The organism is Pseudomonas sp. GW822-FHT02D10 (genome assembly GCF_058802345.1).
The window spans coordinates 57,672-114,839 of record NZ_JBXAOB010000004.1 but is presented as its reverse complement, the minus strand read 5'-3'; the positions used below and the strand labels follow the sequence as shown (position 1 = coordinate 114,839).

The window sequence follows — 57,168 nt, the reverse complement described above, 5'->3', positions numbered from 1 at the left end:
CAAGGCCGCCGACGGCACTTCGATCATGATCCCCAGTTGCAGGTCGGCCACCGGAATTTCCAGACGCAGGCGCTCGGTCATGTCCCGCGCCTGACGCCATTCATCAACGCTGCCGACCATCGGGAACATGATCCGCAACGGACGGTTGTCGGCGGCGCGCAGCAAGGCACGCAATTGCGCTTCCATGATCTGCGGACGTTGCAAGGTCAGGCGAATACCCCGTACGCCGAGGAAAGGGTTCTCTTCCTTGGCAATCGGCCAATACGGCAACGGCTTGTCACCGCCAACGTCCAGGGTCCGCACTACCAGCGGCCGCCCGGCCAGGCCATCGAGCACCCGACGGTATTCGACTTCTTGAGTAGCTTCGTCCGGCGCTTGCGAATGGGCCATGAAAATCAGTTCGGTGCGCAGCAGACCGATGCCTTCAGCGCCCTGCTCCACCGCGCTGATTACGCCTGCACTTTCGCCAATGTTGGCGAACACTTCGACCGCGTGGCCGTCAAGGGTCAATGCCGGTTGGTGACGCTGGGCCGCTGCGGCTTGCAGACGTTGTTCGCGGTTGTCACGCTCTTCGGCGGCACGCTGCAACGTCGTAGCATCGGCGTCGACATGCAGCCGACCGCGTTGACCATCGAGCAGCAACGGCGTGCCCGGCGCCAGCAGCAACACCGCCGCGCCAGCACCGACCAGCGCCGGAATGCCCAGGGCCCGAGCGACGATGGCGCTGTGAGCCGTAGCGCCACCGCGCGCGGTAAGAATGCCGGCCACCCGGGTCGGATCAAGACGTGCGACGTCCGATGGACCGACTTCATCCATCACCAGAATGTACGGTTGATCCGGCTCGCTCGGAGTCTCGATGCCGCACAGTTGCGCCAGCACCCGCCGACCGATATCACGCAAGTCCGCCGCACGTTCGGCGAGCAAGGCATCGTGCAAGGATTCCTGTTGCCTGGCCGCCGCGTCGATCACCGCCATCCACGCCGCTTCGGCGCTTTCGCCCTGCTTGAGGCGTGTGTCGACTTCGTCGGTCAGTTCCGGGTCGTCGAGCATTTCCTGGTGGGTGATGAATATCTCGCGGATGGCCTTGGCTTTGCTGCGCTGGATCAACCCTTCGATGTCGCGACGGACATCGGCCAGGGCGGTTTTCAAACGCTCGCGTTCGATGGCCGTGGACTCGCCACGCAACGGGTAATCGATCGGTTGCAGCACGTGAATATGCGCAGGGCCAATGGCAATCCCCGGTGCGGCGGCGATGGCCTGAATCACACTGCCCGAGGCTGGAGCCACCAGAACGGCGGCGATTTCGTCGATGACCTCGCTCTGTGCGCTCGTCGTCGGCAACGGTTCGATTTCTTCACCCAGGCCTTCTTCGATAGCCGCCAATAGCGCCGGCAACGCATCGGCGGCGATGCTCGGCTCGGCGATCAACTCCAGCACCTGCCCACGGCGGGCGCCGAGGCTGAGCAGTTTGCTCAAGCTCTTCACCGACACCGCGCTGTCCTGACCGTCGACGATCCTGACGCGGATCTCACCTTCAAAACTTTTCGCCAGTTGCGCGAGGATCTTCGCCGGCCGCGCGTGCAAGCCGTGAGCATTCGCCAGGGCTATGCGGGCGCTCGGCCAATCGGCTGGCAACTCGCCGCCGAGCACTTCCAGCACTGCACGCCGACTGGTGGCGCGACCCAGTTCGTGGCCGCGACCTTCAATCAGCAAGGCGCAAAGGCGTTCGAGCAAGGCCTGATGCGCCTCACCGAGGCTGGCCAGACAGAACAACCCGCTCAGCGGCTGGCCGAGGTAACGAATCGGTTTGTCCGGGGTGACGAAGGCCAGGCCCGGGCGTTTGACCGTTTGTTCGCTGTGCAGCCACCACAGACCATCGCCCAACGGCAACGCTTCAACCTGCTGCAATACCGCAGAAAAACCGTTGCTCACGCAGTCGGCCTGACGCAACAACCGCGCGCCACGCCAGACCAGCTCTTCAAAATCGTCGGCAGAGACACCCAGACCGATCATCTGCGCATCCAGCGCCAGCTCTTGCGGCGCGCCTTGCAGCAGTTTCAACAAGGCCTCAGCGCTGCTGGCGCGGCGCAAGGCCTGGCCGAGATCGGTTTCGCCGAGGGCGCGAGTCAGCAATTGCAACAGGCGCAAATGCTCGTCGGATTTCGCCGCGATACCGATCGCCAGATACACGATGTGGCCGTCGCCCCAGTCCACCCCGTCGGGAAACTGCAGCAAGCGCACGCCGGTGGTGTGCACCAGATCGCGGGTATCAGGGGTTCCGTGGGGGATGGCAATGCCTTGACCGAGAAAGGTCGAGCCCTGGGCTTCACGCGCCTGCAACCCGCTAAGGTAACCCTCGGCCACCAGGCCATCGGTGACCAGTTGGTCGGCCAACAAACGCAATGCGGCGGCTTTATCCACAGCCGACTGGCCCATGGATATCTGCTCTATGGTGAGCTCGAGCATGCTTTCTCCTTTTTGGCGCGGGATCGCACCAGGTATTGTTTTGATTGAATCAGTTTAGGCCTTAATCAGAGCACTCTTTTTCAGAGCATCCTTTGTCGGTTTCGCGGCAGAACCGGCAAAAAGAGCCAATAGCGAAGAAAATACGCTTGCTGAAACGTTTAATCTAGATGAGTTGGCACGTTACTCGATAATCTCTCAACCTTGAAGTCCAACTTGTCGGATGCGTTGCGACATGGGTCGTCGGCCTTAATCGGGTAGGATTGGACAAAATGTCGGGGCAAGCTCGAAAAAAACAAGGAAATCCCGGGTTGAAACTCAGTGATATCGCCCAGTTGGCCGGTGTGTCTGTCACCACCGCCAGCTATGTCATCAATGGCAAGGCCGAACAGCAGCGCATCAGCAACGCCACCGTCGAGCGCGTGCGCGCAGTGGTCGAGCAACATGGCTTTACGCCTAATCCTCAAGCGGCCGGGTTGCGCAGTCGGCACACCCGCACCTTGGGCTTCATTCTGCCGGACCTGGAAAACCCCAGTTACGCGCGGATCGCCAAGCTCCTCGAACAGGGTGCCCGGGCGCGTGGCTATCAGTTACTGATCGCCAGCTCCGACGATGCACCGGACAGCGAGCGGCAATTGCTCCAGCTATTTCGCGCACGGCGTTGTGATGCATTGATCGTCGCCAGCTGCCTGCCGGCGGGTGATGACAGTTATCGCCAGTTGCAGGCCAAAGGCTTGCCGATCATTGCCATCGACCGGGTCATGGAGCCCGAGCATTTCTGCTCGGTGATCAGCGATGATCGCGAAGCCAGCCTGAACCTCACCCGTAGCCTGTTGCAGCCGGAGCCCAAGCAGATTGCGCTGATCGGCGCGCGGCCCGAGCTGAGCATCAGCCAGGAGCGTGCCGCTGGCTTCAGGCAGGCGCTGGTCGATTTCAAAGGTGAAGTCCTGATCGAACACGGTGAGTCGTTCAGCCGTGACTGCGGTCGGCAACTGATGGAAGAACTGCTGCAACGCCTCGGCCACTTGCCGGATGCGCTGGTGACGACTTCCTACGTGCTGCTTCAAGGCGTGTTCGATGCCTTGCATGACTTCCCGCTGAAAACCCGCCCGCTGCGCCTCGGCACTTTTGGCGACACGCAGTTGCTGGACTTCCTGCCGCTGCCGGTCAACGCCATGGCCCAGCAGCATCAACTGATCGCCGATAAAGTCCTGCAACTGGCGCTTGCGGCGATTGAAGACGCCCATTACCAACCCGGCGTGCAAGCCATCGCGCGGACCTTCAAACAGCGTATTCTCCTGGACTGAAACGTGGAGCTGATCGACAGCCACACTCATCTGGACTTTCCGGACTTCGACGAAGACCGTCAGGCGCTGCTGGCTCAAAGCCGCGCCTTGGGTGTGAAGCGGATGGTGGTACTGGGGGTTTATCAGCGCAATTGGCAGCGGGTATGGGATCTGGTGCAAAGCGATCCGGACCTGCATGCCGCGTTTGGCCTGCACCCGGTCTACCTCGATGAGCATCGCCCTGCCGATCTGACTGAACTGGCGGACTGGCTGACGCGTCTGGCCGGCCATCGGCAACTGTGTGCGGTGGGTGAAATTGGCCTGGACTACTTTCTTGAGGCTCTGGACCGCGAACGCCAGCAAGCGTTGCTTGAAGCACAACTGCAACTGGCGAAGGACTTCCAGCTACCCGCGTTGCTGCATGTGCGGCGCAGCCATGCGGCGGTGATTGCGACCTTGAAACGCTTCAGGCTCAAACGCGCCGGCATCATCCACGCCTTTGCCGGCAGCCAGGAAGAGGCCCGCGAATACATCAAACTGGGTTTCAAACTGGGGTTGGGCGGCGCGGCGACCTGGCCACAAGCGTTGCGCATGCACAAAGTCATCGCCGGTTTGCCACTGACCTCGGTGGTGCTGGAGACCGATTCACCGGACATGGCGCCCGCCATGTACCCCGGACAACGCAACAGCCCGGCTCATCTGCCGGCAATTTGCGCGGCATTGGCGCAGATCATGGCCATCAGCCCCGAGCAACTGGCCGCCGCCAGCACCGCCAATGCCTGTGAACTGTTCAACTGGTAATCAGTCGGCTTGCGGCGGTCCGTAAGCCGTCCACCGTTCTTCAAACCCTGAATGCGCTGATCAAGTGCTTCAATTCCACCACTTGGGCCGACAACACACGGCTGGCGTTTTCGGTCTGGTGCGCACCTTCAGCAGTGCGCTCGCCGGCCCGGTTGATCTCGACGATGTTCTGGTCGATATCGTGGGCCACCGCGGTTTGCTGCTCGACTGCCGCAGCAATTTGCTGGTTCTGATCGACGATCATGCCCACCGCACCCAGGATATTCTCCAGGGCTTGCTGAACCTTTTCCGACTGACCCACCGTGCCGCTAGCCATTTGATGACTGACGCCCATGGCCTTCACGGCCGCGCCAACGCCACCGTGCAGCTTGGCAATCATCTGTTCGATTTCTTCGGTCGATTGCTGGGTGCGTTTGGCCAACGTGCGGACTTCATCGGCCACCACCGCAAAGCCGCGACCTTGCTCGCCTGCACGAGCGGCCTCGATGGCGGCGTTGAGCGCCAACAGGTTGGTCTGCTCAGCGATGCTTTTGATCACTTCCAGCACACGGCTGATGGACTGGCTGTCACTGGCCAGTTGATTGATCACCAACACCGACGAATCGATTTCGCTGGCCAATTGCGCAATGCTGCCTTGCTGCGACTCGACCAACCCACGGCCGCTAATGGTTTCATCGTTTACGCTGTGGGCACTGCTGACGGCAGCCGCTGCACTGCGCGCAACTTCCTGAGCGGTGGCCGACATCTGGTTCATCGCCGTGGCGACTTGCTCGATCTGCGTGCGCTGGCCAGCCACAGCCTGATTGCTCTGGGCCGATACCATTTCCACCTGACTCGCCTGACGCTCGACCTCGTTGACGGTCTTGCCGACCAACTCGATCAGGTCATGAATCTTGGCCACGGTGCCATTGAAGACGTTGCCCAGCTCACCCAACTCATCGCGGCTGTGGGCGGTGAACGTGACTGTCATGTCACCGGCCGCCACCTTGTCCATGACCCCGCCCAGACGCTTGAGAGTGGTGCGGGTGGAGGCGTAGAAACCACCGTAAAGATAGAAAATCAGCACAAAAACCACTGACAGCGCCACCACTTGCAACAGCATGTGCGTGCGGTTCTGCTCCAGGCGTTGCTGCAATTGAACGCCGAAAAACTTCAGCGTCGCATCGTTCAGTTGATAGGTCTTGTCCATCAGCCCGGTGACCTGATCGTAAAAACCCTGCCAAGGCGTATCGAGGGTGTCGGCCATCACCACTTGCTCTTCAAATAGCTCGCTGGCTTGCTTGAGTGTGGCTTTGCTGACATTGGCCGAGGGTTCCAGCACCTCACGCGCCGCTTTGCCGGCAGCCAGTGCATCCTGCAACTTCAAGGCGTATTCGGCCTGAAGCTTTTCGATCTGCGCCAGCAGTTCATCGAAGCGGGTGCTCGAAGCGGAGTTGAGAAACCCCTGCCCCAACGAGCTAGCCCCCATCGCCCGGCCTTCGCCGAGGGTTTGCGTCATTCGCGGGGTGACGCTGGTGATCAACTCACTCAACTGGCGCATGTCGCTCTGGTTATCACGGCTCAGGCCGGCCTGACTGGCGATGATCTGACCGAAAACCTGTGCATTGCCGAGCAGCTTGCCGATCAGCGCACTTTTGCTTTGCACGGATTTTTCCGCTTGTTGAGCCTTGAACGCCTCGATCATTTCATCGCGTTTGCCATCAAAAATACTGACTTGCTCAGGATCGATGGCCATCGCGGTCAGGCCTTGCAGACGTGCAAGCACGTTCTGCTCAAGGGCGCTGATCTTCGATTCGATATCTCCCGCCTTGCCGGACTGGCCAAGGGTCGCGTTGATCTGCACCAGGTTGTTCAAGGTTTCCAGATCCCGCCGCAGCGTCAGGCCACTGCCCAACAGGTCGAGGCTTTGCAATTCGACCTGAGTGCCCTGGAACTCGCGATACGAGTCGCGGACCAGATAGAAATTGGTCACCAGCATGGGAAAGAAAAACAGCACGCTGATCAGGCTGAACTTCATACCGAAGCTCAGGCGATTCATCAGCGCAACGGCGGGATAGAGCAAACTCTTCACGGACGTCCCCCTTTCATTTCTTATTTTTTTGGGCAGGCACGCAGATGCAGCAGATAGCCACTATGGCGTGCTGCTTCTGTATAGCTCAAATCGAAGGGAGGTTTTGTAACTTAAGGTTAACGGCAAAAGATCGCAGCCTGCGGCAGCTCCTACAGACTCACTTGATCCCCGTAGGAGCTGCCGAAGGCTGCGATCTTTTAAATTTTATGCAGAAATCAGGGCAGCACGGTCCAAACGGCAAACCCGGCATACCAGACCACCGCCGCTCGCAGCAGCAGTTCCCAGATCTGATCCAGGTTGTGAACCCCTTCCGGCCCCGCCACCGGCGCCGGGATCTCACCTGCCACCATGCCGACGTTCTCGATCAGCTGTGCGGCGCTGATGTTCCAGTTCAATAATTCATGGAGCATCACCCGACTGACCGCGACGAAGTTGCCGACCAGGGCAAAACTCGCCGCCAACAAGCGCACCGGCAGCCAGTCAAAGGCATGTCGCAATTGTGCGGCCCGCTCAGCCACTGCCGGGTTCTTGCCGTGCTCGGCCGCCAAGGCCAGCAAGCGATAACTCAGGGCCGCCACCGGGCCGAGCAGGAAGTACCAGAAAATCACCGCAAAAAAACTCTGGTAAGCCTGCCACAGCAAATGAGCTTGAACCTTCTGCAGCAATTGCTCGCCGCTGTCGGCACAAATATCCAGGTCACGTTTGGCGACAAGCGCCGCCGCTTGCAGGTCTTCCCGGCGCCAGGCATCGCGAAACGGTCCCAAACCGCCGAGTAAATCACCACGACCCAGGCTGTAAATCACCACCAGCAAATGCACCGGCAAGGCCAGCAAGCCATAGGCCACCGGCTCTAGCGCCAGCAACAACAAACCGAGCAACGCCACAGGGAACAGCACCAGTAATGCCAGTACCAGCCAAGGCCGATTCGCAAGCTTTGGGCTGGCTTCAAGTTTGACCAGCTCTCGCAACCATCCGCTGTCGCGCTGAACTTGATGACGCAAGGCCGAGAACTTCTCGATCCAGACAGCCAGCAGTAACACCAGAAAACTCATTGTGCTTCCCCTTTTTCCAGAGCCGCGCGATAGCGTGCCCAGTCGAACGCCGGTCCTGGATCCGTCTTGCGCCCAGGTGCGATATCGCTATGACCCTGGATACGTGAATGGGTGATGGCTGTAAACGTAGACTGCAATTGGCGGGTCAGGGCAATCAGCGCTTGATACTGCGCATCGGTGAACGGCAGATCATCGGTGCCTTCAAGCTCGATACCGAGGGAGAAATCGTTACAGCCTTCGCGCCCCTCGAACCGGGAAACGCCTGCGTGCCATGCCCGTTCAAGACAAGAGACAAACTGTGTGATCGCGCCGTCACGCTCGATCAGAAAATGCGCAGACACACGCAAGTCGGCAATCCCTTCAAAGTAGGGGTGCTCGGTGACATCCAGACGGTTCTGAAAAAATTCCTGCACCTTGCCCGTCGCGAACTGCGCCGGTGGCAGGCTGATGTTGTGGATCACCAGCAAGGAGATTTCGCCCGTAGGGCGCGCATTGAAGTTGGGTGACGGGCAATGGCGCACGCCTTCAAACCAACCGCTCGCGGGGTCCAGCTGCATAGAGGTTCCTTCAATGACGGCTTCGATGGGATCCAGTATGCCGTGATCGGCCCTCAGGTTGCGATCACTTGCCGCGATTGAGTTGGCGCAGATTGCCAATTACCGACTCCAGCGCCCGGTGAATGCATCGGGTGCCTTGGGTTCGATTGCGCCATGGCCCTATAATCGGACCACTTTGTTTGTGGAGCCCGTCATGCCGAATCTACGCCTCGCCGATTTGACCGCCGAAATCGAAGCCAACGTGCGCCGTGCGTTGCTGGAAGACATCGGCAGCGGCGACATCACCGCACAATTGATTCCGGCCGAACGCCTGGCCAAAGCCACCATCATTACCCGCGACGCGGCCGTTATCAGCGGTACCGCCTGGGTTGATGCCGTTTTTCGGCAACTGGACCCGCGGGTCGCGGTGCACTGGCAAGTGCGCGACGGTGAACGCGTGAGCCCCAATCAGGCGCTGTTTCACCTCGAAGGCCCGGCCCGCTCGCTGCTGACCGGCGAGCGTAGCGCGCTGAACTTCCTGCAACTGCTTTCCGGTGTCGCCACTCGCGCGCAGTACTTGGCCGACTTCGTCACCGATACTCAGGTGAAACTGCTGGATACCCGCAAAACCCTGCCAGGGCTGCGATTGGCGCAAAAGTACGCCGTAACCTGCGGTAGCTGCCACAACCACCGCATCGGCCTGTACGATGCCTTCCTGATCAAGGAAAACCATATCGCCGCCTGTGGTGGCATCCCTCAAGCCATTGCGGCTGCGCACAAGATCGCACCGGGCAAACCGGTTGAAGTGGAAGTGGAGAGTCTGGCGGAGCTCAAAGAGGCCTTGGCGGCGGGTGCCGACATCATCATGCTTGATGAGCTGAGCCTGGATGACATGCGCGAAGCCGTGCGGCTGAATGCCGGCAAGGCGAAACTCGAGGCCAGCGGTGGCGTCAACGAAAGCACCTTGCGGCCGATCGCCGAGACGGGTGTGGATTACATCTCGATTGGTGCGATGACCAAGGATGTTAAGGCTGTGGACCTGTCGATGCGCCTCAGTATCTGAGGAGCCGCAAGCCGCAAGCTGCAAGCCTCAAGCTGTTCCGCGCGTGGCTTGTAGCTTGCCGCTTGAAGCTTGAAGCTGCTCTCAAACCACCAGATTGTTCATCTCGCAGTATTCTTCCCACTCGACGCCCAGCACTTCGGCGGCTTCCTTGTGCAACGCAAGGCGCGTCGCTTCGTATTCTTCCGGCGTTGAGGTGTACTTGAGCGTCAGCTCCCAGGGCTGCAAGCCCTGCGCTTCTGCCTCGTCCTCGAACGCCCACTGAATCTGATCTTTCTGATCGTCAGCGCTCAGGTTCTTGATCTCTTCCATCAATTCGGGCGCATCTAGCACGTACTTCTTGAGGGCTTCTTCGTGTCTGGCTTCTTGGGTCAACTCTTTAACAGTCATGACGTTCTCTTTGATCTGGGGAATGGAAGATGGATCTGGATCATCAAGGATCTCTCTGACGCAAAAAAACCGATTGAAACCCGGTTTGTCTGGCCTTCAGAACCATTCGGGATCATTTGAAAACAGGTGGTGCCTGGTGCCCGAGACAGGAATCGAACCTGCGACCTTCGCGTTACGAGTGCGCTGCTCTACCGGCTGAGCTACACGGGCGGTGGGCTAAACCTAGCACTGACTTTGGGGTCGGGCAACTTCATGAAGCGTCTCATTTTTTCGCAGACAAAAAAAATACCCCGCAGCTTTCACTGCGGGGCATTTCTACAACGTTGAAGCGGTCAGGCAAAAGGCGAATTAAACGCCCGAAGCCTTGGCAGCTGCTACGTCTTTGATGGACAGCTTGATACGGCCGCGGTTGTCCACGTCCAGTACCAGTACTTCCACTTCCTGGCCTTCTTTCAGGATGTCGGTCACTTTCTCAACGCGAGCGTCGCTCAGCATGGAGATGTGAACCAGACCGTCCTTGCCAGGCAGGATGTTGACGAATGCGCCGAAGTCGACGATGCGCTCAACTTTACCCACGTAGATCTTGCCGATTTCGGCTTCAGCGGTGATGCCCAGAACGCGCTGACGCGCAGCTTCAGCCGCTTCCTTGGTTTCGCCGAAGATCTTGATCGAACCGTCGTCTTCGATATCGATCGAAGCCTTGGTCTCTTCACAGATCGCACGAATGGTCGCGCCGCCTTTACCGATGACATCACGGATTTTGTCGGTGTCGATTTTCATCGCGATCATGGTCGGAGCGTTTTCCGACAATTCGGTACGCGACTGGCCAATGATCTGGTTCATCTGGCCGAGGATGTTCAGGCGCGCTTCCAGGGCTTGGCCCAGAGCGATTTCCATGATTTCTTCGGTGATGCCTTTGATCTTGATGTCCATCTGCAGCGCGGTAACACCTTTGGCGGTACCGGCTACTTTGAAGTCCATGTCGCCCAGGTGGTCTTCGTCACCCAGGATGTCGGTCAGAACGGCGAATTTCTCGCCTTCTTTAACCAGACCCATGGCGATACCGGCAACCGGTGCCTTCATCGGCACACCAGCGTCCATCAGAGCCAGGGAAGCACCGCAGACCGAAGCCATGGAGCTGGAACCGTTGGACTCGGTGATTTCCGATACCACACGGATGGTGTACGGGAACACGTCAGCAGCAGGCAGCATGGCCTGAACCGAACGACGGGCCAAACGGCCGTGGCCGATTTCGCGACGACCAGCGCCACCCATGCGACCACACTCGCCCACCGAGAACGGAGGGAAGTTGTAGTGCAGCATGAACGGGTCTTTTTTCTCGCCTTCGAGGGTATCCAGCAGCTGTGCGTCACGGGCGGTGCCCAGCGTCGCGACTACCAGAGCCTGGGTTTCGCCACGGGTGAACAGCGCCGAACCGTGGGTCTTCGGCAGAACGCCGACTTCGATGTTCAGCGGACGTACGGTGCGGGTGTCACGACCGTCGATACGTGGCTTGCCGTTTACGATGTTTTCGCGAACGGTGCGGTATTCGATTTCACCGAAAGCTGCTTTGACTTCGCTGGAAGAAGGCTGGCCTTCTTCACCGGACAGCTTGGCAACAACCTGGTCTTTCAGCTCACCCAGGCGAGCGTAACGGTCGGCCTTGATGGTGATGGTGTAAGCCTGGGAGATCGCTTCGCCGAACTCGGCACGGATAGCGCCCAGCAGTGCGGTGGCTTCTGGCTGAGGAGCCCAGGTCCACGTTGGCTTGGCAGCTTCGGCAGCCAGTTCTTTAACAGCGTTGATCACAACCTGGAACTCGTCGTGAGCAAACAGTACCGCGCCCAGCATCTGGTCTTCGGTCAGCTCTTTGGCTTCCGATTCAACCATCAGAACGGCTTCCGAAGTACCGGCAACGACCATGTCCAGGCTCGAGGCTTTCAGTTGTTCGTAAGTCGGGTTCAGCAGGTAGCCGGTGCTTTCGTGGAACGCAACGCGGGCAGCGCCGATCGGGCCATCGAAAGGAATGCCGGAGATGGCCAGTGCAGCCGAGGTACCGATCATCGCAGCGATGTCCGGATCGGTCTTTTTGCTGGTGGAAACGACGGTGCAGACTACCTGCACTTCGTTCATGAAGCCTTCCGGGAACAGCGGACGGATCGGACGGTCGATCAGTCGGGAAGTCAGGGTTTCTTTCTCGGAAGGACGGCCTTCGCGCTTGAAGAAACCGCCAGGGATCTTACCGGCAGCGTAAGTTTTTTCCTGGTAGTGAACAGACAGAGGGAAGAAGCCCTTGCCTGGATCGGCTTGTTTGGCACCGACTACGGTCACCAATACGCTGACGTCGTCGTCAACGGTGACCAATACTGCGCCGGAGGCCTGACGGGCGATACGGCCAGTCTCGAGGGTAACGGTCGACTGACCGAACTGGAATTTTTTGATTACCGGGTTCACGGTGTCCTACCTTCTTTGTGGCTCTTGGGGAACTGGTTTTCTTGCGAAATTCTTGGGCAACGCCGGGAATCGGCCCGACTGTCATTGTCCAGATAAAACTACTGTCCAGATAAAACTTGAGGCTGGGAGCCTGCCATGGGCCAGCGGGAATCCCACTGACACACGACAGACAACCAACCTCTAGCGCAATCGCTGATTAGCGACGCAGACCCAGGCGACCGATCAGAGCCTGGTAACGGCCCAGATCTTTGCCTTTCAGGTAGTCCAGCAGCTTACGGCGCTGGTTTACCATGCGGATCAGACCACGACGGGAGTGGTGATCTTTACCGTTGGCCTTGAAGTGACCTTGCAGCTTGTTGATGTTGTGGGTCAGCAGTGCAACTTGCACTTCTGGCGAACCAGTGTCACCAACAGCTTGCTGGTAGTCAGCTACGATTTGAGCTTTTTCTTGAACGTCGAGAGCCATGAGGCAATCCTTTTATCAGGAAACCACCCAAAGGGCGATTTCAACAGGCCAGGGACAAATCCCTGTATCTAAAAATGAGTAGTGACCGTGCCTGTTAACAGCCACCCTCGTTCGGTCATTCTGACCGAATCAGTCGACGCGGCGCGATGCGCCCGTCTTCGCTCACTTCACCGATACCGATGAAGCGACCATTGTGATCCTGTACGCGTACCATGCCGAACTTCGGTGCATCCGGGGCACGTACCGGTTGGCCGTTGAGCCAGTAGAACGAGCTATGCTCCGAAAACTGCAACAGTGGCCAATCCAGCAGGCCGCTGTCCGATGGCATCAGGAAGCGATCAACCGCTTCGTTGCCGCCTTCGGCATGTACGGCTTCCAACTCTTCTAGCGTGACCGTCTGGGCCAGACTGAACGGACCGGCCTGGGTACGTCGCAGCTGCGCAACGTAAGCGCCACAACCGAGCTCTTCACCAATATCCTCCACGAGGGTCCGGATATAGGTGCCTTTGCTGCAATCTACGGCGAAGCGCGCAGTATCACCTTCAAAGGCCAGCAATTCCAAGCGCGCAATAGTAACAGAACGCGGTTCGCGCTCCACCACTTCACCTGCACGGGCCAGCTTGTACAACGGCTGACCGTCACGCTTGAGGGCTGAGTACATCGGCGGTATCTGACTGATTTGCCCACGAAACTTCGGCAAAACCGCTTCGATATCGGCGCGACCAACGGTCACCGGACGTTCCTGCAAAACCTCACCTTCAGCGTCTGCCGTGGTGGTGGTCTTGCCCAATTGCGCCAGGGTTTCATAACCCTTGTCGGAGTCGAGCAAGTATTGCGAGAACTTGGTCGCCTCACCGAAGCACAGCGGCAACACGCCGGTGGCCAGCGGATCAAGACTGCCAGTGTGCCCGGCCTTCTCGGCATTGAGCAGCCAGCGAACCTTCTGCAAGGCCGCGTTGGAGGTGAACCCCAGCGGCTTGTCGAGCAGGATGATGCCGCTGACGTTACGACGGATACGTTTGACCTGAGCCACCGATTACTCCTTGGTGTCTACGGGTTCTGCCACAACCGGGTGCTGGTTGTCTTCAGCCACGGCGCGTTCGATCAATGCCGACAGATGAGCGCCACGCACAACACTTTCGTCGTAGTGGAAGTGCAGCTGTGGAACGCTGCGCAGCTTCATCTCGCGAGCCAACTGCATGCGCAGGAACCCGGCAGCCGAGTTCAGCACCTTGATGCTTTGAGCGATATCGTCTGCGCTGTCCTGGCCCATTACGGTGATGAAGATCTTGGCGTGACCGACGTCACGACTGACTTCAACAGCGGTAATGGTGACCAGGCCGACGCGCGGGTCTTTGACTTCACGACGGATCAGCTGTGCCAGCTCGCGCTGCATCTGATCGCCGATACGTTGGGTACGGCTGTATTCTTTTGCCATGTCTTGTTACCTGTTACTGCCTCACGGTGAAACCCGTGTGGTCTGAAAGCGGCAAACGCCCGGCCTGACAGAAGCCAGACCGGGCGTTGCGTTTAGAGTCCGGGTGATGCGCCGTGCATTTGCATGCGGCAGCCCATCACGGCTCTTGAAGTGCGCGAGTTAGAGGCTGCGAGCAACCTGAACCTTCTCGAAGACTTCGATCTTGTCACCGACTTTGACGTCGTTGTAGCTCTTCACGCCGATACCGCATTCCATGCCGGCACGTACATCGGAAGCGTCATCCTTGAAGCGGCGCAGGGATTCCAGCTCACCTTCGAAGATAACGACGTCTTCACGCAGTACACGGATTGGACGGTTACGGTGCACAACACCTTCAATAACCATGCAACCGGCGATCGCGCCAAACTTCGGCGAACGGAACACGTCGCGGACTTCAGCGATACCCAGGATGTTCTCCCGAACGTCGCTGCCAAGCATACCGGTCAGGGCTTTCTTGACGTCTTCGATGATGTCGTAGATCACGTTGTAGTAACGCATATCCAGACCTTCCTGCTCGACGATCTTGCGAGCGCCAGCATCGGCACGCACGTTGAAGCCGAACAGTACAGCGTTGGAGGCCAGTGCCAGGTTGGCGTCGCTCTCGGTGATACCACCGACACCGCCACCGACTACACGCACTTGCACTTCGTCGTTACCCAGGCCGTTCAAGGCGCCGTTCAACGCTTCCAGCGAACCACGGACGTCGGATTTGAGGACGATGTTAAGCGTCTTCTTCTCTTCCTGGCCCATGTTCTCGAAGATGTTTTCCAGCTTGCCTGCGTGAGCACGAGCCAGTTTGACTTCGCGGAACTTGCCTTGACGGAACAGAGCCACTTCACGGGCTTTCTTCTCGTCGGCAACCACGCTCATCTCGTCGCCAGCGTCCGGGGTACCGTCCAGGCCGAGAATCTCGACAGGGATGGAAGGACCGGCTTCCTTGATCGGCTTGCCGTTCTCGTCGAGCATGGCGCGAACGCGGCCATAGTTCGAACCGACCAGTACCATGTCGCCTTGGCGCAGAGTGCCGTCCTGAACCAGAACGGTTGCCACCGGACCACGACCTTTGTCGAGACGCGATTCAACCACGACACCACGGCCAGGAGCCGAAGGAGTCGCTTTCAGTTCGAGAACTTCTGCTTGCAGCAGAACAGCTTCGAGCAATTCGTCTACACCCGTACCGACTTTCGCCGAAACCGATACGAACGGAGTGTCGCCGCCCCACTCTTCCGAGGTCACGCCGTGAACCGACAGTTCGCTACGGATGCGATCGAGATCAGCGCCCGGCTTGTCGATTTTGTTCACTGCAACAACCAGCGGAACACCAGCAGCCTTGGCGTGCTGTACGGCTTCAACGGTTTGCGGCATTACGCCGTCGTCCGCTGCAACCACCAGGATCACGATGTCGGTCGCCTTGGCACCACGGGCACGCATGGCGGTAAACGCGGCGTGACCCGGGGTATCGAGGAAAGTGACCATGCCGCGGTCAGTTTCAACGTGGTATGCGCCGATGTGCTGGGTGATACCGCCGGCTTCGCCAGCAGCGACCTTGGCACGACGGATATAGTCGAGCAGCGAGGTCTTGCCATGGTCAACGTGGCCCATTACGGTCACGACTGGCGCACGGGAGAAAGCCTCACCTTCAAACTTCAGGGACTCGGCCAGGGAATCTTCCAGGGCGGTGTCGCTGACCAGGGTCACTTTGTGGCCCAGCTCTTCAGCTACCAGTTGAGCAGTTTCCTGATCAAGTACCTGGTTGATGGTCGCTGGAGTACCCAGTTTGAACATGAACTTGATGATTTCAGCAGCCTTGACCGACATCTGCTGAGCGAGATCGCCCACAGTGATGGTCTCGCCGATCTTCACTTCACGCACGACAGGGCCGGTTGGGCTCTGGAAACCGTGAGCATTGCGTTTCTTCAGCTTGGCCTTACCGCGACCACCACGACGGAAGCCATCGCTTTCTTCGTCGGTAGTCCGTGGTGCAACACGTGGAGCAGGCGCTTTTTCTTTGACCGAAGCGCGATGTGGAGCGTTTTTGCGCTCACCATCACCCGCGCTACGACGGCTGTTATCGTCGGCACGTGGTTTGTCCGGACGACGCTGTTCGTCGCGTTTGCGAGTGTCAGCCGCTGGCGCAGCCGCTACAACCGGTGCTTCGCGCACTGGCTCGGCAACTGCAACAGGTGCTGCAACAGCTTCATTAGCAGCAGGTTGCGCAGCAGCAGGCTGGCGACGCGCTTCTTCTTCAGCGCGACGCTTGGCTTCTTCTTCAGCCTTCTGACGTGCAGCATTTTCTACTGCGCGACGTTCTTCCAGCTCGCGTTTGCGCTCGGCTTCGATTTCTTCCGGGCTGCGCTGTACGAAGACTTTCTTCTTGCGCACTTCAACGCTGATGCTTTTGCTGCCAGCAACACGCAGGGTGCTGGTGGTTTTACGCTGCAACGTGATTTTGCGCGGTTCTTCCACTTTCGCCTTGTGGCTGCTTTTCAAGTGAGTCAGCAAAGATTGCTTCTCACTGTCGGTCACATGTTCCTCGGCGGCGGTGTGCGGCAGACCTGCCTCACGCATCTGCTGCAGCAGGCGCTCTACCGGTGTTTTGACCTCATCGGCCAGTTGTTTCACCGTGACTTGCGTCATGCACTTCTCTCCTCAGGCCGCGCCTATTACTCGAACCAATGGGCTCGGGCGGCCATGATCAACTTGCCGGCACGATCATCGTCAATGCCGTCGATGTCGAGCAGGTCGTCAATAGACTGCTCGGCCAGGTCTTCGCGGGTAATTACGCCGCGCACCGCCAGTTCCATCGCCAAATCCTTGTCCATACCCTCAAGCGAGAGCAGGTCTTCGGCCGGATGGGCGTCTGCCAGCTTTTCCTCAGTAGCGATGGCTTTAGTCAACAAACGATCCTTGGCCCGAGCGCGAAGCTCGTTGACGGTGTCTTCGTCAAAGCCATCGATGTTGAGCATTTCTTCCAACGGTACGTAGGCAATCTCTTCCAGGCTGGTAAAGCCTTCATCAACCAGCACCTGTGCCAGATCTTCGTCGACTTCCAGCTCGTCGATGAAGTTGCGCAGGATGTCGCCGGTTTCTGCTTGCTGCTTAGCCTGGATGTCCGATTCGGTCATCACGTTCAGGGTCCAGCCAGTCAACTGGCTAGCCAGACGCACGTTCTGACCACCGCGACCGATGGCCTGAGCCAGATTGTCTGCGCCAACGGCGATGTCCATTGCATGGGCATCTTCGTCAACGATAATTGCCGCAACCTCAGCCGGGGACATGGCGTTGATCACGAACTGCGCCGGGTTGTCATCCCACAGGACGATATCCACACGCTCACCGCCCAATTCGCCCGACACTGCCTGGACGCGCGAACCGCGCATCCCAATGCAAGCGCCTTGCGGGTCGATGCGTTTGTCTTTGGAACGGACCGCGATCTTGGCACGCGAACCCGGGTCACGGGAGGCAGCCATTACTTCGATCAGGCCTTCAGCAATTTCCGGCACTTCGATGCGGAACAACTCGATCAGCATTTCCGGCGCAGTACGCGACAGAATCAGCTGCGGGCCGCGGTTCTCGGTGCGAATTTCCTTGAGCAGTGCACGCAGGCGCACACCCACCCGGAAAGTTTCGCGGGAAATGATGTCTTCACGAGCCAGCAGCGCTTCAGCGTTGTTACCCAGATCAACGATCACGTTGTCGCGGGTTACTTTCTTCACGGTGCCGGAAATGATTTCTCCCAGACGCTCGCGGTAAGCATCAACAACTTGAGCACGCTCGGCTTCGCGGACTTTCTGCACGATAACTTGCTTGGCAGTCTGCGCAGCGATGCGGCCGAATTCGATGGACTCGATTTTTTCTTCGACAACATCACCGACCTTCGCGCCAGGATGCGTTTCCTGGACCTTGCTCGGCCAGGTTTCGACAGCCGGATCATCCAGGTCTGCTTCTTCGACTACCGTCCAGCGACGGAAAGTTTCATAAGCACCGGTGTGGCGATTGATTTCCACACGCAGATCAACTTCGTCTTCAAAACGCTTTTTGGTAGCAGTGGCCAGAGCCAGCTCCAGCGCTTCAAAAATTACGTTTGCCGGTACGCCCTTTTCATTGGATACCGACTCAACAACCAGCAGTACTTCTTTGCTCATCGTACGCCTCGCCTTTCGCAAGCCATTGGATCCGCGGGATCCGCGTCTCAGTCAAAACTGGGAATAATGTTGGCCTTGTCGATCATATCGATCGGCAACAGGAACTCATGGTCTTCAACCTGCACCACGACATCCTGTTCTTCTACACCGCGCAGAAGGCCCTGAAAGTTGCGTCGACCTTCGAAAGGCGAGCGCAGCTTGATCTTCACTTGTTCACCGGCAAATTTTGCAAACTGCTCAATAGTGAACAGCGGGCGTTCCATGCCAGGCGAGGAAACTTCAAGGGTGTATTCAACGGCGATTGGATCTTCAACATCCAGCACGCCGCTGATCTGACGGCTGACGATGGCACAATCGTCCACCAGCACACCGCCCTCTTTATCGATATAAACGCGCAACATTGAGTGGCGACCTTGAGCCGAAAACTCAATACCCCAGCATTCATAGCCTAGGGCCACGACCACCGGGGCCAGCAAGGCCTGCAACTCTTCTAGCTTGCTCGACACCTGAACCCCCTCGTGCATGTATGTGCATGCTATGCAAAATAAAAAAATGGGCGAAACGCCCATCCTTGAAACGCCGTCGAACAGCGGCGTTGAAAGTGTCCAGCTAACAAAAAGCCCCTTAAAAGGGGCTCCTTAAACTGGTTGCGGGGGCCGGATTTGAACCGACGACCTTCGGGTTATGAGCCCGACGAGCTACCAGACTGCTCCACCCCGCGACAAAGCTGGGGCGGAAGTATACGACCGATCCCCGACAGGGTCAATGTAACCTTCCACCTACAAGAAAGCCCGCAACAGCGGGCTCTCCTGATAATTGGTACCGAGAAGGGGACTCGAACCCCTACACCCTATGGGCACAACCACCTCAAGGTTGCGTGTCTACCAATTCCACCACCTCGGCAATACTACGTTTGAAACCCTTCTTACTTTTGCTCTTGAGCTGGAGGCACGTCAGTCGCATTGGTTGCCGACTTTTGCTCTTGAAGCACCGGAACATCATCAGAAGCCGGCTTTTGCTTTGGAACTTCCAACACTGCTGGATTTGGCAAACCTACTTGAGTCAGCTGGTGAGCTTTCTCTTTAGCAAAGTAACCTAACCCTAAGCTGGTTATGAAGAAACCTGCGGCAAGTATAGCAGTAAACTTACTAAGAAAGGTAGAGGAACCTTGGCTTCCGAACACAGTATTTGAAGCACCTGCTCCGAAAGACGCACCAGCATCCGCACCTTTACCCTGCTGCAGCAATACGAGAGCAACTACGCCCAGTGCACCCAGCAGATGAAAAACGACTACGACTGTTTCCAGCATTTTTTCAGTTTCCCGCGGCGCGACAAATCGCACCGAACTCATCTGCATTCAGGGAAGCCCCACCAATGAGCCCCCCATCGATATCCGGCATGCCGAACAGTTCGACCGCATTGGCCGCCTTCACGCTGCCGCCGTATAGAAGCCGCACACCTCGTGCGACCTCAGAATTCTCTGCCGCCAACTGCGCGCGAATGGCTGCATGCACATCCTGCGCCTGTTGCGGTGAAGCAGTCAGCCCGGTGCCAATGGCCCAGACCGGCTCGTAAGCGATTACTGCTTTTGCAAATGCACCAACACCCAGCTCCTCGATGATGCTGCCCAGCTGACGCCCGACAACCTCAAGAGTTTTTCCGGCTTCACGCTGCTCAAGGGTTTCCCCTATACACAACACCGGAATCAAGCCGCATGCCTGTGCCGCTGCAAACTTGCGATTCAGTGTCCCGTCACGCTCGCCGATGATCTGGCGACGTTCGGAGTGCCCAACAAGCACCAGGGAACAACCTGCATCCACCAACTGACTCGGTGCAATCTCACCGGTCAATGCACCTTGCATGGCTTCCACCGCCGAGTTCTGCGCGCCGACCGAAATCGACTTACCTTCCAAGCCATCAATCACTTGATTGATATACAAGCAAGGCGGAAATACCGCGACATCAACATCGCTCGGCAAGGCCAGATGACGAAGGCCGTTAATCAGCTCAGCGACGCTGGCGCGGGTACCGTGCATCTTCCAGTTACCAGCTACCATAGGGCGACGCATGCTGTACCTCGTCGGTCAAAGTGGGCGCAGATGTTACCCAACCACATCATTGCTGGCAAGCCGAAATCAGGCAGAAACTTCAGCAACCAGTTTTGCCAGCTCTTCGGCGTAACCACGAACCAGGGTTTCGTCCTCGCCTTCGACCATGACCCGCACCAGCGGCTCCGTGCCTGACTTGCGTAACAGCACGCGACCACGCCCTGCCATTGCCTTGGTAACGCGCTCGCTGGCTTCTTTGACAGCCGCATGCTCGACAGGGTTTGCACCACCGTCGAAACGTACATTGATCAAGACCTGAGGGCACTTGCGTAGCGCTTGACGCGATTGCGCGAGACCTTCGGAACGGCGTTTCAGCGCCATCAACACCTGCAACGCAGCGATAATCGCATCACCCGTAGTGGTATGACTGAAGCACACGACGTGACCGGAGTTTTCACCACCCACCAACCAGTTGCGCTCGAGCAACTCGGCGATCACATAACGGTCACCGACGTTGGCCCGCACAAAAGGAATTCCCAGATCCGCCAGGGCCAGCTCCAGCCCCAGGTTACTCATCAAGGTTCCAACAACACCGCCCTGCAACTTGGCACACTCATGCAGATCGCGCGCAATAATGAACAGCAATTCGTCACCATCGACGATCGCGCCGGTGTGATCAACCATCAACACCCGATCACCATCACCATCGAAGGCAATACCCAGATCGGCGTGCTCGGCCACTACAGCTGCCTGCAATTGCCCCATATGGGTCGAACCGCAATTGTGATTGATGTTCAAGCCATCAGGCTGTGCAGAAAGCACCGTCACCTGCGCGCCCAACTCACGGAAAACACTCGGAGCCACCTTATAGGTAGCACCGTGTGCGCAGTCGATCACAATTTTCAGACCCGTGAAATTGGTACCGGTTGGCACGCTGCTTTTGCAGAATTCGATGTAACGACCAGAGGCGTCGTTGATTCGCGAGACCTTGCCGATCTTGCTCGACTCGACCACGGTCATCGGCATATCGAGCAACTCTTCGATCATCAGCTCAACGTCGTCCGGCAGTTTCGTGCCCTGGCCGGAGAAGAACTTGATGCCGTTATCGTCATGAGGATTGTGTGAAGCGCTGATCACAATGCCAGCTTCAGCATGAAAGGTACGCGTCAAATAAGCGATAGCCGGAGTAGGCATCGGCCCCAGCAGCATGACGTCAGCCCCCGCGGAGGTCAGCCCGGCTTCAAGCGCCGACTCGAACATATAACCAGAGATTCGAGTGTCCTTGCCGACCAGAACCTTGCAAGCACCCATACTGCGAAAGGCCATGCCCGCGGCCCAACCAAGTTTGAGCATGAATTCAGGGGTAATCGGATACTCGCCGACCCGACCACGAATGCCGTCGGTGCCAAAATATTTCTTAGTCATAAGTGCTCCATCATTCTTATTCGGCTGATTCAACTGCAGTGATCATCCGTACCACATCGACTGTTTCGGCCACGTCATGCACGCGCAAGATTCGCGCACCTTTGACGACAGCCAACACCGCGAGAGCCAGACCGCCATGCAGCCGCTCTCCCACCGGGCGATTCAATGCCTGCCCGATCATGCTCTTTCGCGAAACCCCGACCAACAGGGGCCGCCCCAGGGCATGCAGGGCTTCCATATGCTTGAACAGACTCAAATTGTGCTGCAAATCTTTCGCAAACCCGAAACCCGGATCAAGAATGATCCGCTCGGCCGGAATACCGACCGCAGCACACGACGTCATACGCCCGGCAAGAAACTCACCGACCTCTCTCGTCACGTCATCATAATGCGGATTGTCCTGCATATCTCCCGGCTCACCGAGCATATGCATCAGGCACACCGGCAATCCGGTCGCTGCCGCCGCATCCAGTGCACCGTCTCGACGCAGCGAACGCACATCGTTGATCAGACCGGCCCCTAGGCGCGCGGTTTCACGCATGACCGCAGGCGTCGAAGTATCGACCGAGATAATCACATCCAGCTCACGATGAATCCGCTCGACGATCGGCGCCACGCGCTCGAGCTCCTCAAGCGGCGAGACCGCCCGTGCGCCAGGCCGGGTCGATTCACCACCTACATCAATGAGGGTCGCACCGGCAGCCACCATCGCCTCAGCGTGTCGCAGAGCAGCATCGAGCTGGCTGAAGCGACCACCATCGGAGAAGGAATCGGGAGTGACATTGAGAATGCCCATGACATGCGTATGGGCCAAATCAAGAACCCGGTTGCCGCAAGGCAACCGGGTCGAGGACGGTACAAGAGTCATTTCAAACCTTAGACGTCGGCGGCCGGGCCACCGATTGGGGTTTCCGGACGCTCTTCCTGTACGACAGGAGGAGTACCGGTGCCGCCCGACCAGTCACGAGGCTCACGCGGCGTGCGACCGGCCATGATGTCATCGATCTGTTCAGCATCGATGGTTTCGTACTTCATCAGCGCATCAGCCATGGCATCGAGCTTGTCGCGATTGTCCGTCAGGATCTGCTTGGCCGTGCCATAGCACTGGTCAATGATGCTGCGCACTTCAGAATCGATCAGCTTGGCAGTCTCGCCCGAGAAGCTGGCATGCTGGCCGCCGCCGCCACGACCGAGGAACACTTCACCTTCCTCTTCGGCATACATCAAAGGACCGAGTTTTTCCGACAAGCCCCACTTGGTGACCATGTTCCGCGCAATCTGACTCGCACGCATGATGTCGTTGGAGGCGCCGGTGGTGACACCGTCGAAGCCCAGGGTCATCTCTTCAGCAATACGACCGCCGTACAGCGAGCATATCTGGCTGATCAACGCACGCTTGGACAGGCTGTAGCGATCTTCTTCCGGCAGAAACATGGTCACACCCAGCGCACGACCGCGCGGAATGATCGAGACCTTGTAGACCGGATCGTGCTCAGGCACTACACGACCAACGATAGCGTGACCAGCTTCGTGATAAGCGGTGTTCTGCTTTTCTTTCTCGGACATGACCATCGATTTGCGCTCAGCGCCCATCATGATCTTGTCTTTGGCCAGCTCGAATTCTTTCATCTCGACAACGCGCTTGCCGGTACGAGCGGCGAACAGCGAAGCCTCATTCACCAGGTTGGCCAAGTCGGCACCGGAGAAACCAGGCGTACCACGCGCGATCACCGCTGGAGCGACGTCGTCACCCATTGGCACTTTGCGCATGTGGACTTTCAAAATTTGCTCACGACCACGGATATCTGGCAGACCAACGACAACCTGACGGTCGAAACGGCCCGGACGCAGCAGCGCAGGGTCAAGTACGTCAGGACGGTTGGTTGCGGCGATGACGATGATGCCGTCATTCATTTCGAAACCATCCATCTCTACCAGCAACTGGTTGAGAGTCTGTTCACGTTCGTCGTGACCACCGCCCATGCCAGCACCACGATGGCGGCCGACAGCGTCAATTTCATCGATGAAGATGATGCATGGAGCGTGCTTTTTCGCCTGTTCGAACATGTCGCGAACACGGCTGGCACCCACACCGACGAACATTTCGACGAAGTCGGAACCAGAGATGGTGAAAAACGGCACTTTGGCTTCGCCAGCAATGGCTTTGGCCAGCAAGGTTTTACCGGTACCCGGTGGACCCACCATCAGTACGCCGCGAGGAATGCGACCACCCAGACGCTGGAACTTGCCCGGATCACGCAGGAACTCGACCAGTTCACCCACTTCTTCCTTGGCTTCGTCGCAACCGGCAACGTCAGCCAGGGTGGTTTTCACCTGATCTTCGGAGAGCAGGCGCGCCTTGCTCTTGCCGAAGCTCATCGGTCCGCCCTTGCCACCAGCCCCGCCTTGCATCTGCCGCATGAAGAACATGAAGACGGCAATGATCACCAGGATCGGGAAGCTTGCGACCAGGAGTTGAGTCCAGATGCTTTGCTGTTCTGGCTGCTTGCCTTCAACGACTACGTGGTTATCCACCAGATCGCCGATCAGACCGTTGTCAGGGATATTCGGGCGAATGGTCTTGAAACCGTCGCCATCATTGCGCTTGCCAGTAATGACAAAGCCGTCCACGGCTACGCGCTCGACCTTGCCATCCTTGACCTGCTGGATGAAGTCGGAATAGTTGAGGGTCTGCGGCTCGTTAGGACTGGAGAAGTTGTTCATCACCGTCACCAGGACAGCCGCGATGATCAACCACAGGATCAGATTCTTTGCCATATCGTTCAATTAACTACCCTCTGAAGCAAGCTCCGCAACTGGCGCGCGCTTCGCATGATATTCACCGGCCTAACTTACTACATTACCTACGGCTCTGGCAGGCACCGTCTGTAACCCTTTGTGAAACACTAACTACACAATATTCGTTACGCAGGATCTGTAAAGCGATACAAAAAAACCTATCGCCCCCTTAGAAACGCTCGACACTTTCAGAACCGTCGACTCCACGGAAGCCACGCCCCAGCAAGTACTGCTCGCGGGACCTGTCACGCGATGACAAAGGCTTGCGCATCTGTACCTTGTCAAACAGCTTGCGGATGTCCTTGTGGTATTCGTCGAAGCCTTCACCCTGGAAGACCTTGATCAAAAAATCACCACCTGGCCGCAAAACCCGACCGGCGAGATCCAGTGCCAATTCGCAGAGGAACATCGCCCGCGGCATATCTACAGCTGCTAATCCACTCATATTGGGGGCCATATCGGAAATCACAAGGTCCACCTGCGTATTTCCGACCGCCTCGAGGATCTGTGCCAGCACCGCATCCTCGGTAAAGTCGCCCTGAATGAAGGTCACATCGGGGATGCTGTCCATTTCCAGGATGTCGGAGGCGATCAAACGACCCTGGCCACCAATCAGACGACTGGTCACTTGCGACCAGCCACCCGGCGCTGCGCCGAGGTCGATTACGGTCATGCCCGGACGGATCAGACGATCCTTTTCCTGGATCTCCAGCAATTTGTAGCTGGCACGCGAACGATACCCGTCTTTTTGCGCCATTTTGACGTACGGGTCGTTGAAATGCTCTTTCAGCCAGTTAAGGCTAGTCTTGGAACGGGCCACGGGCCACCTCAAAAAAATAAACGAGTCGCGATTAACTGGGCGGTCCCGGACTCGCTCGGGTAAACTGGCCGCCGCTTTTTACAAGATCAGACGCAGGGGTCAGATTATGCCGCTCACTCAAGAGCAGAAGAAACAGTACAAATCCATTGGCCACCATCTGAAACCAGTTTTGACTGTGGCTGACAACGGTTTGACTGAAGGTGTTTTAGCCGAACTGGAACGCGCATTGGGCGATCACGAGTTGATCAAGATCAAGCTCAGCATCCTCGACCGTGAATCGCGCCTGGCAGCCATTGCAGAACTGTGCAAGGCCGGCAAAGCGGATCTGGTTCAAGTCATCGGCAAGATGGCGCTGATTTACCGCAAGAACTTCAGCGTCAACAAGCAGCTGTCGAACGTCCATCGCTTCAAGTGATGATACGGGTCAAGGGTGTGCTTCGCGCACCCTGCCACCCCATCCCGGCACCGGCTGCAATACCAGCAGAAGCCCGGAAAAACCCAGCACAAGATAGCTGAACAGCAACCAATGCTGCGCCTGCGGCCAGTCGACTCGCACGACGAAGTACATCGCACTCGCGTATAGCGCCATCAACAGCAGTTGCCCGCGAATATCGCGCCATAGACTGACAAGGCCCTTGGCCTGAACCAGCACCAAAACCTGGAAAATAATGCACGCCGCTGAAAACCCGACCAGCAGCGCACTCAGCATGCTTGAAATTTCTTCGATCAACAGCGGCGCCAGGCCAATACGGCCCAGCACCGGCAGCAGACCGATGTGCAGCAACCACAGGCCGCCAACCCATAACATCTGAGTCAGCTGCCAAAGCATGGCGCCCGCACGAAGCAGGCGCTTGCCTTCAGATATGGCGGACTTCGACAATCTCGTACTCGATAACGCCACCAGGCGTTTTGACGGTGACTACATCACCCTCTTCCTTGGCGATCAAGGCGCGGGCCAATGGCGAACCCACCGAAATCTTGCCGAGCTTGAAGTCAGCCTCATCCTCACCAACGATGTGGTAGGTGACGCTTTCATCAGTTTCAACGTTGGCGATTTCAACGGTGGTGCCGAAAATCACTTTACCGGTGTGAGGGATGGTCGTGACATCGATGATCACCGCATTCTGCATACGACCTTCGATGTCGCGGATCCGCGCCTCGACCATACCCTGCTGCTCGCGAGCAGCGTGGTATTCGGCGTTTTCCTTCAGGTCACCCAACTCGCGGGCCGTACCGATGTCCTGGCTGAGCTTCGGACGGACGACCTTGGTCAGGTGAGCGTGCTCTTCTTCCAGGGCTTTCGCGCCCTGAACGGTCATTGGGTATTTGATCATGCCTTCAATCCTGCGTGTAGATCTTGCAAGCGGCGCACAGTCTTCTCGGGACCGAACTTCAGCGCTTCGCAGATAGCTTCGCCAGCAGCAATGGTAGTGGTGCAGTAGATCTTGTGCTGCAAGGCATTACGACGAATGGAGTACGAATCAGCGATCGACTGACGCCCTTCGGTGGTGTTGATGATCAGCGTGACTTCGTCATTCTTGATCATGTCGACCACGTGCGGACGACCTTCGGTCACCTTGTTCACACGGCGCACCTTCAGACCTGCAGCTTCGATCAGCTTGGCAGTACCGGCAGTGGCGACTACTTCGAAGCCCAAGTTGATCAGATCACGGGCCACGCCTGCAACCAGTGGCTTGTCATCGTCACGCACGCTGATGAACGCAGTACCGCCGGTCGGCAGCACTTCGCTGGCACCCATCTGGGCTTTGGCAAAGGCTTCGCCGAAGGTGTCACCCACGCCCATCACTTCACCGGTGGACTTCATCTCCGGGCCGAGGATCGGGTCTACACCTGGGAATTTGGCGAATGGGAACACCGCCTCTTTCACGCTGTAGAAGTTAGGAATGATTTCTTTGGTGAAACCGATTTCCTTCAGGGTTTTACCGGCCATCACGCGAGCAGCGATCATTGCCAGGGATACACCGATGCACTTGGACACGAACGGTACGGTACGGGAAGCGCGCGGGTTGACTTCGATGACGTAGATGTCTTCGCCTTGCAGCGCCAACTGAACGTTCATCAGGCCGACCACACCCAGTTCCAGAGCCATTTTCTTGACCTGCTCGCGCATCTCGTCCTGGATGTGCCCAGGCAGCGAGTACGGTGGCAGCGAGCACGCGGAGTCACCGGAGTGAACGCCTGCCTGCTCGATGTGCTGCATGATCGCGCCGATGACTACGTCGGTGCCATCGCAAACCGCATCCACGTCCATTTCGATGGCGCAGTTGAGGAAGTGGTCCAGCAGCACCGGGCTGTCGTTGGACACTTGAACCGCTTCACGCAGGTAGCGTTTGAGTTCGTCTTCTTCGTAAACGATTTCCATCGCCCGACCGCCCAGTACGTAGGACGGACGCACCACCAGCGGGTAACCGATCTTGCCGGCAGCGCGGATTGCTTCGTCTTCGCTACGCACGGTGGCGTTCGGCGGCTGACGCAGATTCAGACGCTCAACCATTTGCTGGAAGCGCTCACGGTCTTCGGCACGGTCGATGGCATCAGGACTGGTGCCGATGATTGGCACGCCAGCGGCTTCCAGGGCACGCGCCAGCTTCAGCGGGGTCTGGCCGCCGTACTGAACGATCACCCCTTTTGGCTTCTCGACGCGGACGATTTCCAGCACGTCTTCCAGGGTCACTGGCTCGAAGTACAGACGATCGGAGGTGTCGTAGTCGGTGGAAACGGTTTCCGGGTTGCAGTTGACCATGATGGTCTCGTACCCATCTTCGCGCAGCGCCAGTGCCGCGTGTACGCAGCAGTAGTCGAACTCGATGCCCTGGCCGATACGGTTCGGACCGCCACCCAGAATCATGATCTTGTCGCGACCCGACGGCGCGGCTTCGCACTCTTCTTCGTACGTGGAGTACAGGTAAGCGGTGTCGGTTGCGAACTCGGCCGCGCAGGTGTCGACGCGCTTGTAGACCGGGAACACTTCCAGCTTGTGACGGTGAGTACGCAGGCTCTTCTCGGTCACACCCAGCAGTTTGGCCAGACGCTGATCGGAGAAGCCCTTGCGCTTGAGACGGTACATCATGTCGCGGTCAATGCTGGACATGCCCAGGGTCTTGACCTTCTCTTCGTCCTTGATCAGGTCTTCGATCTGCACCAGGAACCAGGGATCGATCATGTTCATGCCGAAGATCTCTTCGACAGTCATGCCGGCGCGGAAGGCGTCAGCTACGTACCAGATACGCTCGGCACCCGGTACGGTCAGTTCGCGCTTGAGCACGCTCATGCTTTCCGGATTGCTCAGGTCGAGCTTCTCGTCCAGACCGCAAACGCCTACTTCCAGACCGCGCAGAGCTTTCTGCAGGGATTCCTGGAAGGTCCGGCCGATGGCCATGACTTCACCGACCGACTTCATTTGAGTGGTCAGGCGGGCGTCGGCTTTCGGGAATTTCTCGAAGGCGAAGCGCGGCAGCTTGGTCACGACGTAGTCGATGGACGGCTCGAAGGATGCAGGAGTAGCGCCGCCGGTGATTTCATTCTGCAGCTCGTCCAGGGTGTAGCCGATCGCCAGCTTGGCAGCGATACGCGCAATCGGGAAACCAGTGGCTTTCGAGGCCAGTGCCGAAGAGCGGGATACACGCGGGTTCATCTCGATCACGACCATACGGCCAGTGTCCGGGCAGATGCCAAACTGAACGTTGGAGCCGCCGGTTTCAACGCCGATCTCACGCAGTACCGCCAACGAGGCGTTACGCATGATCTGGTATTCCTTGTCCGTCAGGGTTTGTGCCGGAGCAACGGTGATCGAGTCACCGGTGTGCACGCCCATCGGGTCGAAGTTTTCGATTGAGCAAACGATGATGCAGTTGTCCTTCTTATCGCGGACAACCTCCATTTCGTACTCTTTCCAGCCGATCAGCGATTCGTCGATCAGCAGCTCTTTGGTCGGCGACAAGTCCAGACCACGGGCGCAGATTTCTTCGAACTCTTCACGGTTGTAAGCGATGCCACCGCCGGTGCCACCCATGGTGAAGGACGGACGGATGATGCACGGGAAGCCGAGCTTCTCGAGGACCGCATTAGCCTCTTCCATGCTGTGGGCGATACCGGAGCGCGGGCAATCCAGGCCGATGGACTTCATCGCCTTGTCGAAGCGCGAACGGTCCTCAGCCTTGTCGATGGTATCGGCGTTAGCGCCGATCATTTCAACGCCGAACTTCTCCAGAACACCTTCGCGCTCCAGATCCAGTGCGCAGTTCAGAGCAGTCTGACCGCCCATGGTTGGCAACAGTGCGTCCGGACGCTCTTTTTCGATGATCTTGGCAACGGTCTGCCACTTGATCGGCTCGATGTAGGTCGCGTCGGCCATGTCCGGATCGGTCATGATGGTGGCCGGGTTGGAGTTCACCAGGATGACGCGGTAACCCTCTTCGCGCAGGGCTTTGCAAGCCTGGGCGCCGGAGTAGTCGAATTCGCAAGCCTGGCCGATCACGATCGGGCCAGCGCCGAGAATCAGGATGCTTTTAATGTCTGTACGTTTTGGCATGGGTAGTCACTCAAATCCGCAGGTCCGACGGCAATCCCCGAGGAGAAGCCGTCTTGATCAATCTCTGAAGCCCTTCAGGGACCACCGGGCTACCGGGGCCACCCTCAGGGACTTCTCGCTACATGCTCAAGCCCGGCGATTAACGTCGCTTGGCCATCTCGTTGATGAAGCGATCGAACAGCGGCGCCACATCGTTCGGACCAGGACTGGCTTCAGGGTGACCCTGGAAGCTGAACGCGCTCTTGTCGGTACGCTCGATGCCTTGCAGGGTGCCGTCGAACAGCGATTTGTGGATCGCGCGAACGTTGCCTGGCAGGGTCGCCTCGTCTACCGCAAAACCGTGGTTCTGACTGGTGATCATGACGACACCGGAGTCCAGATCCTGAACCGGGTGGTTGGCGCCGTGGTGACCGTGACCCATTTTCAGGGTCTTGGCGCCAGAGGCCAGGGCCAGCAGTTGGTGGCCGAGGCAGATGCCGAACACCGGGATCTCGGTTTCAAGGATGTCCTTGATCGCCTGGATCGCGTAGTCGCAAGGCTCCGGGTCACCCGGGCCATTGGACAGGAACACGCCGTCCGGCTTGAGTGCCAGGACTTCGCTGGCCGGGGTCTGCGCTGGCACCACGGTTACGCGGCAGCCGCGCTCGACCAGCATGCGCAGGATGTTCAGCTTGACGCCGTAGTCGTAGGCCACCACGTGATGCGGCAACTCGGAAGCATCGAGGGTCGCGTGGCTGTCGGTTTTCAGATCCCAGACCGTCGAGCGCCATTCGTACTGCTCTTTGGTGCTGACTACTTTCGCCAGATCCATGCCCTTCAGGCCCGGGAAACCGCGCGCCGCTGCAATCGCAGCTTCGTCGGAAATGTTGTCGCCAGCCATGATGCAGCCGTTCTGCGAGCCTTTCTCACGCAGGATGCGAGTCAGGCGACGGGTGTCGATACCGGCGATTGCCACAACATTGTTGGCTTTCAGGTAGTCGGACAGGGACATGGTGTTACGCCAGTTGCTCGCAACCAGGGGTAGGTCACGAATCACCAGACCCGCAGACCAAACGCGGTCAGACTCGGCGTCTTCCGGCGTGGTGCCGGTGTTACCGATGTGCGGGTAAGTCAGGGTAACGATCTGTTGGGCATAGGAAGGATCGGTAAGGATTTCCTGATAGCCGGTCATGGCGGTGTTAAACACCACCTCACCAACGGTTTGACCGTCGGCTCCAATGGCTTCGCCGCGAAAAATGCTGCCATCAGCAAGGGCGAGTATGGCTGGCTTAGTCAAGAAGACCTCCCGTAAATAAAGCCTGAAAGGGCGATCGCAGGTTGCAAAAAAGCGGAGTGACGTATGGACACGTCACCCCGCTTCTTCACTGAATTATTCTGCGCGCTTTTAGTGGACACACTAAAGCTGTAGCTTACAGAAAAAGGCATTTTTGGTCTACCGCCAATGAGCCTTAAAGGCCGGGGAATGCGACAGGACGTCGCTTGGCGGGATAAATCGGGTACAAACGCTGCGTTTGAACCCGATTTCGGGTGCATCTTAACGCAGGTCGAGCACGTCTTGCATGTCGTAAAGACCCGGCTCACGACTATCCAGCCACAACGCAGCACGCACCGCGCCCTTGGCGAAGGTCATGCGACTGGATGCCTTGTGGGTGATCTCCAGTCGCTCGCCCTCACAGGCGAACAGCACCGTATGATCACCGACCACATCACCGCCGCGAACCGTGGCGAAGCCAATGGTTTCGCGCTCACGCACACCGGTGTGGCCTTCGCGCCCATAGACCGCAACCTTCTGCAGATCACGATCCAGCGCGTTGGCGATCACCTCACCCATGCGCAAAGCCGTACCTGAAGGCGCATCGATCTTGTGCCGATGATGCGCTTCGATGATTTCGATATCAGCATCATCGCCCAGCACCCGAGCCGCCATATCGAGCAACTTCAACGACAGGTTCACGCCAACACTGAAATTGGCCGCGAACACGATCGGAATATCCTTGCCCGCCTCGACCAGCAGCTGTTTTTCCGCGACGCCCAATCCTGTAGTGCCGATCACCATGGCCTTGCCCGCCTTGCGGCAGAACGCCAGGTTTTTCAGCATGACCTCTGGGAGCGTGAAGTCGATCAACACATCGAACTCATCAGCCACCGCATCCAGACTACCGGACAACGGCACACCGATCCGCCCCAGCGATGCCAGCTCACCGGCATCAACCCCGATCAGCGTACTGCCGGGGCGCACGATGGCCGCCGTCAGCCCCGTGAGCGGTGCGCGTTGCTGCACCGCTTCGACGAGGATCTTGCCCATGCGCCCGGCAGCGCCCATCACAGCTATACGTCGCATGCCCGACTCCTTACAGATCGCCGAAGAAGCGCTTCACGCCTTCGAACCAACCGGTGGTTTTCGGCGAATGACTGTTGTCGTCCGCCAGGGAACTGCGGAACTCTTCCAGCAACTCGCGCTGACGACGCCCCAGATTGACCGGAGTCTCGACCGCCACACGGCACATCAAGTCGCCCGCACCACCACCACGAACCGGCGCAACGCCTTTGCCACGTACCCGGAACTGCTTGCCGGTCTGCGTGCCTTCAGGAATCTTCAGCTTGACCCGACCATCCAGGGTCGGAATCTCCAGCTCGCCACCTAGCGCCGCATCAACGAAGCTGATTGGCACTTCGCAGAATAGATGCTTGCCATCACGCTGGAAGATCGCGTGCTCGCGCACGTTGATCACCACATACAAGTCGCCAGTCGGCCCACCCTGAGTACCCGCCTCGCCTTCGCCAGACAAACGAATGCGGTCACCGGTATCAACCCCAGCCGGCACTTTTACCGACAGGGTCTTGTACTCTTCGACACGGCCTTCGCCGTTGCAGGAGTTGCACGGGTCGGAAATGATCTTGCCCTGGCCATGGCAACGCGGGCAGGTTTGCTGCACCGAGAAGAAGCCTTGCTGCATGCGCACCTGACCAATACCGCCACAGGTCGGGCACGTGACCGGCGAAGAACCTTTCTTGGAACCCGAACCATCGCACGGTTTGCAGTTGACCAGTGTCGGAACACGGATATTCACGGTTGTGCCGCGCACCGCTTCTTCCAGGTTCAACTCCAGGGTGTAACGCAGATCGCTGCCGCGCTGAGCGCCGCCACGGGAACCGCCGCGACCACCACCGAAGAAGTCACTGAACACATCGCCGAAGATATCGGAGAAGTTCTGACCACCAAAACCAGCACCGCCGCCACCCATGCTTGGGTCGACACCGGCATGACCGTACTGGTCGTACGCCGCGCGCTTGCTGGAATCGGACAGCACTTCGTAGGCCTCGTTGGCCTCTTTGAATTTTTCTTCCGACGCTTTGTCGTCAGGATTACGGTCCGGGTGGTGCTTCATCGCCAAGCGACGGTAGGCCTTTTTCAGGTCCGCTTCGCTCGTGCCACGCTCGATACCCAACACTTCGTAATAGTCACGCTTTGCCATAAGTCTTTGCACTCTTAAGGACGTTCGGCAAACCCCTCCTGAGCTTCGCCAAACTCGTTGAGCCCCAATACAGGCCCGGACCCAACTCACGTCAATTCAACGATCCTGGTCTTTGATTCGATACGGTACCTGTGGATCGGAAAGCAGGAGCATTCCCGACCGCACCGCCAGCACCCGAACGCTGTCGCATGCTGTAAAAATTCGTCTACTCCAGACACGCCAACGCGGGAGCAAGCTCCCGCGCGGCGACATCCTACCAGTCACCGCACAAAGGCAGTCAACCGGCCGACCAACAACTTACTTGTGGTCTTTAACTTCTTCGAACTCAGCGTCGACAACGTCATCAGCCTTTTCAGCCTTCTCAGCGTGCGGTGCCGCACCCTCAGCTGGTTGAGCCTGTTCGGCGTACATCTTCTGCGCCACTGGAGCGGAGACTTTCGACAGTTCTTCAACCTTGGCTTCGATGGCAGCCTTGTCGTCGCCTTTGACGGCGGCTTCCAGGGCAACCACTGCTGCTTCGATTGCAGTCTTCTCTTCAGCAGTCACTTTGTCGCCAGCGTCGGCGACCATTTTGCGCGTCGAGTGAACCAGCGCGTCGCCCTGGTTACGGGCAGTGGCCAGCTCTTCGAACTTGCGATCTTCGTCGGCGTTGGTTTCAGCATCGCGAATCATCTGCTGAATTTCTTCCTCGGACAGACCGGAGTTGGCCTTGATCACGATCGACTGAGTCTTGCCGGTGGCCTTGTCTTTGGCGCCTACGTGCAGAATGCCGTTGGCGTCGATATCGAAGGTCACTTCAATTTGTGGCACGCCACGTGGTGCTGGTGGAATCTCGGCCAGGTCGAACTTGCCCAGGGACTTGTTCTGGGCAGCTTGCTTACGCTCGCCTTGCAGCACGTGAATGGTCACTGCGCCCTGGTTGTCATCGGCAGTCGAGAACACTTGGGATTTCTTGGTAGGAATCGTGGTGTTTTTCTCGATCAGCGCAGTCATCACGCCGCCCATGGTTTCGATACCCAGAGTCAGCGGGCTGACGTCGAGCAGCAGAACGTCCTTCACGTCACCAGCCAATACTGCGCCCTGGATAGCAGCACCCATGGCAACGGCTTCGTCCGGGTTAACGTCTTTACGGGCTTCTTTGCCGAAGAACTCGGTCACCAGCTTCTGTACCAGCGGCATACGGGTCTGACCGCCGACCAGGATCACGTCGTCGATCTTGCCAACGTCGATACCCGAGTCTTTCAGTGCAATGCGGCAAGGCTCGATGGTGCGTTGAACCAGGTCTTCAACCAGCGCTTCCAGCTTGGCGCGGGAGATTTTCACGTTCAAGTGCTTAGGACCGGTCGCATCTGCAGTGATGTAGGGCAGGTTAACGTCGGTCTGCAGGCTCGAAGACAGCTCGATCTTGGCTTTCTCAGCGGCTTCTTTCAGGCGCTGCATGGCCAGCGGGTCACCTTTGAGGTTCATGCCGCTTTCTTTCTTGAATTCGTCAACGAGGTAGTCGATCAGACGAATGTCGAAGTCTTCACCGCCGAGGAAGGTGTCACCATTGGTGGACAACACTTCGAACTGGTGCTCGCCATCGACTTCGGCGATTTCGATTACGGAGACGTCGAAAGTACCGCCACCCAGGTCATAAACGATCACGGTGTGGTCGCCCTTGGCCTTGTCCATACCGTAAGCCAGAGCGGCTGCGGTGGGTTCGTTGATGATGCGTTTTACGTCCAGGCCAGCAATACGGCCGGCGTCTTTGGTCGCCTGACGCTGGCTGTCGTTGAAGTAGGCCGGAACGGTGATAACCGCTTCGGTCACGGTCTCGCCGAGGTAGTCTTCGGCGGTCTTCTTCATTTTTTTCAGGATTTCAGCCGAGATCTGTGGCGGCGACATTTTCTGGCCGTTCACCTCAACCCAGGCGTCATTGTTGTCAGCCTTGACGATCTTGTAAGGGACCATCTGGATATCTTTCTGCACTACTTCTTCTTCGAAGCGACGACCGATCAAACGCTTGACCGCGTACAGGGTGTTGTGCGGATTGGTCACTGCCTGACGTTTGGCCGACTGGCCAACCAGAATTTCGCCATCGTTGGCGTACGCGATGATCGACGGCGTGGTACGCGCGCCTTCAGCGTTTTCGATAACTTTTACGTTGCCGTTTTCAAGAATAGAGACGCAGGAGTTGGTAGTCCCCAGGTCGATACCGATAATTCTGCCCATATTAACTCTCCCGAAACTTTGGATTTGGTTGCCGCAGTAGTGGTGGCTGACTGCGGTAGCACTTAAACGCTTGACTTCTAAATGGGGGCCTTACGGCGAATTTCAAGCCTGCTCATCAATCGAAGGCGAAACCGGTGCCGGAGCCTTGCTGACCACGACCATGGCCGGACGCAGCAGGCGACCGTTAAGCATGTAGCCCTTCTGGAACACCTTCAGCACGCTGTTGGGTTCCATGTCGGCGCTTTCCTGCATGGCCATCGCCTGGTGGTGCGCAGCGTTGAACGGTTCGCCTTCAGGATCGATCGCTTCCAGCTGATAGCGCTTCAGGGTGTCCTGGAACATTTTCAGGGTCAGTTCGATGCCTTCGCGCATAGGGCGAATGCTTTCGTCGTCCGGGTTGGACAGTTCAAGACCACGCTCCAGACTGTCGATGATCGGCAGCAGGTCGTTGGCGAACTTCTCCAGCGCGAACTTGTGTGCTTTTTCTACATCCTGCTCGGCGCGACGGCGGACGTTCTGCAGATCGGCAGCAACACGCAAAGACTGATCCTGCGCCCCAGCCAGTTGCTCTTCGAGCACTTGTACACGAGCCACCAGGTCTTCACCCGATGTTTCGGGAGCCTGATTGGCGTCTAGATTTTGCGTATCCAGCGTCTGTTCGTCAGCCATAGATTTCTCCTTTCAAATCGTGCGCGAACTCGACTCGCGCTTCTGCCCCGGTATATGGGGTCGCAATTTCAGGGTTCAAGGGCTGACAGACCGCCGAACACCATTACCCTTACAAAAACAGCTGATTTGACATTCCAGCGGGTTTTAAAAAAATACCTTTACCAAGCAAATCGAGCTAAACACAGGCATTGTCAGCCCGAAACAAAACACTGTATAAATAACCAGACCTAAAGCCTGGGAGCGGCCTCTATGCTGGTGCACCTGTCTGTACATAACTACGCCATCGTTGAACATCTCGATCTGGAACTCGATCGCGGGATGAGCGTGATCACAGGTGAAACCGGCGCCGGCAAGTCGATCATGCTCGACGCCCTGGGCCTCACCCTTGGCGATCGCGCCGACAGCGGCGTGGTTCGCCCAGGCGCGGAGAAGGCCGACATCCTGGCCACGTTCGACCTGGCCGATATCCCGGAAGCCAGTGCCTGGCTGGCCGAGCGTGACCTCGATACCGACGGCCCGTGCATCCTGCGCAGGGTAATCACCGCCGAAGGTCGCTCGCGCGGCTACATCAACGGCAGCCCCTGCCCGCTTGGCGACCTCAAAGCCCTCGGCGAACTGCTGATCGATATCCACAGCCAGCATGAACACCAATCGTTACTGAAAACCGACACGCACCGGCGACTGCTCGACGAATACGCCGGCGCCACCGACCTCGCCCGCCAGGTGCAGCTTGCCGCCCAGCGCTGGCGCCAGACCCGCCAGGAACTGGAGCGCCTCTCCAACTCCGGCGACGAGCAGCGTGCTCGCCACCAGTTGCTCAGCTACCAACTCGAAGAGCTGGAAAACCTCGGCCTCGGCGAGAGTGAGCTGGAGCAGCTGGAACAAGAACACAAAAACCTGACCAACGCCGAAACCTTGCTGGGCATTTGCCGACAAGTGGTCGAGCAGTGCAGCGAAAGCGATTCCGGCAATGTACTGAACGCCCTGACGGCGAGCCTCAATCGCCTGTCGAGCGTGAACAACTCGGTCGGCGCCCTGGGCGAAGCAACCAACCTGCTGACCAGCGCGCAGATTCAAGTCGAAGAAGCCGTTGGCGAACTGAACCGCTTTCTCGACCACTTCGATGCCGATCCGGCACGCCTACAGCAACTCGAAGAACGCCTGGACTCGATCTACACCCTGGCGCGCAAACACCGGATCCAGCCCACCGAAGTCGCAGAGCTTCAGCAAAGACTGCTGGACGAGATCGAAACACTGAATGCCAACGACGAGTCCATCGAGCGACTGAGCGAAGAACTGGGCGCCTTCGCCAGGCACTATCAGGAAAAGGCCCGCGAGCTGAGCGATCTGCGCCATCAAGCCGCGACCAGCCTGGCCAATGCCGTCGAACAGGAAATCCAACGCCTGGGCATGCCTGGCGGCCGCTTCACCATCGAGCTACGCCCCAACACCAGCACCGAACTGCTGCCCAACGGCCTCGAACAGGTAGAACTGCTGGTCAGCGCCAACCCCGGACAACCGCTCAAGGCATTGGCCAAAGTCGCATCGGGTGGCGAGCTGTCGCGAATCAGCCTGGCCATCCAGGTGATCACCGCGCAAACCTCTCGAGTACCGACACTAGTGTTCGACGAAGTGGACGTCGGTATTGGCGGCCCCACCGCGGAAATTGTCGGCCAACTGTTACGCCGCCTCGGGGAGCGCGGACAAGTGCTCACCGTCACGCACCTGCCGCAAGTGGCCTCCCAGGGCCATCAGCATCTATTTGTCCACAAGGTGCGCGGCAACGATGCCACGCACACCGCCGTGTCCAGGCTGAGTAAAAATGAGCGGATTGAAGAAGTAGCGCGAATGCTGGGGGGGATCGATCTGACCAAGGAGTCCCTGGCTCACGCGAAGAAGATGGTCGTGACGGCAAAAATTTAAGTAGGCCAGACAGCACGAAGGCGACCCTTGGGTCGCCTTCGTTCGTTTCGCGGACCGGAAATCCGCGCGACATGCTTACTTTTTCTTGCGTACGTACAGCACCAGGTTGTGATCCACCAACTCGAAGCCATGCTTCTCGACGATCGCTTTCTGAAGCTTTTCGATTTCTTCCTCGAAGAATTCGATCACTTCACCGTTCTCCACGTTAACCATATGGTCGTGGTGACCGCCGTCAGCCAGTTCGAAGACCGCATGGCCGCCGTCGAAATTGTGACGGACCACAAGACCAGCTGCTTCGAATTGGGTCAGTACACGATAAACCGTGGCCAGACCGACATCCTCGCCAGCTTCCATCAGCGCCTTGTAAACATCTTCAGCACTCATGTGACGTTGCTCAGCGGAATCGAGCATTTGCAGAATTTTGACCCGTGGCAGGGTCACTTTGAGGCCGGCTTTGCGTAGTTCGCTATTTTCAACCATGGTCAGCTTTCTCGCGATGCTGCTTCGCAGCTTCTCTTAATGCGGGTATGATCGGCGTTTACGTTGTCCCAGCCAAGATAGTGGAAGTCGCCCACCGATGCAAAACACCAAGCTCCTGCTAACCAGTTTCACCTTCGTGGGACTGCTCGCACTCGCCGGTTGTTCATTCCCCGGGGTTTACAAAATCGACATCCAGCAGGGCAATGTCGTCACGCAGAACATGATAGACCAGTTACGCCCGGGAATGACCCGCCGGCAAGTACGGTTTATCATGGGCAACCCTCTGCTGACCGACACGTTCCATGCCGATCGCTGGGATTACTTGTATAGCCTGCAGCCAGGCGGCGGTGAACGCCAACAGGAACGCATCAGCGTTATCTTCAACTCTAACGACCAGCTTGTCAGCCTGTCGGGCGACTTCATGCCTGGTGTGAGCCGTGACGAAGCCATTCTCGGCAAGGGCACCGGCACTACCGTGACCGCCCCTGTTGAAAACGCCGAGAAGCCGAAGCCAGAGAAACCGGTAAAACCGGGCTCGCTGCTGGATCAGATCCAGAAGGACGTCGACAACGTCAAAACCGTCCCGGTTCCGACGCCAGCACCACTGGACACCGCGCCGCAATAAAATGCGACACAACAAAAAGCCCGAGACGTTCGGGCTTTTTGTTGTCTGTCATTCGGGAAATCTACTGATCCCGAGCCTTGGCCTGCGCCGCAGCCTTGGCCGCACGTAACCGGCGGACTTCTTTTGGGTCCGCCAGCAACGCTCGATAAATCTCGAGCCGGTCACCCGCCTGAACCTGACGGCTCTCGGGATCGGCAATAACCTTGCCGAAAATCCCCACAGGGCAAGTTGCCAGGTCCAACTCGGGGAACTGCTCGGCGATGCCTGATTCAGCCAATGCTGCTCGTAGAGTAGTGCCCACGGGCACCGCCACCTTGAGCAACACTTGGCGATCGACGGCGGCATACACCACCTCGACGTCTATCACCGACTCAACCATGCAACTGCTTGGCGCGCTGACAGAACGCGTCCACCAGTGTGTTGGCCGCCTGATTGAACAACGGCCCCAGCGTCGCCCGAACAATCGGCCCTGCATAATCGAACGACAGGTCCAGACTGATTTTGCAGGCCTTCTCACCCAACGGCTTGAACACCCAAACACCATGCAGCTGATTGAATGGACCCTCTTCGAGATTCATCTCGATCGAATGCCCCGGCACCAGCGTATTGCGTGTCACAAAGTGCTGGCTTAACCCGCCCTTGGCCACACCCACGCTAGCGCGCATGTGCTCGGCGGAGCTTTCCAGAACTTCGGCCTCGGAACACCAGGGCAAAAATTCCGGATAGTGCGCTACGTCATTGACCAGGTCATAGAGCGCTTGCGCGGGATACGGCAACAGGGCCGAACGTTGAATATGTGTCGTCATGTCAGCGTCACTTCCACAGCTGGGCGGCAAACACTACAAGAATGCCGATGGGCGCCACATAGCGCATCAAGAACAAAATCAGGGTAAACAATGGGCGCATTGTCCGGGATTCACTCAATGCGCTCAAGCACGCAGGTTCACCGTAGCCGACTCGCGCGCAACTCCCTATAATGCCGCCCCTATGGCTAAACAGAAGAAACACCCCGAAGGGACCATCGCGCAGAATAAAAAGGCGCGACACGATTACTTCATCGAACACCGGTTCGAGGCTGGCATGGTCCTGGCCGGCTGGGAAGTAAAGAGTCTGCGTGCAGGCAAGGCACAACTGGTCGACAGTTATGTGCTGCTCAAGGATGGCGAGGCCTGGCTGCTCGGCAGTCATATCACCCCGCTGACCACCGCCAGCACCCACGTCATCGCCGACCCGACGCGCACGCGCAAGCTGCTGCTCAACCAGCGTGAGCTGGAGAAGCTGTTTGCCGCCGTGCAGCAGAAAGGTTACGCCTGCGTCTGCCTGTCGTTGTACTGGAGCAAGCACTTGATCAAGTGCGAGATCGCTCTGGGCAAGGGCAAGAAGGAATACGACAAGCGCGATACCGAACGCGAACGCGATGCCGGTCGCGAGTTGCAGCGCGCGGTGCGTAACAAGGGCAAGGAAGACTGACCTTCCTGCTGCTTGAAACCGCTTTCGCGGGCAAGCCCGCTCCCACACGATCTATGAATGCCGACATTTATGTGGCAGACCTGGAACCTGTGGGAGCGGGCTTGCTCGCGAATACAATCGCATAAGCGATAAAGACTTAACTGACAGAACTCAGCCTACATCCCCTTGCGCCGCTCCGCCCGAGCCATGCGCTGCATTTCCTGACGCACCTCTTCAAGCACTTCCTGCACATACAGAATGTGCCGGCTGGAAATTTCTCGCGCCTGCTCTGCGCACCCTTCGATAATCGCCTGATACAAATCCCGGTGCTGACTGATCAGCATGTCGCGGGTTTCTGTGCGCTGTTTATACATGCCACCGATGTTGGTCACCACGTTGCGCTTGAGCAGATCGAACAACCCGCGAATGGTATGCAGCAAGACTGCGTTGTGGCTGGCCTCGGCAATGGCCAGGTGAAACTTCGCATCCGCCGCGCCCTCCTCCGCCCGACTCACTTGATCATGACGCGAATAGCAGTCCTGCAACTCTTCGAATGCCGCGGTCAGTCGCTCGCGATCAACATCCGTCGCGCGCAATGCGGCGTAATAGGCGCATGAAGCTTCCAGCGTATGGCGAAACTCCAGCAGATCACGCTGGGCTTCCGGGTTGCTTTCCAGCAGGTGCAGCAACGGATCGCTGAAGGTTGAACCGAGCGATTCAACCACATAGTTGCCGCCGCCCTGACGACTGACCAGCAGCCCTTTGGCCGTCAGTTTCTGGATCGCCTCACGCAATGAAGGGCGCGACACACCGAACTGCTCGGCCAAGGCGCGCTCCGCCGGCAATCGCTCACCGGACTTCAGCGTGCCCTCAAGAATCATCCCTTCGAGCTGCTCGACAATATCGTCAGACAAACGGCGCTGACGAATCTGATCAAACCCCATAACTCTTTCTCCACGATCCCGACGGCTCGCCGGGCTCTCTATTCTGGCCTATTGGCGTCGCGCCAGCACCTACCAGACAGCGTTTGATCGAACAGATCAGATGACTTCTGCACCGCTCATTCGACGAAAGTTTCAGGACGGCAAATTGACACACCACACCCAAGGCTTTTACCCTAGCCGACAGCGATTGTAAATTGGTATTACCAATTATCCAAGAACGCTGACCAGTGCCTGACCAACAACAATTAGGGGCCACCCCATATGCAAACCTGGCAACAGCTTTACAGCCCGCTCGGCAGTCTCGGCTTGTCCGCGCTCGCGGCCGTTATCCCCATCGTATTTTTCTTCCTGGCTCTGGCCGTGTTCCGCCTCAAAGGACACGTCGCCGGGAGCATTACCCTGGCGTTGTCGATTCTGGTGGCGATCCTTGCCTTCCAGATGCCTGTCGACATGGCCTTCGCCGCCGCTGGCTATGGATTTGCCTACGGACTGTGGCCGATCGCCTGGATCATCGTGGCTGCGGTGTTCCTCTACAAACTGACGGTCAAAAGCGGCCAGTTCGAAGTGATCCGCAGCTCGGTGCTGTCGATTACCGACGACCAACGCCTGCAAGTGCTGCTGATCGGCTTCTGCTTCGGCGCATTCCTGGAAGGTGCCGCCGGATTCGGCGCACCGGTGGCAATTACCGCCGCGCTGCTCGTAGGATTGGGTTTCAACCCGCTGTACGCCGCCGGCCTGTGCCTGATTGCCAACACCGCTCCCGTTGCCTTCGGTGCACTGGGGATTCCGATCATCGTTGCCGGGCAAGTGACAGGCATCGACGCGTTCAAGATCGGCGCCATGGCTGGCCGTCAGCTGCCATTGCTGTCGTTGTTCGTGCCGTTCTGGCTGGTGTTCATGATGGACGGCCTGCGCGGGGTCAAGGAGACCTGGCCGGCAGCATTGGTGGCGGGCGCAAGCTTTGCCGTCACCCAGTTCTTCACCTCGAATTTCATTGGCCCCGAGCTGCCGGACATCACCTCGGCACTGGTCAGCCTGGTCTCCCTGACCCTGTTCCTCAAAGTCTGGCAGCCCAAGCGTTCGTTCGCCGAAGCGACCGCCAGCGTCGGTGCCGCAACCGTGAGAAGCGCCGGAGGTTTCGGCCAGCCGCGTACGACCCAGCCTTCGCCGTACAGCTTCGGCGAGATCTTCAAAGCCTGGTCGCCGTTCCTGATTCTTACTGTATTGGTGACCATCTGGACACTGAAACCCTTCAAGGCGATGTTCGCCGCCGGCGGCTCGATGTACAGCTGGGTGTTCAACTTCGCCATCCCGCACCTGGATCAAATGGTGATCAAAGTTGCGCCGATCGTAGCCAACCCGACCGCCATTCCGGCGGTATTCAAACTGGACCCGATTTCGGCGACCGGCACGGCGATTTTCTTCTCCGCACTGATCTCGATGCTGATCCTCAAGATCAACCTGAAAATTGGTCTTACCACTTTAAAAGAAACGTTCTTTGAGCTGCGCTGGCCTATTCTGTCGATCGGCATGGTGTTGGCCTTCGCCTTCGTTACTAACTATTCGGGCATGTCGTCGACCATGGCCCTGGTACTGGCAGCCACCGGCGCAGCCTTCCCGTTCTTCTCACCATTCCTCGGTTGGCTGGGCGTGTTTCTGACCGGTTCGGACACCTCGTCCAACGCGCTGTTCAGTTCGCTGCAAGCGACCACCGCGCACCAGATCGGCGTCAACGACACCTTGCTGGTCGCGGCGAACACCAGCGGTGGCGTGACCGGCAAGATGATCTCGCCACAATCGATCGCCGTGGCCTGCGCCGCGACCGGCTTGGTGGGCAAGGAATCCGACCTGTTCCGCTTCACCCTCAAGCACAGCCTATTCTTTGCCACTATCGTCGGCCTGATTACGCTGGCCCAGGCCTACTGGTTCACTGGCATGCTGGTGCACTAAGACTACGAGCAACACAGAAAGAACCGACGCTGGGCTTTGCCCCCGGCGTCAGCGACTCACCACCCGGTCTGCAAGGCTGCTGAAAGCTTCCCGCTTTATAGTCAGCAGCCTCAGCAGACGAATAACCGGGACCACCCGGAGACACGCCTGATGAGCGAGCTTTTTTACAACGCTGTACCGAACGCGACCCGTGTCGCCCCGCCACTGCCTGAACCGCGCCAATACCCTAGCGAGAAACCGCAGCAGGTCTACCTGTTCGGCACGTGTGTGGTCGACCTGTTTTATCCCGAGGCCGGGATGGACGCGATTCACCTGCTCGAACACGAAGGCATTCGCGTCGAGTACCCGCAAGGGCAAAGCTGCTGCGGACAACCGGCCTACACCTCGGGTTACACCGAACAGGCCCGGACCGTAGCGCGTTCGCAACTGGCGCTGTTTGCCGGGGACTATCCGGTGGTGGTGCCTTCGGGCTCCTGTGCGGGCATGCTGCGTGAACATTACGCCGACTTGTTCAAGGACGAGCCGGACACGTTGAAACAGGTTCAGGCCCTGGCGGCACGGACCTACGAGTTGGCTGAATTTCTGCTGTTCGTCTGCAAGGTGCAGCTCAAGGACAGCGGTGAACCGGTCAAAGTGGCACTGCACACCTCGTGCTCGGCACGGCGTGAGATGAACACCCATTTGCATGGCCGCGAGTTGCTGTCGCAGTTGAGCAACGTGAAACGGGTCGATCACGATCACGAAAGTGAATGCTGTGGCTTTGGTGGGACATTCAGCGTCCGAATGCCAGACATTTCCGGTGCGATGGTCGCTGACAAGACCAAAGCCCTGAAGGAATCCGGCGCACACACGGTGCTGAGTGCCGACTGCGGCTGCTTGATGAACATCAACGGTTCGCTGGAAAAACAGAACGAAGCGCTACGCGGCCAACATCTGGCCAGCTTCCTCTGGCAGCGTACCGGAGGTGCTCTATGAGCACTTCCACACTAATTCCGACCGTAGCGGTTGAAGAGGATTTTCGCACCCGGGCTCACGAGGCTCTGGCCGACACGCAATTGCGAAACAACTTTCGAAGCGCGATGGATTCTCTGATGGCAAAGCGGGCAGCGTCCTTCAGCGATGCCTTTGAGCGAGAACACTTACGCGCCCTGGGCAATGCAGTCCGTGCCCGCGCGCTATCCAAGTTGCCCGACCTGCTCGAGCAACTGGAACAGAACCTGACCCGCAACGGTGTGACAGTGCACTGGGCGGAAACGGTGGACGAGGCCAATGGCATCGTCTTATCGATCATCCGCGCTCACGAGGCGCGGCAAGTGATCAAGGGCAAATCGATGGTCAGCGAAGAGATGGAGATGAACCATGTCCTCGCTGAACAAGGCGTTGAATGCCTTGAGTCGGACATGGGCGAGTTCATCGTCCAGCTCGACCACGAGAAGCCTTCACACATCATTATGCCGGCGATCCACAAGAATGCCGGTCAGGTCGCGTCCTTGTTCCACGACAAACTTGGCGTGGAATACACCAAGGACGTTGACCAACTCATTCAGATCGGTCGCAAGGTCTTGCGGCAGAAGTTCTTCGAAGCCGACATCGGCGTCTCCGGCGTCAACTTCGCCGTGGCCGAAACCGGCACCCTGCTGCTGGTGGAAAACGAAGGCAACGGGCGCATGTCGACCACCGTGCCGCCGGTACACATCGCTGTCACCGGGATCGAGAAAGTCGTCGAAAACCTGCGCGACGTTGTGCCGCTGTTGTCGCTGCTGACACGCTCGGCCCTCGGCCAGCCAATCACCACTTACGTCAACATGATCTCCGGCCCGCGTAAGGCCCATGAACTCGACGGTCCGCAAGAAGTGCACCTGGTATTGCTCGACAACGGTCGCAGCCAGGCCTTTGCCGACAGCGAATTGCGCCAGACCCTGAACTGCATCCGCTGCGGCGCCTGCATGAACCATTGCCCGGTTTACACGCGCATCGGCGGTCATGCGTATGGCGAGGTTTATCCAGGCCCGATCGGCAAGATCATCACCCCCCACATGGTTGGCCTGGCGAAAGTCCCGGACCACCCAAGCGCCTCGTCGCTGTGCGGCGCCTGCGGTGAAGTCTGCCCGGTAAAAATTCCGATCCCGGCACTGCTGCGCCGCCTACGCGAAGAAAACGTCAAAGCCCCTGACAGCCCTCATCAAGTGATGCGCGGTCAAGGCAGCAAGTTCTCGCGCAAAGAGCGCTTCATCTGGAACGCCTGGGCGAAGCTCAACAGCTCGCCGACGCTGTATCGGCTGTTCGGCTTCTTCGCCACTCGCCTGCGCGCCCTCACGCCAAGCAACATTGGCCCCTGGACGCAAAACCACAGCGCACCGAAACCCGCCGCTCGCTCACTGCACGACATGGCCCGCGAGCATCTGGCCAAACAGGGAGATCGCTGATGAGCGCCAAGCAAAACATCCTCGCCAAACTGCGCAACAGTCTGACCGGCACCACGCCGGTGCCTGACAACTTCGACGAAGCACTGGTGACCGAGCCTTACACTTACCCCCCAGAGCAACGCATCCCGCAACTGCGCAAACTGATGGAAGCGGTGCATACCCAAATCCACCTGACCAGCGAACAAGGCTGGCCCGAGTTGCTCGCACAATTGCTGCGCGACCGTCAGTTGCCGAGCCTGTTGATCGCACCGACTACTCCCCATGGTCAACGTGTCACGCAGCATTGGGCGAACAATCCCGAGCTGCCCACACTGAAGGCCTATGACCGTCCGGTAGAAGAATGGAAAGCCGAGCTGTTCAACGACACCCCGGCCAGCCTGACCACCACCCTCGGCGCCATCGCCGCCACCGGCAGCCTGATTATCTGGCCCACCCGCGAAGAACCACGGCTGATGAGCCTGGTGCCGCCGGTGCATTTCGCCCTGCTCAAGGCCAGTGAAATTCGCGACAACTTCTATCAGGTGCAGCAAGAGTTCGAGTGGGCCCAAGGCATGCCGACCAATGCCTTGCTGGTGTCCGGCCCGTCGAAAACCGCCGACATCGAGCAAGTCCTGGCTTACGGCGCCCACGGCCCGAAAGACCTGGTGGTGCTGATTTTGGAGGACCAATGAGTCTACCGGCCGCTTTCCTGCGCGATGCGCAGCAGCTGATTCCCCATGACCGGCGTTTCGACGATCCGCTGTCGACCCTGGCCTTTGGCACCGACGCGAGCTTCTATCGGCTGATCCCGAAACTGGTGATCCGCGTCGAGTCTGAAGACGAAGTGGTTGCCCTGCTCAAACTGGCGCAACGTGATCAGGTGCCGGTGACCTTCCGCGCGGCAGGCACCAGCCTCTCTGGCCAGGCCATCAGCGATTCGGTGTTGATCGTGCTCGGCGACAACTGGAACGGTCGTGAGATTCGCGGTCAGGGCACACAAATCCGCCTGCAACCGGGCGTGATCGGCGCACAAGCCAACGCCTGGCTGGCACCGTTCGGCCGCAAGATCGGCCCCGACCCGGCGTCAATCAATGCCTGCAAAATCGGCGGTATCGTCGCCAACAACGCCAGCGGCATGTGCTGCGGCACCGCACAAAATACCTACCACACGCTGGCCGGCATTCGCCTGGTGCTGGCCGACGGCAGTCGCCTCGACACCGAGGACGCCACCAGTGTCGCGGCTTTTCGCAACAGTCACGCGGAACTGCTGGATCGTCTGGCGACCTTGGGCCGCGAGACCCGCGCCAATGCCGAATTGGCCGCAAAAATTCGCCACAAATACCGTCTGAAAAATACCACCGGCCTGTCGCTCAATGCCTTGGTGGACTTCGACGAGCCTGTGGATATCTTGAGCCACCTGCTGGTGGGCTCCGAAGGCACCCTCGGTTTCATCAGCGCGGTGACTTACGACACGGTAATTGACCACCCGAACAAGGCTTCGGCGCTGATCGTTTTCCCGGATGTCGAAACCTGCTGCAACGCTGTCACGGTGCTGAAAAGCCAACCGGTTTCGGCTGTGGAGTTACTCGACCGCCGCAGCCTGCGCTCGGTACAGGACAAACCCGGCATGCCGGCTTTCGTCCAGCAACTGTCGGCCAACGCCTGTGCGCTGTTGATCGAATCCCGCGCTGCATCCACTGCGTTGTTGCACGAGCAACTGGCGCAGATCATGCGTTCGCTGATCGCGTTCCCGGTGGAGAAGCAGGTCGACTTCACTGAAGATCCGGCAGAAAACGCCAAGCTCTGGGCGATCCGCAAGGACACCTTTCCCGCCGTCGGCGCGGTGCGTAAAACCGGCACCACGGTGATCATTGAAGACGTGACCTTCCCGGTGGAGCAACTGGCGGCTGGCGTGAACCGTTTGATAGAACTGTTCGACAAACACCACTACGACGAAGCGATCCTGTTCGGCCACGCACTGGAAGGCAATCTGCACTTTGTCTTCACCCAAGGCTTCAACAGCGCGGAAGAAGTCGCACGCTACCAGGCGTTCATGGACGACGTAGCGCAGTTGGTCGCCGTCGAGTTTGGCGGCTCGCTGAAAGCCGAACACGGCACCGGGCGCAACATGGCACCCTTCGTTGAACTGGAATGGGGCAGCGATGCCTACCAGTTGATGTGGCAGCTCAAGCGCCTGCTCGACCCGAACGGCATCCTCAATCCGGACGTGGTGTTGAGCGAGGATCCGCAGATCCACCTCAAGCACCTGAAACCGCTGCCGGCCGCCGACGAGATTGTGGACAAGTGCATCGAATGCGGCTTCTGCGAACCGGTCTGCCCGTCGAAAGGCCTGACCTTGAGCCCGCGCCAGCGCATTGTGATCTGGCGTGACATTCAGGCGAAAAAGCGCACTGGCATCGACACCTCAGAGCTGGAAGAGGCTTATCAATATCAAGGCCTCGACACCTGCGCTGCCACCGGACTGTGCGCGCAACGCTGCCCGGTCGGAATCAATACCGGCGAGCTGGTGAAAAAACTCCGTGCCCGCACGGCAACCCGGACGAAAACCGCCAACTGGCTGGAAGGAAATTTCGCCGCCGCACTACAAGGTGCGCGCTTCACGCTGCACGTGGCCAACGGGGCGCGGATGCTGCTGGGCGCGCCACGGCTGACGAAGATTTCCGCCGCGCTGAGCAAACTGTCCAAAGGGCAAATCCCGCAGTGGACCAATGCCATGCCGCAACCGGAACGAGCGATTCGCTTCAGCCCGACAGTGACCGACGAGCGCCCGCGCGTGGTCTATCTGGCGGCTTGCGTGTCGCGGGTCATGGGCCCGGCGGCCGGCGACAAGGAACAGATGTCGCTCTACGACAAGACTCGCGGCCTGCTGGAAAAAGCCGGCTACCAAGTGGTCTCGCCGAGTAATCAGGACAACCTCTGCTGCGGTCAGCCGTTCGCCTCCAAAGGCTACACGGAACAGGCCGAACACAAACGCCAGGAGCTGATCGGTGCGCTGCTGCACGCCAGTCGTGGCGGGCTTGACCCGATCTATTGCGACACCAGCCCTTGCACCTTGCGCCTGGTGCAAGACCTTGGCGATGTGCGCCTGGACCTGTACGACCCGGTGCGCTTCATTCGCACCCACTTGATCGACCGACTGGACTTCATACCCCAGGAAGAGCCGATTGCGGTGCACGTCACCTGCAGCACTCAGCACCTCGGCGAGAGCCAGGCATTGATCGATCTGGCGCGACGTTGCAGTAAAAACGTGGTGATTCCGGAAGGCATTCACTGCTGCGGGTTTGCCGGTGACAAAGGGTTCACCACGCCTGAATTGAACGCTCACTCACTGCGCACGTTGAAAGACGCCGTGCAGCATTGCAGCGAAGGCATCTCCACCAGCCGCACCTGTGAAATCGGCCTGAGCCAGCATGGCGGGATCGATTACCACGGGTTGGTCTACCTGGTGGACCGGGTGACCCAGGCCAGGACGGCCTGAAATCGACGCCAACCAGCAAGGGGCACTCTGCCCCTTTGCTGTAATCTCCTGCCGACGAAAAAAATCTCTTTTTTCCCCCATCACAAGAACCCTTGTGTGCCGCTACAGTCCATCTGTTAAGCCCAACCTGATGTTGTTCGAGGAGAGACCCCATGAAGCGATCCGCCCTGGTCGGACTGCTTATCTGCGCCACACTGACAACCGCCCACGCCTTTGCCTCAAACGAGAGCGATCTGTGCGCGAGGAACCTTCAAACACTCACGAGCGAACTGGCCAATGCGACCAAGCTGGATGCCGCCACACAAAGCGACGCCACAAGCAAACTCCAGCAAGCCAAATCTGCCTATGCCGCGAAAAACGACCGGGAATGCGTAGCCCTGACGCAGCAGGCGCTGCAGTCCGTTCAAAGCCATAAGAACAGCCAGTAACCCGGCCCTGACGCGCACGCTGGACAGAAGGTCGACTCGCCTCACGCATTGGCGTACACTACACACGCTTGCTGCTCGAATTGATTCACAGAGCAGTGAGTTCGGGGCCGTTTAGGATTCGACGCCGGTTGCGAAACTTTAGGTGCATGCCGAGTTGGTAACAGAACTCGTAAATCCACTGTTGCAACTTCCTATAGTTGCCAATGACGAAACCTACGGGGAATACGCTCTCGCTGCGTAAGCAGCCTTAGCCCTTCCCTCCTGGTACCTTCGGGTCCAGCAATCATCAGGGGATGTCTGTAAACCCAAAGTGATTGTCATATAGAACAGAATCGCCGTGCAGTACGTTGTGGACGAAGCGGCTAAAACTTACACAACTCGCCCAAAGCACCCTGCCCGTCGGGTCGCTGAGGGTTAACTTAATAGACACGGCTACGCATGTAGTACCGACAGCGGAGTACTGGCGGACGGGGGTTCAAATCCCCCCGGCTCCACCAAATAAGCGTTACAAATCAGGCACTTAGCGATTATCGCAAGTGCCTTTTTTGTGTCTGAATGGGTGGTTTTGGCTCCGTAATGACAGCTTATCTGGGGCGCGGTGAAGCAGCGGGGTTGTCCCTAGGCTTCGCATCGAACTGAATTGTAAAAATCATCCCGATAAGATGGGCAGATACGAAACGGTTTGATAGAGTCGCGGCTCGTTCGAATCCATCCCCCCGACAGAAAGATTCGAAACCGAAAGCTACTGGCGGTACTTGACGCGAATCGATTGGTAGCCTAATCCTATGTACATGAGCGAGAGGCTGGAACATTAGAGGCCGCGCACAATCAGATTTTTAGCAACTGATTCGGTTCGGTTGCCGGTGAAGCAGTATCAATTGCTTCAGCCAAGGTAAATAGAGGAGAGCTAGGGAGATGAAAATGTTGAAAACTGGTGTTGGTGAAGGTTAACAAGCCCTGTCAGACAAAAGGCCCCTCCGGGGCCTTTTTTAATTTCCTAATCCTAGCAAGGAATGCCATGAGCAAATTCTGGATCGGTGTCAGCGCTACCTGCTTCATTCTTGGAATCATCATACGCTTGGTTCTGCTTTATTCATTTCCCTCGCCGCTGCCCTTTCCGCTAGACATCGTCGACGCGTTCATCGTAGGCACTGGTGCTCTGACCGCCGTCATGGGCGTGCATCAATTTATTAGGTCGAAATACTCAGACACGGCCGAAATGCTGCCTCTGTTCAGTACAATAATTTGGACAGTGATCGTATCCAGCTATGTGATCCTTCGGTACGCGCCTACCTACCAGACATCCCTTTCAATCTTGGTCACGGGTACATTTGTGGGCATGGGCTGGTGGATCCAAGCGATCACAACAGCGGCCAATACGCGCCGAACACATACTCTCAACATCATCATGGCGTCTCGGACTAGTAGCGAATATCAAGACCAGACCCGAAATAGTGGAAAAGTGTACCGCGCAAGCGTGGTATGCGCGGAACTGGCGGAGTGGCGCTTTAGCCCCAATAAAGAAGAATTCAGACACACCGAGGTTCCGGAACCGATCGACAAGGCCATAAGCGGCACTATTTATGTTTTGAATTATTTCGAATTTCTGGCTCAAGGGATAAAGTATCGGGATCTGGACGACTGCCTGCTTCGAGAGTGTTTCTCTACGATATTAGCGGGAATCGAGCGCCGCGGCTTTCACCTAATTATCGAAGCACAAAAGGGTGAGCCGAGGGCGTTTGAGGGAATCATCCGGCTCACCAAGGAATGGAACGGCGAGTCCTGCGTCGAAAAGTACAGGTCGAACCCTGATAACTCGGCAATTGGAGTGCGCTATCCAGCAGGCGCGGAACTCCAAAGTATTCTAATAGCAAATAAACCGTTGGACACCGCAGACGTACCTGTCGCACCGCCAACGCTTGTTACTAACGAAGGTGTCGTTTTGAACCCCTAACGGTTGTCAGGGCACATTCTTGAAGAAGACGTGATGCCCCATGCGTTGCGCCTTTCGTCCAGGCCAGTTGGGTCTTCATGCTGGTCGCGTAGTAGTAGTAGTGTGTAGCACCACCAGCGCAGTCATTTGTGGTGATGCTTTGGCTGATGCAGCCTCAAAATGCCACCATTCAAACCCTCGTGCTAGAGCGGTGATCCGCGCTTGATGATGCTGCAGAAGAAGAGTTGATCGAGGTGAACCCGCTGGCCGGTTGGACGTACTCCTTAAAAGATGCGCCACCCAAAGAGGATGACGTCGACCCGTTCAGCCCTGAAGAACAGCAGGCTATGCTGGGCGACATCGACTGACTGCACGAAGAAGTGATGGTGAGGCGGACAAAGGGAAGGCTGAAGCCACAAAGACCGCCGCAGGACGCCATAGAGTTAAGCTGCTCAGGCCTGCAATAGTGGCGTTGAAAGCTCAGAAGGCGTACACGTTCCTGGCAGACTTCGAAGCCTTTCAGAACCCGTGCACACTCGAGCGCTGAGCCGGCGACGGGCCGATCCGGAAAACGATGTGGGTGCCGGCAATGAAGAAGGCCGGTGTTCGGTACCGTCGGCCATATCAGGCGCGGCACACCTATGCTTCGATGATGCTGTCCGCCGGCGAGCATCCGATGTGGGTTGCGAAACAGATGGGCCACACGGACTGAACTATGATTGCCAGGGTGTATGGCAGATGGATGCCGTCTGCCAATAGCGAGGCAGGGGCTAAGGCAGAGAAACTCTGGAACAAACCAAGCTCAGGGAGAAAAGATAATGCAGTTCCTGGATAATGATTCGGCATTTCAGTCCATTTTCAAACAGATAAAAGCAGCCTACTCGCACGTTTGCCCAAATATTACCTTCATTGACGTTATCCACTCATCAAGAACACCAGAATCAGATTTGGATAACGCCAATATCAAGTTTGACGAAATACTGAAATTTACTGACAAAAGCGTCAACAGCAGCGATGGATATACGGTCGACAACGCTGACGGTTTTACGGTGAACTTCATGGTTGGAGGCGCCCCAGCGAGCGCAATTTTCCTTAAAACATCCGCATCTGGAGTGAGTGAGCATGACCACCCAGAGTTATATTGGCTTATCCAAACTTTATTTCTTCACCATGAATTGATGCATGCACAAGACTTGAAACTAGGAAAAAATTTCAACCTCATCGATAAGACAATGGACCTAGTGAAAGCCGAGGTTTATGCCGACGTCAAAACACTCAGATTTTTTGACGACTACAGAAAAGACGGCGGAGAGATGTATAGAAATATGTATGCCGCGGGAATAATTGGTCGCGAGAAATCACCAATCTATACCCGAATCTTCAACGGCATCACAAAGACGTTCCCTCAAGCACGCCTCAAAGCCTGGGCTTCTGCCAGTTTGTTTCCGTCAACACAATGACAGCAAAACGGCAGCCTTTACGCTGCAAGCCACGGATTACAGGCGATAGATGGGGGTTCAGATCCCCCCGACCCACCAAACGAAGCATCAACGAAGCCCGCCTTGTGCGGGCTTTGTTGCATCTGGGGTTTGAGCAAAAGACTTCTCATCTCCCGCAATCAGACCTCAACATCGCCAGCTCCTCGCCTCTATTCCCCAGCCTGTGCAATCCGTACCGGCTCGCGCCCCTTCATCAACCCCACGGCAAGCGCCGATAGAATCAACGCAATCGAAATCCCTTCGTTGAAATCAACCCTATGCCCAAGCATCAGCATCGAACCTGCGACTCCAAATACCGGAATCAGCAAAGACAGCGGTGCCACCCTGGAAACCGGATACTCTCGCAGCAATAGATTCCAGCCCCAATAACAGAAGTGCGTCGCCGCGTAGACCTGAAACAACAGCGAGAACACCGACACCCACTCAAGGTGTGTTACCAAGGTGGTGAAGGGGGCGGAGCCGTGCGCCAGCCAGGTGAGCACCAGCAAGGGAATCGGCGGGAACAGGCTGGCCCACACCACAAAGGCAAACATCTCCCGGACCTTTGACTGCTTGATGATGACGTTGCCGACACTCCAGCTAAATGCGCTCACCAGCAACAAGCCATAACCCACTGTCGTCGCATGGCCGGGGCTGCTGAAGATAATGCTGATCAAGCCCAGTGCTGCGAGCCCCACGCCAAGAGTCTGTCCAAGACTCAGATGCTCGCGAAACAGCAACACTCCCCAACCCAAGGTAAAAAAAGCACTGAACTGGATTAACAGGGCAGCAGTCCCTGGTGGCACACCCAGCTCGATACCCAGGTTGATCAACGCCCACATAGCGACCCCGAAAATCAATCCATAGGCGGCCAGCCACCCCATGGCGATCGGCGGACGTCTGACAAAAAACACCCACGGCAACGCCCCCAGCGTAAAGCGAAGAGCTGTCAGCAACAGCGGATCAATAGCGGCCAGACCCAGTTTGGTGATGGGAAAGTTCAGGCCCCAGACAGCCGTCACTAACACGGCCAGGGTCAGGTGTTTTCTCTGCATTAGGTTCTATTTCCAGAAAGCAGGGCCGGCGGCTGTATGCCCCAACCACGGCCCCACTATGCGTAATAGGAGCAATGGCTCGCTTGCACTATCAGGTCATAGATCATTAAATTCGGGCCATGCGCGAAACTGAAATAGATCCCTACGAAAACACGCCCCGCGATGCTGTAGTCACGGCCAATAACTATCTGGATGGCCAACGCTTTGCGCTGCATACCCATCGACGTGGGCAGTTCGCCTACGCCGCCTGCGGTGTCATCACGGTATTCACTAGCCAGGGTAACTGGGTCGTGCCCCCACAAAGGGCTATCTGGGTACCGGCAGGAGTGCCCCATGAAATGAGCATGAGTGGACCTGTGACCATGCTCAATACCTACATCCGTAGCCGCGCCGTCGCTAGGCTCAGCTTGCCTGCGCACTGCCAGGTCTTCGGCGTGTCGGCGCTGCTTCGACAACTGCTGATCCGGGCCATGGACGTTCCGGCACTGTATGCCAAGGAACATCTGGACGGCCATCTGATGACCTTGCTACTCCACGAAATAGCCGGCATGTCGCCCCTGTCGCTCAATGCACCGCTTCCGAGCGAGCCAAGGCTGGTGCACGTCTGCCGAAAGCTACTGGAGCAACCGTCACTGGAAACCGGAATTGATGATATGACCCGGCAGGTCGGGATGAGCCGCCGTACATTTACCCGGCTGTTTCGCCAACAAACCGGTATCAGCTTTGTCGAATGGCGTCAGCAGGCATGCCTGTTGGCGGCCGTGGTGCGCTTGGGCAACGGGGAGGCAATTACGCGGGTGGCGACTGATCTGGGCTATAGCAGCCCGAGTGCCTTCACCAGTGTTTTCCGTCGAGTACTGGGCGAAGCACCCAGTCGGTATTTTCCGAAAAAAATGCTTTGAACTTCCCCCGGCAGTCTCAAAACCCCCACAGACCTATCTATAAACATTACCATTTACGACGTAACAGCCGAAAACGATGGGAAATCGAATGCGTAGGTCTGCTGTATTTCTTTTGGCATCCATGCTGACAGCGTGCGGGACTGGGCTGCCCGTCGAGAATACGAAAGCAGTGGAGAACGTAGCGTCTGCGAATGGCCCCCCCCCACTGAAAATGGATGGTTATACCGCTTCCAAACTGAATGCCCTGCTCAAAGAACGCTCAACGACCAACCCCGATGACATCGGGCAGATGAACAATCTGATTTCACGAGCGTTTTTGGGGCAGCCCTATACCCCGAACAGGTTACAGGGCTCTGCTACCACGCCGGAAAAACTGGTCGTCGACTTCAGGGGCCTGGACTGTTTCACCTATCTGGATTACGTCGAAGCGCTGAGAAAGTCCACCAATGAGGCCGACTTCGTGAAGAGCCTCATTCAGACGCGTTATGTGAACGGCAATCTCGATTTCCAGCATCGTCGGCACTTCTTCACAGACTGGTCGCAGGCCGAGCAACAACTGGCCGACGACGTCACCGCTCAAATCAGCCCTCATGCGGTCACCGTGGTTAAACGTCTCAACCGAAAAGCCGATGGCGGCGCCTACTTGCCTGGCGTGCCCACGGTCGAACGCAGTATCACCTACATCCCTAGCGCGTTTGTTAACGACCAGGTGATCAGTCGCTTGCAGACTGGCGACTATGTTGGCATCTACACCCAAGTCTCCGGCCTGGACGTCACCCATACAGGGTTCTTTATCAATAAAGACACCGGGCCCGTGCTGCGCAATGCCTCTTCGAAGAAAAAGAACAGAGAAGTCGTAGACTCTCCCTTCAAGGACTACATAGCGAAGACGCCAGGGATTGTGGTGTTGCGAGCACGGCAATCTGTGCCTGAGGTTCAATGAGTTCTGCGGGCCCACTGCATCTGGTCTTTTGTTTATCGCTCAGCTGTTCAAGGAGCGGGCACCAACGCCAAATCGGCTCGCCCAACGCCCGGCATTTCGGCGGGACTCGCGCAGGCGACAAATGGCGTTGTCAGTAGCGGATTCAAATCGAGGCAGGATGCCCAATGACCGTCTTCGCACAGCAAATGAAAGACCTTGAGCGTCTGGCGTTCAAGGTGTCACCCGCCCCGCAGCTCATCACCAGCAACCGTGTGATGCTCGACAGCAACGAGGCATTCCTAGAGTTGTTCGGCTACCAGCGCGAAGAGCTTCTGGGTCATCTGCCCCTGCTGATCTATCCCTCCCAGGCAGACTACAAAACCATCGGCAATCGCAGCCAGAACTGGTTGCGTAACAGCCAGAGCGGCTCCTACTCCGATGAGCGCTTCATGCAAAACAAATGCGGTGAAGTGTTCTGGGCCAGATCGTACGGCTATAGCCTGACCTGCAAGGAAGTGGCCAAAAAAACTGGCGATTTCCCACAGAACCGTGGAAGTCCATCGCGCCCGTCTGATGAAAAAGCTCCAGGCCAAGAACAGCGCGGAGTTGGTTTCGAAGATTATTTTTGTGAGTTGACGAATAGGGGCTACCAGACAGGCCTTTTCGCAGATTGCCTCGCGCCCTGACCGGAGATGCAGGAAAAGGTATCCAATTCACTTCTCGATCCTTTTCCCGCCCCCTTTCCTGGCTAAATCAGACACGAATCATCGCGCCTCTGCGTTTCAACACTTCTTCGCCTGATCTTTCGCCTGCGCCCACACACGCTCTTCCTGCTCACGCAGCTCCGGAGTGAACTCGGCACCGAAATCCTCTGCCTCAAACACCTGGCGAATCTCGATCTCGGCCTCTGTGCCCGGCATCGGGTTGGGGCAGCGTTTGACCCAGTCGATGGCTTCCTGCTTCGACTTCAC

50 protein-coding genes, 3 tRNA genes, 1 other RNA gene and 2 pseudogenes (2 of these 56 running past the window's edge) are annotated in these 57,168 nt (G+C 57.8%); 20 read left to right on the top strand and 36 right to left on the bottom strand.

The genetic code is table 11. From position 1 onward, the window contains the following. Window positions 1–2,466: the 5' portion of a phosphoenolpyruvate--protein phosphotransferase gene (ptsP, locus tag AC1RPZ_RS08435; RefSeq protein WP_493136567.1), read on the bottom strand. The gene continues 396 nt to the left of window position 1, outside the view; the window shows 2,466 of its 2,862 coding nt (coding positions 1–2,466); its start codon is at window positions 2,464–2,466; its stop codon lies beyond the left edge, outside the window. Between the two features lie 308 nt (window positions 2,467–2,774). Between ptsP and cra the strand changes: the two genes are divergently transcribed. Next, window positions 2,775–3,770, top strand: coding sequence for a catabolite repressor/activator (gene cra / locus AC1RPZ_RS08430; RefSeq protein WP_493136565.1), 996 nt, complete (start codon window positions 2,775–2,777; stop codon window positions 3,768–3,770). 3 nt (window positions 3,771–3,773) lie between these two features. Beyond that, the gene (locus AC1RPZ_RS08425; RefSeq protein ID WP_493136564.1) at window positions 3,774–4,550 is read left to right on the top strand and encodes a TatD family hydrolase; all 777 of its coding nucleotides are present in this window, start codon (window positions 3,774–3,776) and stop codon (window positions 4,548–4,550) included. Window positions 4,551–4,590: 40 nt separating this feature from the next. On the opposite strand, the gene AC1RPZ_RS08420 is transcribed toward AC1RPZ_RS08425, so the two are convergent. The 4 genes and pseudogenes from AC1RPZ_RS08420 to ampD all read right to left on the bottom strand — a co-directional run bounded on the left by AC1RPZ_RS08420 (window position 4,591) and on the right by ampD (window position 8,230). Next, complete coding sequence (locus tag AC1RPZ_RS08420) at window positions 4,591–5,295, bottom strand: methyl-accepting chemotaxis protein (RefSeq protein ID WP_493136837.1); 705 nt, start codon at window positions 5,293–5,295, stop codon at window positions 4,591–4,593. A 153-nt stretch (window positions 5,296–5,448) separates the two neighbouring features. Beyond that, window positions 5,449–5,652 (bottom strand): annotated as a pseudogene (locus AC1RPZ_RS08415) (HAMP domain-containing protein); the annotation flags it as partial. 1,184 nt (window positions 5,653–6,836) lie between these two features. After that, entirely contained in the window at window positions 6,837–7,673 is an 837-nt protein-coding gene (gene ampE / locus AC1RPZ_RS08410) for a regulatory signaling modulator protein AmpE (RefSeq protein WP_493136562.1), read from the bottom strand. Next, window positions 7,670–8,230, bottom strand: coding sequence for a 1,6-anhydro-N-acetylmuramyl-L-alanine amidase AmpD (ampD, locus tag AC1RPZ_RS08405; RefSeq protein WP_493136836.1), 561 nt, complete (start codon window positions 8,228–8,230; stop codon window positions 7,670–7,672). Before ampD ends, ampE begins: the two co-directional genes overlap by 4 nt. 193 nt (window positions 8,231–8,423) lie before the next feature. On the opposite strand from ampD, the gene nadC reads away from it, so the two are divergent. Next, on the top strand, window positions 8,424–9,272 hold the full coding sequence (nadC, locus tag AC1RPZ_RS08400; RefSeq protein ID WP_493136560.1) for a carboxylating nicotinate-nucleotide diphosphorylase: 849 nt from the start codon (window positions 8,424–8,426) through the stop codon (window positions 9,270–9,272). Window positions 9,273–9,353: 81 nt separating this feature from the next. Here nadC and AC1RPZ_RS08395 read toward each other — a convergent pair whose 3' ends face one another. The 17 genes from AC1RPZ_RS08395 to rlmE all read right to left on the bottom strand — a co-directional run bounded on the left by AC1RPZ_RS08395 (window position 9,354) and on the right by rlmE (window position 25,293). After that, complete coding sequence (locus tag AC1RPZ_RS08395; protein ID WP_493136558.1) at window positions 9,354–9,659, bottom strand: DUF6388 family protein; 306 nt, start codon at window positions 9,657–9,659, stop codon at window positions 9,354–9,356. Window positions 9,660–9,793: 134 nt separating this feature from the next. Next, a tRNA-Thr gene (locus tag AC1RPZ_RS08390) sits at window positions 9,794–9,869 on the bottom strand. 138 nt (window positions 9,870–10,007) lie between these two features. Further along, complete coding sequence (pnp, locus tag AC1RPZ_RS08385) at window positions 10,008–12,113, bottom strand: polyribonucleotide nucleotidyltransferase (protein ID WP_493136557.1); 2,106 nt, start codon at window positions 12,111–12,113, stop codon at window positions 10,008–10,010. Window positions 12,114–12,309: 196 nt separating this feature from the next. Beyond that, the gene (rpsO, locus tag AC1RPZ_RS08380; RefSeq protein ID WP_003176135.1) at window positions 12,310–12,579 is read right to left on the bottom strand and encodes a 30S ribosomal protein S15; all 270 of its coding nucleotides are present in this window, start codon (window positions 12,577–12,579) and stop codon (window positions 12,310–12,312) included. Window positions 12,580–12,694: 115 nt separating this feature from the next. Beyond that, a complete protein-coding gene (truB, locus tag AC1RPZ_RS08375; RefSeq protein WP_477767723.1) occupies window positions 12,695–13,612 on the bottom strand; it encodes a tRNA pseudouridine(55) synthase TruB in 918 nt (305 codons plus the stop codon). A 3-nt stretch (window positions 13,613–13,615) separates the two neighbouring features. Beyond that, the gene (gene rbfA / locus AC1RPZ_RS08370) at window positions 13,616–14,017 is read right to left on the bottom strand and encodes a 30S ribosome-binding factor RbfA (RefSeq protein ID WP_123424214.1); all 402 of its coding nucleotides are present in this window, start codon (window positions 14,015–14,017) and stop codon (window positions 13,616–13,618) included. Between the two features lie 159 nt (window positions 14,018–14,176). Further along, window positions 14,177–16,693, bottom strand: coding sequence for a translation initiation factor IF-2 (gene infB / locus AC1RPZ_RS08365; protein ID WP_493136556.1), 2,517 nt, complete (start codon window positions 16,691–16,693; stop codon window positions 14,177–14,179). 26 nt (window positions 16,694–16,719) lie between these two features. Beyond that, window positions 16,720–18,201: a transcription termination factor NusA gene (nusA, locus tag AC1RPZ_RS08360; protein WP_019691793.1), complete on the bottom strand. Its 1,482-nt coding sequence runs from the start codon at window positions 18,199–18,201 to the stop codon at window positions 16,720–16,722. A 47-nt stretch (window positions 18,202–18,248) separates the two neighbouring features. Then, entirely contained in the window at window positions 18,249–18,707 is a 459-nt protein-coding gene (rimP, locus tag AC1RPZ_RS08355; RefSeq protein ID WP_010463487.1) for a ribosome maturation factor RimP, read from the bottom strand. Between the two features lie 138 nt (window positions 18,708–18,845). After that, window positions 18,846–18,922, bottom strand: a tRNA-Met gene (locus tag AC1RPZ_RS08350). Window positions 18,923–19,018: 96 nt separating this feature from the next. Then, a tRNA-Leu gene (locus AC1RPZ_RS08345) sits at window positions 19,019–19,104 on the bottom strand. A 22-nt stretch (window positions 19,105–19,126) separates the two neighbouring features. Next, window positions 19,127–19,510: a preprotein translocase subunit SecG gene (gene secG, locus AC1RPZ_RS08340; protein ID WP_054594060.1), complete on the bottom strand. Its 384-nt coding sequence runs from the start codon at window positions 19,508–19,510 to the stop codon at window positions 19,127–19,129. A 4-nt stretch (window positions 19,511–19,514) separates the two neighbouring features. Further along, window positions 19,515–20,270, bottom strand: a complete 756-nt coding sequence (gene tpiA, locus AC1RPZ_RS08335; RefSeq protein WP_493136555.1) for a triose-phosphate isomerase — start codon at window positions 20,268–20,270, stop codon at window positions 19,515–19,517. A 66-nt stretch (window positions 20,271–20,336) separates the two neighbouring features. Then, the gene (glmM, locus tag AC1RPZ_RS08330; protein WP_493136554.1) at window positions 20,337–21,674 is read right to left on the bottom strand and encodes a phosphoglucosamine mutase; all 1,338 of its coding nucleotides are present in this window, start codon (window positions 21,672–21,674) and stop codon (window positions 20,337–20,339) included. Window positions 21,675–21,690: 16 nt separating this feature from the next. Continuing rightward, window positions 21,691–22,542 carry a dihydropteroate synthase gene (gene folP, locus AC1RPZ_RS08325; RefSeq protein ID WP_493136553.1) on the bottom strand — a complete coding sequence of 284 codons (852 nt, stop codon included), beginning with the start codon at window positions 22,540–22,542 and terminating at the stop codon, window positions 21,691–21,693. 8 nt (window positions 22,543–22,550) lie between these two features. Beyond that, a complete protein-coding gene (ftsH, locus tag AC1RPZ_RS08320) occupies window positions 22,551–24,452 on the bottom strand; it encodes an ATP-dependent zinc metalloprotease FtsH (protein WP_493136552.1) in 1,902 nt (633 codons plus the stop codon). 190 nt (window positions 24,453–24,642) lie between these two features. Continuing rightward, entirely contained in the window at window positions 24,643–25,293 is a 651-nt protein-coding gene (gene rlmE, locus AC1RPZ_RS08315; RefSeq protein WP_123424208.1) for a 23S rRNA (uridine(2552)-2'-O)-methyltransferase RlmE, read from the bottom strand. A gap of 106 nt (window positions 25,294–25,399) precedes the next feature. Here rlmE and AC1RPZ_RS08310 point away from each other — a divergent pair, with 106 nt between their 5' ends. Continuing rightward, window positions 25,400–25,708 carry a YhbY family RNA-binding protein gene (locus AC1RPZ_RS08310; RefSeq protein WP_019691785.1) on the top strand — a complete coding sequence of 103 codons (309 nt, stop codon included), beginning with the start codon at window positions 25,400–25,402 and terminating at the stop codon, window positions 25,706–25,708. Window positions 25,709–25,717: 9 nt separating this feature from the next. On the opposite strand, the gene AC1RPZ_RS08305 is transcribed toward AC1RPZ_RS08310, so the two are convergent. The 8 genes from AC1RPZ_RS08305 to grpE all read right to left on the bottom strand — a co-directional run bounded on the left by AC1RPZ_RS08305 (window position 25,718) and on the right by grpE (window position 36,204). Then, window positions 25,718–26,122, bottom strand: coding sequence for an MFS transporter (locus tag AC1RPZ_RS08305; RefSeq protein WP_493136835.1), 405 nt, complete (start codon window positions 26,120–26,122; stop codon window positions 25,718–25,720). A 28-nt stretch (window positions 26,123–26,150) separates the two neighbouring features. Beyond that, entirely contained in the window at window positions 26,151–26,627 is a 477-nt protein-coding gene (gene greA, locus AC1RPZ_RS08300; protein WP_493136550.1) for a transcription elongation factor GreA, read from the bottom strand. Then, window positions 26,624–29,845: a carbamoyl-phosphate synthase large subunit gene (gene carB / locus AC1RPZ_RS08295; protein ID WP_493136549.1), complete on the bottom strand. Its 3,222-nt coding sequence runs from the start codon at window positions 29,843–29,845 to the stop codon at window positions 26,624–26,626. Before carB ends, greA begins: the two co-directional genes overlap by 4 nt. 139 nt (window positions 29,846–29,984) lie before the next feature. Beyond that, complete coding sequence (gene carA / locus AC1RPZ_RS08290; RefSeq protein ID WP_493136548.1) at window positions 29,985–31,121, bottom strand: glutamine-hydrolyzing carbamoyl-phosphate synthase small subunit; 1,137 nt, start codon at window positions 31,119–31,121, stop codon at window positions 29,985–29,987. A 258-nt stretch (window positions 31,122–31,379) separates the two neighbouring features. Further along, on the bottom strand, window positions 31,380–32,186 hold the full coding sequence (dapB, locus tag AC1RPZ_RS08285) for a 4-hydroxy-tetrahydrodipicolinate reductase (protein ID WP_493136546.1): 807 nt from the start codon (window positions 32,184–32,186) through the stop codon (window positions 31,380–31,382). A 10-nt stretch (window positions 32,187–32,196) separates the two neighbouring features. After that, a complete protein-coding gene (gene dnaJ / locus AC1RPZ_RS08280; RefSeq protein ID WP_493136544.1) occupies window positions 32,197–33,321 on the bottom strand; it encodes a molecular chaperone DnaJ in 1,125 nt (374 codons plus the stop codon). 297 nt (window positions 33,322–33,618) lie between these two features. Next, window positions 33,619–35,535, bottom strand: a complete 1,917-nt coding sequence (dnaK, locus tag AC1RPZ_RS08275; RefSeq protein WP_493136542.1) for a molecular chaperone DnaK — start codon at window positions 35,533–35,535, stop codon at window positions 33,619–33,621. A gap of 102 nt (window positions 35,536–35,637) precedes the next feature. Then, window positions 35,638–36,204 (bottom strand): nucleotide exchange factor GrpE, encoded by a 567-nt coding sequence (gene grpE / locus AC1RPZ_RS08270; RefSeq protein WP_493136541.1) that lies wholly within the window; start codon window positions 36,202–36,204, stop codon window positions 35,638–35,640. Between the two features lie 249 nt (window positions 36,205–36,453). Between grpE and recN the strand changes: the two genes are divergently transcribed. Beyond that, a complete protein-coding gene (gene recN, locus AC1RPZ_RS08265; protein WP_493136539.1) occupies window positions 36,454–38,127 on the top strand; it encodes a DNA repair protein RecN in 1,674 nt (557 codons plus the stop codon). Window positions 38,128–38,202: 75 nt separating this feature from the next. Here recN and fur read toward each other — a convergent pair whose 3' ends face one another. Continuing rightward, window positions 38,203–38,607, bottom strand: a complete 405-nt coding sequence (fur, locus tag AC1RPZ_RS08260; protein WP_019691775.1) for a ferric iron uptake transcriptional regulator — start codon at window positions 38,605–38,607, stop codon at window positions 38,203–38,205. 97 nt (window positions 38,608–38,704) lie between these two features. Between fur and AC1RPZ_RS08255 the strand changes: the two genes are divergently transcribed. Then, window positions 38,705–39,232, top strand: coding sequence for an outer membrane protein assembly factor BamE (locus AC1RPZ_RS08255; RefSeq protein WP_493136537.1), 528 nt, complete (start codon window positions 38,705–38,707; stop codon window positions 39,230–39,232). A gap of 61 nt (window positions 39,233–39,293) precedes the next feature. On the opposite strand, the gene AC1RPZ_RS08250 is transcribed toward AC1RPZ_RS08255, so the two are convergent. Further along, the gene (locus tag AC1RPZ_RS08250; RefSeq protein WP_493136536.1) at window positions 39,294–39,611 is read right to left on the bottom strand and encodes an RnfH family protein; all 318 of its coding nucleotides are present in this window, start codon (window positions 39,609–39,611) and stop codon (window positions 39,294–39,296) included. Further along, window positions 39,604–40,038, bottom strand: a complete 435-nt coding sequence (locus AC1RPZ_RS08245; RefSeq protein ID WP_493136534.1) for a type II toxin-antitoxin system RatA family toxin — start codon at window positions 40,036–40,038, stop codon at window positions 39,604–39,606. Before AC1RPZ_RS08245 ends, AC1RPZ_RS08250 begins: the two co-directional genes overlap by 8 nt. Before the next feature lie 181 nt (window positions 40,039–40,219). Between AC1RPZ_RS08245 and smpB the strand changes: the two genes are divergently transcribed. Next, on the top strand, window positions 40,220–40,702 hold the full coding sequence (gene smpB / locus AC1RPZ_RS08240) for an SsrA-binding protein SmpB (RefSeq protein WP_019691770.1): 483 nt from the start codon (window positions 40,220–40,222) through the stop codon (window positions 40,700–40,702). Between the two features lie 155 nt (window positions 40,703–40,857). On the opposite strand, the gene AC1RPZ_RS08235 is transcribed toward smpB, so the two are convergent. After that, on the bottom strand, window positions 40,858–41,625 hold the full coding sequence (locus AC1RPZ_RS08235) for an FCD domain-containing protein (protein WP_493136533.1): 768 nt from the start codon (window positions 41,623–41,625) through the stop codon (window positions 40,858–40,860). Between the two features lie 261 nt (window positions 41,626–41,886). Here AC1RPZ_RS08235 and AC1RPZ_RS08230 point away from each other — a divergent pair, with 261 nt between their 5' ends. The 10 genes from AC1RPZ_RS08230 to AC1RPZ_RS08185 all read left to right on the top strand — a co-directional run bounded on the left by AC1RPZ_RS08230 (window position 41,887) and on the right by AC1RPZ_RS08185 (window position 53,300). Next, on the top strand, window positions 41,887–43,575 hold the full coding sequence (locus tag AC1RPZ_RS08230; RefSeq protein WP_493136531.1) for a lactate permease LctP family transporter: 1,689 nt from the start codon (window positions 41,887–41,889) through the stop codon (window positions 43,573–43,575). Window positions 43,576–43,725: 150 nt separating this feature from the next. Beyond that, on the top strand, window positions 43,726–44,550 hold the full coding sequence (locus AC1RPZ_RS08225) for a (Fe-S)-binding protein (RefSeq protein ID WP_493136529.1): 825 nt from the start codon (window positions 43,726–43,728) through the stop codon (window positions 44,548–44,550). Then, window positions 44,547–46,001 carry a LutB/LldF family L-lactate oxidation iron-sulfur protein gene (locus tag AC1RPZ_RS08220; protein WP_493136528.1) on the top strand — a complete coding sequence of 485 codons (1,455 nt, stop codon included), beginning with the start codon at window positions 44,547–44,549 and terminating at the stop codon, window positions 45,999–46,001. Before AC1RPZ_RS08225 ends, AC1RPZ_RS08220 begins: the two co-directional genes overlap by 4 nt. After that, window positions 46,001–46,672 (top strand): LutC/YkgG family protein, encoded by a 672-nt coding sequence (locus AC1RPZ_RS08215; protein ID WP_493136526.1) that lies wholly within the window; start codon window positions 46,001–46,003, stop codon window positions 46,670–46,672. The genes AC1RPZ_RS08220 and AC1RPZ_RS08215 overlap by 1 nt, the downstream gene beginning before the upstream one ends. Then, the gene (locus AC1RPZ_RS08210; protein WP_493136525.1) at window positions 46,669–49,479 is read left to right on the top strand and encodes an FAD-binding and (Fe-S)-binding domain-containing protein; all 2,811 of its coding nucleotides are present in this window, start codon (window positions 46,669–46,671) and stop codon (window positions 49,477–49,479) included. The genes AC1RPZ_RS08215 and AC1RPZ_RS08210 overlap by 4 nt, the downstream gene beginning before the upstream one ends. Before the next feature lie 152 nt (window positions 49,480–49,631). Beyond that, the gene (locus AC1RPZ_RS08205) at window positions 49,632–49,907 is read left to right on the top strand and encodes a PA2433 domain-containing protein (RefSeq protein WP_493136523.1); all 276 of its coding nucleotides are present in this window, start codon (window positions 49,632–49,634) and stop codon (window positions 49,905–49,907) included. A 103-nt stretch (window positions 49,908–50,010) separates the two neighbouring features. Continuing rightward, window positions 50,011–50,404, top strand: a transfer-messenger RNA (tmRNA) gene (gene ssrA / locus AC1RPZ_RS08200). 521 nt (window positions 50,405–50,925) lie between these two features. After that, entirely contained in the window at window positions 50,926–51,861 is a 936-nt protein-coding gene (locus AC1RPZ_RS08195; RefSeq protein ID WP_493136522.1) for a DUF4760 domain-containing protein, read from the top strand. Between the two features lie 224 nt (window positions 51,862–52,085). Further along, window positions 52,086–52,208 (top strand): hypothetical protein, encoded by a 123-nt coding sequence (locus AC1RPZ_RS08190; protein ID WP_493136520.1) that lies wholly within the window; start codon window positions 52,086–52,088, stop codon window positions 52,206–52,208. A 450-nt stretch (window positions 52,209–52,658) separates the two neighbouring features. Then, window positions 52,659–53,300: a hypothetical protein gene (locus tag AC1RPZ_RS08185; RefSeq protein WP_493136518.1), complete on the top strand. Its 642-nt coding sequence runs from the start codon at window positions 52,659–52,661 to the stop codon at window positions 53,298–53,300. A gap of 188 nt (window positions 53,301–53,488) precedes the next feature. Here AC1RPZ_RS08185 and AC1RPZ_RS08180 read toward each other — a convergent pair whose 3' ends face one another. Continuing rightward, window positions 53,489–54,373 (bottom strand): EamA family transporter, encoded by an 885-nt coding sequence (locus AC1RPZ_RS08180; protein WP_493136517.1) that lies wholly within the window; start codon window positions 54,371–54,373, stop codon window positions 53,489–53,491. A gap of 119 nt (window positions 54,374–54,492) precedes the next feature. On the opposite strand from AC1RPZ_RS08180, the gene AC1RPZ_RS08175 reads away from it, so the two are divergent. The 3 genes and pseudogenes from AC1RPZ_RS08175 (at window position 54,493) to AC1RPZ_RS08165 (ending at window position 56,833) form a co-directional block, all read left to right on the top strand. Continuing rightward, on the top strand, window positions 54,493–55,275 hold the full coding sequence (locus AC1RPZ_RS08175; protein ID WP_493136515.1) for an AraC family transcriptional regulator: 783 nt from the start codon (window positions 54,493–54,495) through the stop codon (window positions 55,273–55,275). An 88-nt stretch (window positions 55,276–55,363) separates the two neighbouring features. Then, window positions 55,364–56,218 (top strand): DUF1460 domain-containing protein, encoded by an 855-nt coding sequence (locus tag AC1RPZ_RS08170; protein WP_493136514.1) that lies wholly within the window; start codon window positions 55,364–55,366, stop codon window positions 56,216–56,218. 164 nt (window positions 56,219–56,382) lie between these two features. After that, window positions 56,383–56,833 (top strand): annotated as a pseudogene (locus tag AC1RPZ_RS08165) (LuxR C-terminal-related transcriptional regulator). 146 nt (window positions 56,834–56,979) lie between these two features. Here the strand turns inward: AC1RPZ_RS08165 and AC1RPZ_RS08160 are convergent. Further along, window positions 56,980–57,168 carry the final stretch of a YciI family protein gene (locus tag AC1RPZ_RS08160; protein ID WP_493062536.1) on the bottom strand. It continues 249 nt past the right edge of the window, so 189 of the gene's 438 nt are visible here — the last part of the coding sequence; the start codon falls outside the window, past its right edge; the stop codon is at window positions 56,980–56,982.

Excerpts from the sequence above, each read along its gene's own strand:
- AC1RPZ_RS08420 (WP_493136837.1), bottom strand. The coding sequence starts at position 5,295 with ATGTCGGCCACCGCTCAGGAAGTTGCGCGCAGTGCAGCGGCTGCCGTC.
- ampE (WP_493136562.1), bottom strand. The coding sequence starts at position 7,673 with ATGAGTTTTCTGGTGTTACTGCTGGCTGTCTGGATCGAGAAGTTCTCG.
- ampD (WP_493136836.1), bottom strand. The coding sequence starts at position 8,230 with ATGCAGCTGGACCCCGCGAGCGGTTGGTTTGAAGGCGTGCGCCATTGC.
- nadC (WP_493136560.1), top strand. The coding sequence starts at position 8,424 with ATGCCGAATCTACGCCTCGCCGATTTGACCGCCGAAATCGAAGCCAAC.
- AC1RPZ_RS08395 (WP_493136558.1), bottom strand. The coding sequence starts at position 9,659 with ATGACTGTTAAAGAGTTGACCCAAGAAGCCAGACACGAAGAAGCCCTC.
- rpsO (WP_003176135.1), bottom strand. The coding sequence starts at position 12,579 with ATGGCTCTCGACGTTCAAGAAAAAGCTCAAATCGTAGCTGACTACCAG.
- rbfA (WP_123424214.1), bottom strand. The coding sequence starts at position 14,017 with ATGGCAAAAGAATACAGCCGTACCCAACGTATCGGCGATCAGATGCAG.
- infB (WP_493136556.1), bottom strand. The coding sequence starts at position 16,693 with ATGACGCAAGTCACGGTGAAACAACTGGCCGATGAGGTCAAAACACCG.
- nusA (WP_019691793.1), bottom strand. The coding sequence starts at position 18,201 with ATGAGCAAAGAAGTACTGCTGGTTGTTGAGTCGGTATCCAATGAAAAG.
- secG (WP_054594060.1), bottom strand. The coding sequence starts at position 19,510 with ATGCTGGAAACAGTCGTAGTCGTTTTTCATCTGCTGGGTGCACTGGGC.
- tpiA (WP_493136555.1), bottom strand. The coding sequence starts at position 20,270 with ATGCGTCGCCCTATGGTAGCTGGTAACTGGAAGATGCACGGTACCCGC.
- glmM (WP_493136554.1), bottom strand. The coding sequence starts at position 21,674 with ATGACTAAGAAATATTTTGGCACCGACGGCATTCGTGGTCGGGTCGGC.
- folP (WP_493136553.1), bottom strand. The coding sequence starts at position 22,542 with ATGACTCTTGTACCGTCCTCGACCCGGTTGCCTTGCGGCAACCGGGTT.
- ftsH (WP_493136552.1), bottom strand. The coding sequence starts at position 24,452 with ATGGCAAAGAATCTGATCCTGTGGTTGATCATCGCGGCTGTCCTGGTG.
- AC1RPZ_RS08310 (WP_019691785.1), top strand. The coding sequence starts at position 25,400 with ATGCCGCTCACTCAAGAGCAGAAGAAACAGTACAAATCCATTGGCCAC.
- AC1RPZ_RS08305 (WP_493136835.1), bottom strand. The coding sequence starts at position 26,122 with ATGCTTTGGCAGCTGACTCAGATGTTATGGGTTGGCGGCCTGTGGTTG.
- greA (WP_493136550.1), bottom strand. The coding sequence starts at position 26,627 with ATGATCAAATACCCAATGACCGTTCAGGGCGCGAAAGCCCTGGAAGAA.
- carB (WP_493136549.1), bottom strand. The coding sequence starts at position 29,845 with ATGCCAAAACGTACAGACATTAAAAGCATCCTGATTCTCGGCGCTGGC.
- dapB (WP_493136546.1), bottom strand. The coding sequence starts at position 32,186 with ATGCGACGTATAGCTGTGATGGGCGCTGCCGGGCGCATGGGCAAGATC.
- dnaJ (WP_493136544.1), bottom strand. The coding sequence starts at position 33,321 with ATGGCAAAGCGTGACTATTACGAAGTGTTGGGTATCGAGCGTGGCACG.
- dnaK (WP_493136542.1), bottom strand. The coding sequence starts at position 35,535 with ATGGGCAGAATTATCGGTATCGACCTGGGGACTACCAACTCCTGCGTC.
- grpE (WP_493136541.1), bottom strand. The coding sequence starts at position 36,204 with ATGGCTGACGAACAGACGCTGGATACGCAAAATCTAGACGCCAATCAG.
- recN (WP_493136539.1), top strand. The coding sequence starts at position 36,454 with ATGCTGGTGCACCTGTCTGTACATAACTACGCCATCGTTGAACATCTC.
- fur (WP_019691775.1), bottom strand. The coding sequence starts at position 38,607 with ATGGTTGAAAATAGCGAACTACGCAAAGCCGGCCTCAAAGTGACCCTG.
- AC1RPZ_RS08255 (WP_493136537.1), top strand. The coding sequence starts at position 38,705 with ATGCAAAACACCAAGCTCCTGCTAACCAGTTTCACCTTCGTGGGACTG.
- AC1RPZ_RS08250 (WP_493136536.1), bottom strand. The coding sequence starts at position 39,611 with ATGGTTGAGTCGGTGATAGACGTCGAGGTGGTGTATGCCGCCGTCGAT.
- AC1RPZ_RS08245 (WP_493136534.1), bottom strand. The coding sequence starts at position 40,038 with ATGACGACACATATTCAACGTTCGGCCCTGTTGCCGTATCCCGCGCAA.
- smpB (WP_019691770.1), top strand. The coding sequence starts at position 40,220 with ATGGCTAAACAGAAGAAACACCCCGAAGGGACCATCGCGCAGAATAAA.
- AC1RPZ_RS08235 (WP_493136533.1), bottom strand. The coding sequence starts at position 41,625 with ATGGGGTTTGATCAGATTCGTCAGCGCCGTTTGTCTGACGATATTGTC.
- AC1RPZ_RS08230 (WP_493136531.1), top strand. The coding sequence starts at position 41,887 with ATGCAAACCTGGCAACAGCTTTACAGCCCGCTCGGCAGTCTCGGCTTG.
- AC1RPZ_RS08225 (WP_493136529.1), top strand. The coding sequence starts at position 43,726 with ATGAGCGAGCTTTTTTACAACGCTGTACCGAACGCGACCCGTGTCGCC.
- AC1RPZ_RS08220 (WP_493136528.1), top strand. The coding sequence starts at position 44,547 with ATGAGCACTTCCACACTAATTCCGACCGTAGCGGTTGAAGAGGATTTT.
- AC1RPZ_RS08215 (WP_493136526.1), top strand. The coding sequence starts at position 46,001 with ATGAGCGCCAAGCAAAACATCCTCGCCAAACTGCGCAACAGTCTGACC.
- AC1RPZ_RS08210 (WP_493136525.1), top strand. The coding sequence starts at position 46,669 with ATGAGTCTACCGGCCGCTTTCCTGCGCGATGCGCAGCAGCTGATTCCC.
- AC1RPZ_RS08205 (WP_493136523.1), top strand. The coding sequence starts at position 49,632 with ATGAAGCGATCCGCCCTGGTCGGACTGCTTATCTGCGCCACACTGACA.
- AC1RPZ_RS08195 (WP_493136522.1), top strand. The coding sequence starts at position 50,926 with ATGAGCAAATTCTGGATCGGTGTCAGCGCTACCTGCTTCATTCTTGGA.
- AC1RPZ_RS08185 (WP_493136518.1), top strand. The coding sequence starts at position 52,659 with ATGCAGTTCCTGGATAATGATTCGGCATTTCAGTCCATTTTCAAACAG.
- AC1RPZ_RS08180 (WP_493136517.1), bottom strand. The coding sequence starts at position 54,373 with ATGCAGAGAAAACACCTGACCCTGGCCGTGTTAGTGACGGCTGTCTGG.
- AC1RPZ_RS08175 (WP_493136515.1), top strand. The coding sequence starts at position 54,493 with ATGCGCGAAACTGAAATAGATCCCTACGAAAACACGCCCCGCGATGCT.
- AC1RPZ_RS08170 (WP_493136514.1), top strand. The coding sequence starts at position 55,364 with ATGCGTAGGTCTGCTGTATTTCTTTTGGCATCCATGCTGACAGCGTGC.